The sequence below is a fragment of the Haematobacter massiliensis genome, assembly GCF_000740795.1.
Lineage (GTDB): Bacteria > Pseudomonadota > Alphaproteobacteria > Rhodobacterales > Rhodobacteraceae > Haematobacter > Haematobacter massiliensis.
The window spans coordinates 225,579-282,022 of sequence record NZ_JGYG01000001.1 but is presented as its reverse complement, the minus strand read 5'-3'; the positions used below and the strand labels follow the sequence as shown (position 1 = coordinate 282,022).

Genomic DNA, 56,444 nt, shown 5'->3' with positions numbered 1-56,444 from the left:
TCCGTCCCGCCCATCGGCAAAAAAGACGTTAAGGCCGAGCCAAACGGCTGTGCCGGCCAGCACGAGGCTCGCCAGAAAGAGGACGGTCCGCAATATCATGAGAAGATCAGGTCAGTCGCCGGCCGCCGAACTGGGCGAACCTCGCGCGCAGCAGCCCCAACCAGGAGGAGGAGCGCTCCAGCACCTGCACCGGCATGATCATCGGCGCTGCTGGCGGCAAGCGATCATCAAGCGCGAGTATGCCATCCGCGTCCGTGACCCTCGCAGCAGCGGTGTCAGTGAGGCGATTCATCTCCAGGTCTCCACTGATAGCTCCATGTTTCGGTCAGACGACGACCGGCAACGCTCAAATATACTGATAGTTCCACAGGATTGCTTGCTGTACTCTTCACATCAGCAACGAACCGCCAGATGTCCTCTCCCGAGACTTTCTTCAAGTCCGTGTGGACGAATTCTCCGTTAAAAATTGACGTATTCGCAGTGACGGAGTCGAGATCGAGCAGGCGATCCAGATAGGGGCCTTCAAAATCCACCACAAATTTCCGCTCCCCCGTTGTGGGGTCGGAGCCGGCAGTGCCGGAATGGCCTGAACTGAAGGTGATGACGCGCGCGAATCGTGCGCTTGATTCGGGAATGTCACCCCATATCAGCCTGTAGCTGAACTCCACCGCGGATCCGGCGGTGGCGGGCGCTTCCGGCATCCAGAAGCAGACGATGTTGTCGTTGACTTCCCGCTTTGTCGGGATCTCGATCAGACAGATATGACCGACGCCCCATTGCCCGGACGGCTCCACCAGAACGGAGGGGCGCTTTTCGTAATGCGCCTCCGCATCCGCGTAGTCCTCAAAGCGGCGGCTGCGCTGCATCAGGCCGAAGGCGCGCGGGTTCTCCTCCTTGTAGAAAGAGGCCGCCAGTTGCGCGGGATTGTTAAGGTTGCGCCAGACTTCCTCTCCGCTCGCACGGATGATCTTCAGCCCCTCGCTGTCGTGGACGCGCTCGCGGTAGTCGTCGAAGGCCGCGCGATTGGGGCCGCCGTAGAGGAACATGGAGGTCAGCGGCGCGATGCCCAGCCGCGAAACATCACGCCGAACGAAGATGCGCGCGGTCACATCCATGGCCGTGTCCTTGCCCGGGCGGACGATGAAACGGTAGGCTCCGGTGACGCTTGGTCCTTCCAGCTGAGCGTAGATGGTGATCGTCGAATCGAATTGACCTGGGGGGATGACGTAGAACCGCGTGAAGCGAGGGAACTCCTCCGGCTTGCCTGCGGCCGTATCGACGGCGATACCGCGGGCCGAGGTCCCATAGGAGGACCCTTGTCCCAGAGCGCGGAAATAGCTGGCGCCAAGAAAGGTCAGCAACTCATCCCAGATTTCAGGAGAGTTCAGCGGGTAGTTGATCTTCAGCCCCGCGATGCCGGGAAAGGGGTTTACCGCATCGAAGGGTGCCCGCTCGAGCGGCGCGTGATAGAGGAAGTCCTGCGAGGTGAAGGCCAACTCCCGCCGCTCGCCCCCCTCCAGCAGGGAAATGGTAACCGGCTCATCATAAAGCCAGCCGAGGGAAAAGGCATTCAGCGTGAAAAGCGCCTGACCGGCCCAGATGGCCCGCGCGGGATCCGCCTGAACCTGCCGATAGCCATCATATCCGAGCGTTGAGAATGGCTCGGGTAGGGCAAGTTCGTTACGCTGATACGGCTGATTGACGAGCGCCTGCATTTCCTGCGTCAGCGCATCGAAGAAGTCGGCGGTCTGCGCGGAAATGCGGAGCGGAGCAACGGCGGCAAGAGCGCTTACGGAAAGACCAGTAAGAAGAAATTGCCTGCGCCGCATGTCCCACCCTCTTTTAGACGATCCCTGCTATTTAGAGGAAGTTTGCCGAAGGAAAAGCGGCATTTCTGCGCATGCCCGGGTGGTTGGGGGGAAGTGATGATTATCCGCCTCACCCTGAGCGGCGAACCGCAAATACTATGCTCACACCCCCTTGCCCCCAACCAAAACCCGCGTTAGGAAGCCCGCCACGGAGAGGTGGCCGAGTGGTCGAAGGCGCACGCCTGGAAAGTGTGTAGGCGGGGAACCGTCTCGAGGGTTCGAATCCCTCTCTCTCCGCCATAGACCGCAGCTTGCTCTAATTGTGCAAATTCGGTCCTTGTAAGCGCGCATCCTCAAATCATTATACAAAACTGCCGCCTCTACGCTGCAGTCAGAGATATATCTCGAAGATCAGTGACGGAGGGGACGCAGGTAGTCCGCTGCGGCGACGCAGGTTTGAAGAACATGCCGTGGCGATTTGCTTCCTGAGACGACCGCTTTGGCGCGCCTTTCGCCATCGGCATAAAGCGCATGTCTTCTGGGGACACATCTAGGTGTCGGCGCGAATCCTACATTGCGACGTAGCGATCACGGCGGTGGTTGATGGCGATGACAAGATTGACCACCACCACGCCTAGCACGGACCAGATCAACCGGTCGAGCGGAACCCACCACAGCGCGATGGCGAAAAGGGCGGCGTCGAAACCCATCTGGACCCAGCCCGCACGGATACCTGTTCTGTCTTGGAGATAGAGCGCGACCACCCCCACACCTCCAAGGCTTGAGCCGTGGCGAAAAAGTGCCAGAAGTCCTGCGCCGGTGGTGCAGCCAAAAAGAACGGCTGCCAGCGGTTCCGATAGCATCGCGAAGCTGAGGTAGTGGGGAAAAACCGCTGCAAACAGCGACATGAGTGCGACCGACGCGAAGCTTTTCAGAGTGAATGACAGCCCGATCCTGCGGTAGCCAAGCCAGTAGAACGGCAGGTTTATCAGGAAGAAAACGGGCCCAAATCCCCAGCCGGTGGCATAGCTTATGAGGAGCGCCAGACCTGCCGTCTGACCGGTCATGAAGCCGTGGAAGGCCAGAAACTGAATTCCCAAGGCACACATCATGGTGCCGAAGAGGATCCCTTGCGCGTCCTCGAAGCCGGTATGGCGGGTCGGTTTGTCGTGTTCGCTCATGACGCACTGATGCCGCGACTGCAAAATGCTTTCCAGCGCTAATTTGCGGCTCCACCGTGTCATGAAACCGGTGGCGCTGGGGCAGTGCGGTAGCGTTTGGCAAAAGGAGATCACGCAGGGTCATCCCCGCGGTGCACTGGCACGTCCTCCTGCATCCTTGCGGCAAGAAAATGCCGCTCATCGAAGGCCAAACCCAACAGGCATACGCAACCGACAAATGGCGATTGACCACACCTTCTGACGCTTGATGGGATGATACCCAGACCCCGGATGGTGGCGGCGCTGTGTCGGCTGTACCGCATACCCGACGTGTCCGCGCCACGGTCTTGCGGAGCGGCGAGCGCGAACCGACATAAGGAGGGTCAAGGAGACCCACCATGCAAATGCCCGAAGGGGAAGTCTTTATCGCCACCTCGCTGGATGGCTACATCGCCCGCCCCGATGGAGACGTTTCGTGGTTAACGAGCTGCCCGCTGCCCGAAGGGGAGGATTTTGGCTATTCGGAACTCATGGAGCGGGTCGATGCCCTTGTCCTGGGCCGGAAGAGCTATGAAAAGGTGCTGAGCTTCGGGGAGTGGCCCTATGCAAAGCCGGTGACGGTGCTCAGCCGCACGCTACCTCCTTGCAGAGCCTGCGATACGGGCGGGAAAGTCGCGATACGTGACCGGGATCCGCTCACCGTCATGGAAGAACTGGGCCGGCAGGGTGCGCGCCGGGTTTACGTGGACGGAGGCGCAGTCGTTTCGGCCTTCTTGCGCGCGGGTCTGATCGAGCAAATGACCATCACGCGTCTGCCGATCCTGTTGGGAGACGGCATTCCGCTGTTCTGTGATACCGGTGAAATCGCCCTGAGACACGAAGCCACCAGAAGCTGGCCGAATGGCTTCGTGCAGTCTGTTTACAGTGTCGGATAAGCCGCTGAATTTATAACACTATGCGTGCGTGGCCTTTCGATCCCTCGCCGCCGCTACCCGCGCGGCGCGACCGCTTGCACGACGGGCAACACGCGCGCGGATCGCGTTCAGATCAGTGATCGGCGTGGCGGCAAAAAGCTCCTTCGTGTAGGCGTGTTTGGGATCGGCGAAGATTTCATCCCGGCTTGCCTGTTCCACCGCCTCACCCTTGTAGAGAACCATCACTTCATCGGCGATGTAGTTCACCACAGAGAGGTCGTGGCTGATGAAGACATAGGTCAGCTCAAACTCCTCCTGCAGGTCGGCGAGCAGGTTCAGAACCTGCGCCTGGACGGAGAGATCGAGTGCGGAAACCGGCTCGTCCAGCACCAGGAGCGAGGGTTTCAGCATGAGCGCTCTTGCGATGGCGATCCGCTGGCGTTGTCCGCCAGAAAACATATGCGGGTAGCGGTTGTAATGCTCGGGCGCCAAGCCGACCTTTGCCAGCATCTGTTCCGCCAGAACCCGCCGTTCAGCAGCAGGTATGGAGGTGTTGAGCAGCAAAGGCTCTGTCAGCACATCACCAATTTTCTGGCGCGGATTGAGAGAGCCGTAGGGGTTCTGGAACACCATCTGCACTTTCGAGCGCATCTCATGCGTCAGGCGGGTCTTGCCGATGTTCACGCTCTCGCCAGTGATCTTCAGATCGCCGCCCGATTGTGGATCGATGAGCGCGATGATCCGGGCAAGCGTGGACTTGCCAGAGCCGGATTCTCCGACGATAGCCAGTGTCTTTCCCTTTTCCACGGCAAAATCTACGCCATTCACCGCGCGGAAAGTTCCCCCTTTGGAAAACAGCCCGCCCGGAAGGTCATAGTCCTGCGTGATTCCGCGGCCTTCGACAACGATCATCAGTTTGCCTCCCCGGCCATGAAATCGGCCACCGTGGGCAGCCGGTCACCCGTCGCGTTCTCCGGCAGGGCGGAGAGGAGGGCGCGCGTATAGGGGGTCTTCGGCGCTTCAAAGAGGGTCAGTACATCGGCCTCCTCGATCTTTCTGCCCTTGTATTGCACGATCACCCGATCCGCGGTTTCGGCCACCACGCCCATGTCATGCGTGATCATGATGAGCGCCATGCCGTATTGCTCCTGCAGTTCCATGAGCAAATCGAGGATCTGCTTCTGGATCGTCACATCCAGGGCTGTCGTGGGTTCGTCCGCGATGAGCAGGCGCGGGTTGCAGGCGATGGCGATGGCGATCATCACCCGCTGGCATTGCCCGCCGGACATCTGGTGTGGGTAGGCTTTCAGCTTGCCTTCCGGGTCCGGCAGGCCCACGGCCCGGAAGAGGTCGAGCGCACGTGCCCGCGCAGCGGAGCGCGACAGGCCGAGGTTTAGCCGCAACACCTCCTCGATCTGAAAGCCGGCGGTAAAGGAGGGATTGAGCGAGGCGATCGGTTCCTGGAAGATCATCGTGATTTCCCGCCCGATGATCCTGCGCCGCTCCTTCGGCGTCATTGTCAGCATGTCCTGTCCGTCGAAGCGCATGACATCGGCGGTTACCTGCGCGCTTTCGGGGAGAAGGCCCATGACGGCCAGCATCGAGACCGATTTGCCGGAGCCGGACTCGCCGACGATGGCCAACACCTCTCCCACATCCACCGACACATCGACCCCGTCCACAGCGGTGAAGAGGCCCGTCGCGGTGGGAAAGCGCACGGTGAGGTTCTTGATTTCGAGAAGCGGCATCTCAACTCCTCTTCAGCTTGGGATCCAGCGCATCGCGCAGCCCGTCGCCCATGACGTTGATCGCAAGCACGGTGATGAGGATGGCAAGACCGGGGAAGGTCACGACCCACCAGGCCCGGAGGATGAACTCCCGCGCTTCGGCGAGCATCGTCCCCCATTCCGGGGTTGGCGGCTGCGCCCCCATGCCGAGGAAGCCGAGCGCCGCCGCATCCAGCACCGCGGAGGAGAAGGAGAGCGTGCCCTGCACGATCAGGGGCGCGAGGCAGTTGGGCAGGATCGTCTTGAACATCAGCCGGAGGTTGCCCGCGCCTGCCACGCGGGCGGCAGTGACATATTCGCGCCGCTTCTCTCCCATGACGGCCGCACGGGTGAGGCGGGCGAAATGCGGCTGATAGACGATGGCGATGGCGATCATCGCGTTGACCAGCCCCGGTCCCAGCACCGCCACCAGCACGAGTGCCAGCAAGAGAGAGGGGAACGCCAGGATCACGTCCATCACGCGCATGATGACCGTATCCACCCAACCGCCGAAGTATCCGGCCACCAGACCGATGAAGATACCGCCGATCAGGGCGACAGCCACAACGACGATGCCGATGAACAGCGAATACTGCGCCCCATAGATCAGGCGGGACAGAATGTCCCGGCCGACTGCATCCGTCCCCAGAAGGAAACCGGATTTACCGCCCTCCTGCCAGATCGGGGGAACGAGGAGGGAGTCGCGATACTGCATCGCCGGATCGTGCGGGGCGATGAGCGGTGCGAATATCGCCACCAGAACGAGCAGGACGAAGATCACCAGCCCGACGACAGCCCCCCGGTTCTCTTTGAAGTAGAACCAGAAGTCCGCGAACATGCGTCGCCGGATGGCGGCGTCTGAGAGCTTTGCCGGAGCGGCGGAGGAGGTATCGGTCATGCGTGCCTCACTGATGCCGGATACGGGGATTGATGAGGCCGTAGGTCAGGTCCACGATCAGGTTCACGATCATGACCACGGCAGCGATGAGGAGCAGGCCGCTCTGCACCACGGGATAGTCCCGACGAGAGATGGAATCGATCATCCACTTGCCGATCCCGGGCCAGGAGAAGATCGTCTCCGTCAGGATCGCGCCGGCCAGCAGAACGCCGATCTGCAGACCGATGGTCGTGATGACCGGGATCATCGCATTGCGCAGCGCGTGTACACCCACGACCCGCCCCTCCGACAGCCCCTTGGCCTTGGCGGTGCGCACGTAATCCTCGCCCATCACCTCCAGCATGGCGGAGCGGGTCTGACGCGCGATCACCGCAAGCGGGATTGTCGCCAGCACGACGGAGGGCAGGATCAGGTGAGAGACGGCGGAGGCGAAGGCACCCTTCTGGCCCGAGAGCAGGCTGTCGATCAGCATGAAGCCCGTCACCTGCGGAAAGAAGTACATCAGCGAGATGCGGCCGGAAACCGGCGTCCAGCCGAGAATGCCGGAGAACAGGATGATGAGCAGCAGCCCCCACCAGAAGATCGGCATGGAGAACCCGATAAGCGCCGTCGTCATGGAGAGCTGGTCGAACCAGGAGCCCCGCTTGATCGCCGCAAGCACGCCCACCGGGACGCCCACCAGGGTTGCGATCAGGATGGCGCAGAGGCCCAGCTCAATCGTCGCGGGAAAGAGCGCCAGAAACTCCGTCAGAACGGGTTTCTTCGTGACGATGGAATTGCCGAAATCGCCGCGCAGCAGCCGCCACAGGAAATCCAGATACTGTTGCCACATCGGCTTATCATAGCCGAGTTGGTGCGAAAGTTGAGCGTAGCGCTCTGGCGAGATACCGCGCTCCCCCGCCATCAGCAGCACCGGATCGCCCGGCAGGATGCGGACGAAACCAAAAGCCACGATCGTGATGCCGAGAAAGGTCGGGATCAGGTAGAGGAGCTTGCCAAGGATGAACCGGATCATGTTCCGCGCTTCTTCCGAGAGAAAATAGGGAGCCGGTGCGACGCCTGCCGCACCGGCCTTTCAGACATCAGTCCGCCGATTACTCGGCCAGTTCGACGCCGTCGAAAGTGTGATCGCCAAGGGCGCTCATCACGTAGCCTTTGACCTTGTTCGACATCGGCATGAAGACGGTCGAGTGGTCGAGCGTCGCCCAAGGAGCCTGATCCTTGAAGATCACCTGAGCTTGCTCATAGAGCTTGGTCCGCTCGGCCAGGTCAGAGGCCGCCTTGGCCTTGGCTAGCAGGTCGGAAAATTCCTCGTTGCACCAGAAGGCGCGGTTGGCGCCGCCCGAGTCAGCGGAGGCGCAGGACAGCAGCACGCTGAGGAAGTTGTCCGGGTCGCCGTTGTCACCGGTCCAGCCGAGGATGACGGCGCCATCGCGGCCTTCCTCCATCGACTTCTTCAGATACTCGCCCCATTCGTAGGAGACGATCTCCACCTTGACGCCGACCTTGTCGAAGTCCGATTGGATCAGCTCTGCCGTCCGCCGCGCGTTGGGCATGTAGGGACGTTGTACCGGCATCGCCCAGATCTTCATGGACAGGTTCTTGACGCCGGCCTCATCCAGCAGCTTCTTCGCCGCTTCGGGGTCGTAGGGATCATCCTCGATTGCGTCGTTGTAGGACCACATGGTCGGCGGGATCGGGTTCTTGGCCACGACGCCGGAGCCCTGGAACACGGCGTCGATGATTGCCTGCTTGTTCATCGCCATGTTCAGCGCCTTGCGGACGTTCGCATTGTCGAACGGCGCCTGCTGGGTGTTGTAGGCGAGATAACCGACGTTGAGCCCGGGAGCCTCCATCATGGTGAGGTTCGAATCCGCCTTGATGCCCTGAATATCCGCCGGTGCGGGGTAGGGCATGATATGGCACTCACCGGCCTTCAGCTTCTGAAGCCGGACGGCGGCATCGGGAGTGATCGCGAAGATCAGGTTCTCGACCTTCGCCGCGTCCCCCCAGTAATCCTCGTTCCGCTGGTAGCGGATCACGGCATCCTTCTGATAGGCGACGAACTTGAACGGGCCGGTGCCGACGGGAATGTTGTTGAAGTCTTCCGGGTGGCCGGCCGCCATCAGGGTGTCAGCATATTCCTTGGATGCGATGGAGGCAAAGGGCATGGCAAGGTTCGCGATAAACGGCGCTTCGGGCCTGTTCAGCACGAATTTGACCGTATGGTCGTCTACCTTCCGGATCTCCTTGATGAGACTGTCCATCTCCATCGACGAGTAATATTCGTAGCTAAGGCCCGACACATAGTTGTGGAACGGGTTGTCCGCCTTGCCCTGCCGCTCGAAGGAGAAGATCACGTCCTCGGCGGTGAGTTCACGGCTGGGCGTAAAGGTCTGCGTGGTGTGGAATTTCACACCGGAGCGCAGATGGAACGTATACTCCAGCCCATCATCTGAAACCTCCCAGCTCTCCGCGAGCGCGGGCTGCACTTGCGTGGTGCCCGGCTTGAACTGGACAAGACGGTTGTAGACCGGATGCGCGCTGGCGTCGAAAGTCGTGCCGGAGGTATAGGGCGCGGGGTCAAAGCCTTCGGGCGAGCCTTCCGAGCAGTAGACCAGGGTCTGTGCCTGAAGTGCGCCTGCCGACATCAGCGCGAAAGCTGAAGCCGCCAGAAGGCGTGTGCTGAATGGTTTCATGTCTTCTCCCTGAGGTTCGAATTCTTTCCCCGCGCCATGGTGACGCGCCAGTGAGGCCGGTCAAGCGGATTTCAGCTGCCAGCATGCACAGATCGGAAAGGATGTCCGGCCGTTTTGCGCCGGTGAGGCGGCACGCTTTGCGGTGCCGCGGGTCCGGCTGACGGAAGGGTCCGTCAGCCGGTATTGATGTCAGGCCAGGGCCCGGTTCAGATATTCGTCAACCTTCTCAAGGTAGCCCATCGTCGTGAGCCACTTCTGATCCGGTCCGACGAGCAGGGCGAGGTCCTTGGTCATGTAGCCGTCCTCAACCGCCTGCACCGTCACCTTCTCCAGCGTTTCGGCAAACGACAGCAGCGCCTGGTTGTTGTCGAGCTTGGCGCGGTGCTTGAGGCCGCCGGTCCAGGCGTAGATCGAGGCGATGGAGTTGGTGGAGGTTTCCTTGCCCGCCTGATGCTGGCGATAGTGCCGGGTCACGGTACCGTGGGCGGCTTCCGCTTCGACGGTCTTGCCATCGGGCGTCATCAGAACGGAGGTCATGAGACCCAGCGAACCGAAGCCCTGCGCCACGGTATCGGACTGTACGTCGCCGTCGTAGTTCTTGCAGGCCCAGACATAGCCGCCGGACCATTTCAGCGCGGAGGCGACCATATCGTCGATCAGGCGATGTTCGTAGGTGATGCCCTTCTTCTTGAAGGCCTCTTCGAACTCTTCCTCATAGACCTTCTGGAACAGATCCTTGAAGCGGCCGTCATAGGCCTTGAGGATCGTGTTCTTCGTCGACAGGTAGACCGGCCAGCCCAGGTTCAGGCCATAGTTCATGGAGGCGCGGGCAAAGTCGATGATCGAGTCATCGAGGTTGTACATTGCCATCGTCACGCCGGAGCCGGGGGCATCGAAGACGTCCCGCTCGATGGTGGTGCCATCCTCGCCCACGAACTTGAGCGTGAGCTTGCCCTTGCCGGGGAAGCGGAAGTCGGTGGCGCGATACTGATCGCCATAGGCGTGACGCCCGACCACGATGGGCTGGGTCCAGCCGGGGACAAGACGGGGTACGTTCTTGCAGATGATCGGCTGACGGAAGATCACGCCGCCCAGAATGTTGCGGATCGTGCCGTTAGGCGACCGCCACATCTGCTTGAGGCCGAATTCTTCAACCCGCGCCTCATCGGGAGTGATCGTGGCGCATTTCACACCGACGCCATACTGCTTGATCGCGTTGGCCGCATCGATGGTGATCTGGTCGTTGGTGCGGTCACGCTCCTCGATGCCCAGATCGTAGTATTTCAGGTCGACGTCGAGATAGGGCAGTATGAGCTTCTTCTTGATGAATTCCCAGATGATGCGGGTCATCTCATCGCCGTCGAGTTCGACGACGGGATTGGCTACCTTGATCTTGGACACGGGCAGAAGCTCCTTTGCCGGAATCGTCAGCATGCCTCTAGCGCAAATGTGCCTTGGGGGAAAGGGCGGTATCCAACGGCATACGACGCGAAATGCCCTGAAAGGCTCGCGTCAACAGCATGTGGCGCGGAGCCGCTCCGGCGCGCAATATGCGAGCCGTCCGCGGCCGGATGGAGACATATCATGAGGGGCAGTCGCAGTGTTCTGCGTTATTTGGCCGCACGACCTGCGGGAAGGTAGCCCTCGGTGAGCGCCCTCACATGATGCCAGAGATCGGGCGCTCCGCGCGCGATCTTGCTGCCCACGCGGCGCTCGAGCAACTCCTCCGTGACGCCGAACTCCTGCCATGTGCCGCCGCCAAGGGCGATGTTGTGCATGACCGGTTGAACACGGTCTATGGCTTTGGCGAATATGGCGTCAGGCGTGCAAGCAGCCTCGAATTCGTCCCAGAGCGCGCGGAAGCTGGAAGCCAGTTCCGAAGGCAGGAGGCCGAAAATCCGGTCGGCGGCACGCTGTTCGCGCGCGGCGATATCCGCCGCATCGAAAGTGCCATGGATCGGGGTATCGCCCACGTCGATCTCTACGAGATCATGGATCAGCAACATGCGGATGACGCGATCTATGCTCACATCCGGGGCCGCCTGATCGGCGAGGACAAGGGCGTAGAGCGCCACGTGCCAGGAATGCTCGCCGGAGTTCTCCCGCCGGGAATCATCGGTCAGGCGGCTTGCCCGGAGCACGGTCTTCAGCCGGTCAGCCTCCCGAAGGAAGGCCAGCTGCCTGTCCAGGTCAGAAGGCGCGAGATCGGAGAGGGTATCAGCGCTGTCGGACATTGACTGTGACTCCATCGCAACCGGCAGATGAACGGCCGCCGGTGAGGCGGCCGTCAGACATCAGCGTGTCGTCTCGGTCAGCCGGCGCTTCACATAGCCGGTAACCGTGTCGATCATCGGCTCCATATGCGGGTCTTCGAAGAAGTGCCCGGCGCCGTCGACCTGCTCATGAGTGATCGTGATGCCCTTCTGCTCACGCAGTTTGCCCACCAGCGTGGACGTATCCTTCGGCGGAGCCACACGATCCGCGCCGCCGTTGATGATGAGGCCGGAGGATGGGCAGGGCGCGAGGAAGGAGAAATCATAAAGGTTCGCCTGCGGCGCCACCGAAACGAATCCCGTGATCTCGGGCCGCCGCATGAGGAGCTGCATGCCGATCCACGCACCGAAGGAGAAACCTGCCACCCAGCAGTGCTTGGAGTTCTGATTCATGGACTGGAGATAGTCGAGCGCGGACGCCGCGTCCGACAACTCGCCGATGCCCTGATCGTATTCGCCCTGACTGCGCCCGACACCGCGGAAATTGAACCGCAGCACCGTGAAGCCCATGTTGTAAAAGGCGTAATGCAGATTGTAGACGACGCGATTGTTCATCGTCCCGCCGAACTGCGGGTGCGGGTGCAGGACGATGGCGATCGGTGCGTCACGCTCTTTTTGGGGATGATAGCGACCTTCGAGCCGGCCGTCCGGCCCCTGGAAAATGACTTCGGGCATCCTGCCGCCTGTATCCTCGCTTCACTATGACCGGCCGTCCGGCGGACGGGGGCGAACTTGACCGCGGGGCCTGCAGCACTTAGAATAATTCCAAGTTTCCAGGACGCCCATGGACGGATGGCAATTAAGCAGCCTTCCAGCCCGCGTCAATGCTTTGGGGGTATCATGAAGCTCTCGACCAAGGGGCGCTATGCAATGGTGGCGCTTGCCGATCTGGCGATGGCGGAGGGCGACGGGATGGTTTCGCTGGCCGAGATCGCCCGTCGGCAGGATCTGTCGTTGCCTTATCTGGAGCAGCTTTTCGTCAAGCTGCGCCGCGCGAAGCTCGTTGAATCCGTGCGGGGGCCGGGCGGCGGCTACCGGCTGGCGCGCCCCGCGTCTGACATCCGGGTTTCCGATATTCTGGAGGCTGTCGATGAAACGGTGAGCGCCATGCATACCGGGGCAGGGGCGACGGGCGGCGTCTCCGGGACGCGGGCGCAGTCGCTGACGAACCGACTCTGGGAGGGCCTGTCCGCGCATGTCTACGTCTTCCTGCATCAGACGCGCCTGTCGGAGGTGATTGGCAATCAGTTGCGCCCCTGTCCTGCGGTTCCGTCTATCTTCCGCATCGTGGATGACGAAGAACCTTCCGCACAGTTGAGCGCCGTACCGGCGGCGGTGAAGTGAACGGCAAGATGGCGCGGGTCTATCTGGACTGGAATGCCACGGCTCCCCTGCGGCCCGAGGCACGAGAAGCGATGATCGCGGCGATGGACGCTGTGGGCAACCCGTCCTCGGTCCATGCCGAGGGGCGCGCGGCCAAGGCCATCATCGAGAAAGCCCGCGCCCAGGTCGCCACGGCGCTCGGAGCGGACGGGGCGGATATCGTCTTTACGTCAGGGGCGACGGAGGCAGCGGCACTCACCCTCGCGGGACGTGACTTCGCGGGCGCGGAAATCGAACATGACGCCGTCGGCGCCTGGATCAGACCCGTTCTGGCGACCAGTCGCGACGGGCGGGTCAGCGTCACGGACCCCGCGCATTCCACGCTGCAGCTTGCCAACAGCGAGACGGGCGTCCTGCAGACGCTGCCGGACGGGTTGGCGGTTTCCGATCTCACACAGGGGTTCGGCAAGGTGCCCTTCGCCTTCAACTGGCTCGGACTGGACATGGGGCTGGTTTCGGCGCACAAGCTCGGCGGTCCCAAGGGGATCGGTGCCGTGGTTCTGCGGCGCGGGCTTGACCTTGCCGGTCAGATACGCGGCGGCGGGCAGGAGATGGGCCGCCGGTCTGGAACGGAGAACATCATCGGCATTGCCGGATTCGGAGCGGCCGCAGAAGCGGCGGCACGGGATCTGTCGGAAGGTGTCTGGGATCGCGTCAAGGAACTTAGAAATAGTCTAGAACTAAACTTGGCATCCGTCGCCGAAGAGACTATTTTTGTCGGGAAAGACGGTCCCAGGCTGCCCAATACGTCCTGCATCGTGACGCCCGGCTGGAAGGGCGAGACGCAGGTGATGCAGCTCGATCTGGCCGGTTTCGCGGTTTCGGCCGGCTCTGCCTGCTCCAGCGGCAAGGTCAGGGCAAGCAGGACGCTCCGCGCGATGGGCTTTGATGACATCGCGGCCGCATCTGCGATACGGGTCTCGATCGGGCCCGAAACGCAGGAAGAGGATTTGTCGCGCTTCGCCGAAGCGTGGCTCTCGCGGCGCGCGAAGGCGCGGCTGCGGGTCGCTTGAATGGCCGGCAACCGCTGGCGGAAGGATGAGGAAGATGGCAGCACGCGAGATGAGCGAAGCTGAACGGATGGAACTCGCCGCAGCAGATGCGGTGACCGAGGTCCGTGACGGCGTCGACCGCGAGACGGTCGAAACCGTTCAGGCTATGGCCGGCAAGTACAAATACGGCTGGGAAACCGAGATCGAGACCGAATACGCGCCGAAGGGTCTGAACGAGGACATCGTGCGCCTGATCTCGGAAAAGAACGGCGAGCCGGAGTGGATGCTGGACTGGCGTCTGGCAGCCTATCGCCGCTGGGTGAAGATGGAAGAGCCTCGCTGGGCCATGCTCCACTACCCGGAGATCGCCTATCAGGACCAGTATTATTACGCCAAGCCGAAGAGCATGTCGGAAAAGCCGAAGTCGCTTGACGACGTCGATCCGGCGCTGCTGGCCACCTATGCGAAGCTCGGCATTCCGCTGAAGGAACAGATGATCCTCGCGGGCGTCGAGGGCGCGGATGCGGCACCTGCGGAGGGCCGCAAGGTCGCCGTGGACGCGGTGTTCGACAGCGTCTCCGTCGGCACGACCTTCAAGGAAGAGCTGGCCAAGGCCGGCGTGATCTTCTGCTCCATCTCGGAGGCGATCCGCGAACATCCCGAACTGGTGAAGAAATACCTCGGGAGCGTCGTGCCGCAGTCCGACAACTTCTTCGCCACGCTGAATTCGGCCGTATTCTCCGACGGGTCGTTCGTCTATGTGCCGCCTGGCGTGCGCTGCCCGATGGAACTGTCCACCTATTTCCGCATCAACGCGGAGAACACGGGGCAGTTCGAACGCACGCTCATCATCGCCGACAAGGGCGCCTATGTCAGCTACCTCGAAGGCTGCACGGCGCCGAAGCGCGAGACGCATCAGCTTCACGCCGCCGTCGTGGAAATCGTTCTGCTCGACGATGCGGAAGTAAAATACTCGACCGTCCAGAACTGGTATCCGGGCGACGAGGAGGGCCGGGGCGGCATCTACAACTTCGTCACCAAGCGCGCGGATTGCCGCGGCGCGCGGTCGAAGGTCATGTGGACGCAAGTGGAGACCGGTTCGGCGATCACCTGGAAATACCCGTCCTGTATCCTGCGGGGCGATGACAGCCAGGGCGAGTTCTATTCGATTGCCATCGCCAACAACATGCAGCAGGCCGATACCGGCACCAAGATGATCCACCTCGGCCGGAACACCAAGTCCCGGATCGTGTCCAAGGGCATCTCGGCGGGACGGGCGCAGAACACCTATCGTGGCCTCGTCTCCATGCATCCGCGGGCGCAGAACAGCCGGAACTACACACAGTGCGACAGCCTGCTGATCGGCGATCAGTGCGGCGCGCATACGGTGCCCTATATCGAGATCCGCAACAATTCGAGCCGCACCGAGCATGAGGCCACCACCTCCAAGGTCGATGACGATCAGCTCTTCTATTGCCGCCAGCGCGGCATGGACGAGGAGGAGGCCGTGGCGCTCGTGGTGAACGGTTTCTGCCGGGAGGTGCTTCAGGCGCTGCCGATGGAATTCGCGATGGAAGCGCAGCAGCTCGTGGCGATCAGCCTCGAAGGCTCGGTGGGCTGATCATGGCGTTTGCCGAGAACATCATGCGCGGCTGGAATGCTCCGCTGCCCGCAATCCTGTCCTCGGCGATCCTCATGCTGCCGATGCTCGCGCTGATCGTGATCGCGCGTGCCGCCGCTGGCATGAACGTTGCGGTCCTGTCCGCGTGGAACATGCTCCTGCAGCTTTTCGGAAATTTCTGGATCGCCGGGCGGCGATCCCGCAAACACTAGTCCGGGCCCCGCCCGACGGAGAAAAAGATGCTTCAGATCAAAAACCTGCATGTCAAACTTGAGGAAGAGGACAAGCAAATCCTCAAGGGTGTCGACCTGACTGTTGAGGCCGGCAAGGTGCACGCAATCATGGGTCCGAACGGCTCGGGCAAATCCACGCTGTCCTATGTCCTGTCGGGCCGCGATGGCTACGAGGTGACCGAAGGGTCCGCGACGCTGGATGGTGAAGAACTGCTTGAGATGGACCCGGAGGAGCGGGCCGCCGCCGGCCTCTTCCTGGCTTTCCAGTATCCGGTGGAGATCCCCGGCGTCGGCAACATGACCTTCCTGCGCACCGCAGTGAACGCGCAGCGCAAGGCACGGGGCGAGGAGGAGATGTCCTCCACCGAGTTTCTCAAGGTCGTGCGCGAAAAGGCCAAGGCGCTGAAGATTGACGCGGACATGCTCAAGCGGCCGGTCAATGTCGGCTTCTCTGGCGGGGAAAAGAAACGTAACGAAATTCTCCAGATGGCCATGCTGGAGCCGCGCATGTGCATCCTCGATGAGACGGACTCCGGTCTTGACGTCGATGCGATGAAGCTCGTGGCCGACGGCGTGAATGCCTTGCGCTCGCCGGAGCGGTCCTTCCTTGTGATCACCCACTACCAGCGGCTTCTGGATCACATCAAACCTGACGTGGTGCATATCATGGCGAACGGACGGATCGTGAAGACCGGCGGGCCGGAGCTCGCTCTGGAAGTCGAGAACAACGGTTACGCCGATATCCTGGGGGAGACGGCCTGATGGCGATCCCGCAAGCCAAGATCGAAGTGACGGAGGCGCGGCTTGCCGCGCTCGCCGCGCCTGAGGGGAGCGGCTGGGGAGAGGGTGCCCGCGCCAAGGCGCTTCAGCGTCTGCGCGACATGGGGCTTCCGACCCGCCGCGACGAATACTGGAAATACACCGATCCCGCATCTCTGACGCAGGCGGAAGCGCCCGCTGCCACGCTGACCTCCGCGGCGGAGGAGGCTTTCGCTGATATTGACCGGGTCAAGATCGTCTTTACCGACGGTGTCTTCGATAGTGCCGCCTCCGATGATCTCGCTCTGGCGGGGATCGAAGTGGAGCAGCTTGTCGATGCGCTGGCGCGCGACATCCACTGGGGTCGGGAGCTTTACGGTGCGCTGGAGGCTGCGGGTCAGGTTCCTGTGCAGCGCTCGCTCGCAACCCTCAATACGGCCTATGCTGACGCGGGTGTCATGATCCGCGTCAAGGGGGCGGTCGCCAAACCAGTCCATCTGATTTATCGTTATGAATCAGGTGATAAAGACCTAATGCTTCACCACTGCATAAAGATGGATGATGGCGCTGACCTCACCTTGCTGGAGAGCGGTACGGCCGGCGCGCGTCTGAACAGCGTGCTGGAGGTCGATGTGGCTGACGGTGCCCGCTTTCACCACGTGCGCATCCAGGGCCGCGATCACGACCGCCGCGTGAATACGCATGTCTTCGCCCGTATTGGCGAGGAGAGCCTGTTCAAGAGCTTCACGCTTGCCATGAACGGTGTTCTGACGCGCAACGAAGTGGTCATGGATATCGTCGGGCACAGTGCGAATGCGCATGTCGCCGGTGCTTCCGTGGGCGATGGCGCGAATTTCCACCACGACGACACGGTGTTCATCACCCATGCCGGCGTTGGCTGTGAAAGCCGTCAGGTGTTCAAGAAGGTGCTTCGCAACGGCGCCACGGGTGTCTTCCAGGGCAAGATCCTGGTCAAGCAGAGCGCGCAGAAGACGGATGGCTATCAGATCAGCCAATCGCTCCTGCTCGATGGCGACAGCCAGTTCCTGACGAAGCCAGAGCTTGAGATCTACGCCGACGATGTGAAATGCTCCCACGGCTCCACCTCCGGTGCGATCGACGAGGAAGCGCTGTTCTACCTGCGCTCCCGCGGCGTGGATCTCCACACGGCGCAGACGCTGCTCGTGCTTTCCTTCCTCGCCGATGCCGTCGCAGAGATCGAGGATGAGGGTATCGCGGGCGACATCCTGACCCGGCTTGAGGGCTGGCTCGTTCGTCATCGGCACTGAGGCCATGGCGATCACGACCGAGATCCTGCGCAGCTATCGCACGCCGGGCGCGGTCGTGCGCCGTCGCCTGTTGGACGGGGTGAGAGAGGACAGGGCGCTTGCGGTGCTGATGGCGGCCTGTCTGGTGATGTTCGTGGCGCAGTGGCCCCGGCTGGCCCGGGAGGCGCATCTCGATCCGACGATCCCGCTGGATGCAAGACTGGGCGGGGCGCTGCTTGGCTGGCTGTTTCTGGCGCCGCTGTTCTTTTATCTGCTGGCGGGGCTGTCTCATCTTGTCGCACGTCTTCTGGGCGGGCGAGGCAGCTATCATTCGGCCCGGGTAGCGCTTTTCTGGTCTTTGCTGGCAGCGGCACCGCTTTTCCTGCTCAATGGATTGGTCGCCGGGCTGGTAGGCCCGTCCACCGCGGCGACCGCCACAGGCATTGTGGTCCTTGCGGTCTTTCTGACGATCTGGTTTCTCTCGCTTGCCGAAGCGGAGCGGCCGCAGCCGGCGATGCCGTGAGGACATATGGCTATCTTCAGTCTTCGTGACCTGATCCTGACACCGCGCGCTGCCCTGCGCCGTATTCTGGATCTCAATTTGCCGATGTCATCGCGCTGGCAGATCTTCCTGATCGTGGCGGTGGCGAGCGCGCTTTTCTCGCATCTGTTCCTATGGCTCGTCGGCGGTACGGCCTTGATGGGGGCAAGCCTCAGCCCGTTCTTCACCGGCGCGATACAGGCGCTGCTCCTGCTGATCGTTGTGGGTGCGGTTCAGCTGTTCGGGCGGGCTTTCGGAGGAACGGCACGGTTTGCCGACACGCTGCTTGGCGTCTCCGTTCTTCAGGGCGTAATGGTCATTGCGCAATGCGTCCAGCTTCTCCTCTATTTTGCCCTTCCCGTTTTGGGCGAGATTGCCGGTTTCGCTGCCGTTATCCTGTTCTTCTGGTTGCTGACCAACTTTGTTACGGAACTGCACGGCTTCAGAAGCCGCGTGCGGGTGTTCATGGGCGTGATCTTTGCCGTGTTCTGCGTGGCTTCGGTTCTTGCCTTGCTGTTCGGCAGTCTTGCCACGATGCCGCCCGGGCCACCCCCGGCAGGAGGCTGACATGTATGATGTCGAAAAAATTCGCCGCGACTTTCCCATCCTCTCGCGAGAGGTGAACGGCAAGCCGCTGGTCTATCTCGATAACGGTGCCTCTGCCCAAAAGCCGCAGGTGGTGATCGATGCGGTAACCCGCGCCTACTCTCACGAATATGCCAATGTTCACCGGGGCCTGCACTATCTCTCCAACCTCGCCACCGATCATTATGAGGCGGTGCGGGGCAAGATCGCCCGCTTCCTGAACGCCCCGTCGGAGGAGGAGATCGTCTTCACCTCCGGGACGACGGAGGGGATCAACCTCGTCTCTTACGGCTGGGCTGCTCCGCGGCTGGAAGCCGGCGATGAGATCGTTCTGACGGTCATGGAGCATCACGCCAATATCGTCCCGTGGCACTTCCTGCGGGAGCGTCAGGGGGTGGTGCTGAAGTGGGTTGCGCCTGAGGCAGATGGCTCGCTCGATCCTCAGAAAGTCATCGAAGCGATAGGTCCGCGTACACGTCTCGTCGCCGTGTCGCAGATGTCCAACGTTCTCGGTACGCGTGTGGATGTGGCTGCCATCTGTGCCGCCGCGCGCGCTAGGGGCGTGCCGGTGCTCGTCGATGGATCGCAGGCGGCGGTTCACGGACCGGTGGACGTTACTGCGATGGGCTGTGATTTCTACGCCATCACCGGGCATAAGCTATATGGGCCAAGCGGTTCCGGGGCGATCTTCATTCGTCGTGAGAGGATGGCGGAGATGCGGCCCTTCCTCGGCGGCGGGGATATGATCCGCACCGTGACCCAGGATGCCGTGACCTATGCCGATCCTCCGATGAAGTTTGAGGCCGGCACACCGGGTATCGTCCAGCAGATCGGACTGGGTGTCGCGCTGGATTACCTGATGGATCTCGGGATGGAGAATGTTGCGGCGCATGAGCGGGCCTTGCGCGATTATGCGCGCCTGCGGCTCTCCGGTCTGAACTGGCTGCAGGTGCAGGGAAATGCGCCTGACAAGGGGGCGATCTTCTCGTTTACGCTGTCGGGCGGTGCTCATCCGCACGACATCTCCACCGTGCTCGACAAGAAAGGAGTCGCCGTGAGGGCTGGCCATCATTGCGCCCAGCCGTTGATGTCCCATCTCGGGCTGACGGCGACCTGTCGCGCCTCCTTTGGGCTTTACAACACCGAGGCGGAAGTCGATTCCCTTGTGGAAGCGCTGGAGCTTTGCCACGAATTGTTCGGCTGACAGCGTCAGAGCCGCCGCGACTTTGCCTTGGGTTTCAGCAGGGCGCGCATCGACTTGGACGCCACGACGATGCGGCGAGAGGCAAAGCTTTCGTGGTTCTCCTCTACCGTGTCGCGTTCGTAAAGATAGTTGACCATCACCCCACAGGACTGAGCAAGACCATTCCGGGCGGTATCCGCCAGCGCATGCACATCATGCACCAGCGCTCCGTTGCCGAGATGGAAGCGAGCGACCGGATCGAGCGGCAAGCCGTCGGCCCGCCGTGCCTCCAGCAGATAGACCGCGGCGAGGCGCCTGAGATCGTCCCCCAACTCCGCCAGAACGGCCAGATCCGCCGCTTCCGCCGCCTCCAGAGCCGCCCCGGCTTCCGGCCGGTCGCGCAGCCAGCGAGCCAGGCCGGGAATGGGAGAGAGGGTTACGAAATTCTGAAGATGCGGCAGTTCGTGGCTCAACTCCTCCACCACCTGCTTGATGAGCGAGTTGCCGAAGGAAATGCCGCGAAGTCCCTGCTGGCAGTTGGAAATGGAATAGAAGACGGCAGTATTGGCCTGAGCCGGATCGATCGGCGCGCGGTCGGCGGAGAGAAGCGCCTGGATGGAACCGGGGATGCCCGCCGCCAGCGCCACTTCGACGAAGATCAGCGGCTCCTCCGGCATCGCCGGATGGAAAAAGGCAAAGCACCGCCGGTCGGGCGGTTCCAGCCTGCGGCGAAGGTCGCCCCAGCCGTGGATGGCATGAACCGCCTCATAGTCGATGATCTTTTCCAGCACATTCGCCGGGCTGCGCCAGTTGATCGGACGGAGGACAAGAAAACCGCGGTTGAACCACGTCTCGAAGAGCTTGACGAAGTCCAGATCGGCGCGGGCGATCTCGGGCGCCGCGGGTGTCAGGGTCAACAGGTCGAGCCGCATCTTCACCAGCGCATTCGTGGCATCGGGCGCCTGATTGATCCGGCGAAGAAGCTCCCGCCGCCGTGGTTCCGCAGCATGGGTGACGGCAGCGAGTGTGGCCGGCGTCGGTTCGCGCCCATAAGCCGCGACAGCCTGGGCGAGCACCGTCGTGTCGAGATCCATGTCCTCTGTCAGCCAGCGGAAGAAGTCGAGGCGCTCGGTTTCCGTCATGATGCGGTAGCGGGCAAGCACTTCCTGTGCCAGCCGGACCCCGGAGACCTCGCCCCGGCTCGACATCAGCGCACCGCAAAGCTCCCGGATCGGGCGGCGCACGATGCGCGCATCCGCACTCTGCGTGCGATCCAGCAGGGTGGACAAGAGGCCGGAGAAGAATTCGGTGGGCTGGAACATGGCGCCTCCGCGATCTGCAAGAGAGGATAGCGCGCCCCGCATCGTTTTCCCTAGTTCCTTTTGCGCCCGGCCTCGCCTTCCGCTGCGGTATTGCGTAGAGAGCGGGGCATGACGCGCGCCTTGATGATCCAGGGAACCGGTTCCAACGTCGGCAAGTCCCTTCTCGTGGCAGGGCTATGCCGTGTGGCGCTTCGGCGCGGGCTTTCAGTCGCGCCGTTCAAGCCGCAGAACATGTCCAACAATGCCGCCGTGACCCGCGATGGCGGCGAAATCGGTCGCGCGCAGGCGCTTCAAGCGCTGGCGGCCGGACGAGAGCCCGTCTGCGACATGAATCCCGTCCTTCTGAAGCCCGAGACGGATCGCCGTGCGCAGGTGGTGGTGCAGGGTGAGGTGCGCACCACGCTCCCTGCCGCCGGCTACGGCACATTGAAGGGGACATTGCTGCCCGCCGTTCTCCAAAGCTTTCAGCGCCTTTCGCGCACCGCGGACCTCATCGTCGTGGAGGGCGCGGGCAGCCCTGCAGAGGTAAACCTTCGGGCGCGCGACATCGCGAATATGGGCTTTGCGCGTGCGGCTGGCGTTCCGGTCATCCTCGCGGGGGACATCGACCGGGGGGGCATCATCGCCCAGCTCGTCGGAACGGCGGAGATTCTGGATCCGGCCGACCGCGCGATGATTCGCGGCTTTCTCGTCAACCGTTTCCGGGGCGACCCGCGGCTCTTTGACGATGGGTATTCGCTGGTGGCGGAGCGGACAGGGTGGCGGGGATACGGTGTTCTGCCGTGGTTCGCCGGCGCCGCGAGACTACCGGCGGAGGACAGTCTTGACCTGGCACCCGGCAGTCCTCAGGGCACATTCCGCGTGGTCTGCCCCGCGCTCTCGCGCATCGCGAATTTCGACGACCTCGATCCATTGAAGCTCGAACCCTCCATCCGGCTCGATATCGTGCCGCCCGGCCGTGCCCTGCCGGGGGATGCCGATCTCGTGCTGCTGCCGGGAACCAAGTCCACACGCGGCGATCTCGCCTTCCTGCGGGCGCAGGGATGGGACATTGATATCCACGCCCATGTGCGGCGCGGCGGCGCCGTCCTCGGTATCTGCGGGGGGTATCAGATGCTGGGCCGGCAGGTCTCCGATCCGGACGGTATTGACGGGGAGCCGGGTGTATCGGAAGGGCTCGGCCTTCTGGATGTGGAGACGGTGATGGCCCCGGAGAAGCGGCTTGCCCGGATGGAGGCGCGGGATGACCTGACGGGGCAGCGCCTCTCCGGATATGAGATCCACGCCGGCCGCACCGAAGGCCCGGATCGCTCGCGGCCTTTCGTGCGGCCTGACGGGCGCGACGAGGGGGCACGCTCGGCCGATGGGCGTATCACCGGAACCTATCTTCATGGGCTGTTCTCAGCCGACGGATTCCGTCGCGCCTGGCTTGCCCAGCGGGGTCTTGCCAGCGGACTGAGTTACGGGGGAGAGGTGGAGCGCGTGCTGAACGAACTCGCCGATCACATGGAGGCGCATCTGGACGTGGACGGTATCCTCGGCGTCGCGGAGACGGTGGCATGAGCCTCGACGCCTGTGCAAGGCTAGTGGAAAAGGGCGACCCGGACCGGTTTCTGGCCACCATGTCGGCCAACCCGGAGGCGCGCGACCGGCTCTGGCCGCTCTACGCCTACAATCTGGAGATTGCCCGTGCGCCCTGGGCCAGCCGGGAGCCGATGATCGCGGAGATGCGCCTGCAATGGTGGGTCGATACGCTGGACGCCATCGCCGCGGGCAAGTCTCATCACGCGCATGAGGTCGCAGGACCGCTCTCAACCCTTATTCAGGAGCGGGGGCTGGACGCGGGAGCGCTCCGTGCCATGGCAGAGGCGCGATTCTGGGATGTCTGGCAGGAGCCCTTTGCCGATACCCCGGCGCTCCTCGCCTATCTCGATGCCACCTCCGGTAACCTCATGATGGAGGCTGCGAGGGCGCTGGGGGCAGATGCGAGGAGCGAGCCGGCGATCCGTGATCTGGCGCTCGCCTCCGGCATCGCGTCATGGCTCCGGGCGGTCCCGGTGCTCGTGGCGCGGGGGCGGTATCCGCTTCCCGCCGACAGCGAACCCGTGGACCTCGCCCGGCGCGGCATGGAGGCTCTGGCCCGTGCTCGGCGCGCGCGCGCGACTGTCCCGCGCGCCGCCGCGCCCGCCATGCTTGCTGCCTGGCAGGCGGGTCCAACGCTCCGTGCGGCGCTCCATGCCCCGGAAAAGGTCTGGACGGGGCTGCCTGTTCCAGCTGAATTTACCCGCCGAGGCGCCCTGGTTCTGCGCAGCATGACCGGCCTCTGGTGACGCTGGACGCGCCACGCCCTGCGTCCTATTCAGAGGCAATCTGACAGGGCGGCCCGGCCCGATCGTGACGGATACCCACATGCCCGATTTCAAACCCGTCGAGACACTTGCCCCCGGAGAGGCCGCGCAGGAGTTGGCCTCGCTGTCCGATGCGCTGGCCCGCGCCAACCGTGCCTACCATACGGAGGACGCGCCCGAAATCAGCGATGCCGAATACGACGCGCTGAAGCGGCGCAATGCCGAAATCGAAGACCATTTTTCCGAGCTGAAGCGGCCCGACAGCCCTTCAGAGCAGGTGGGCGGTGCGCTGGCGGAAGGCTTCTCCAAGGTTCGTCACGAAATCCGCATGCTGTCATTGGAGAACGCATTCTCGGATAGCGAGCTGCGTGATTTCGACGACAGGGTGCGACGTTATCTCGGCCTGAGCGCTGCCGCGCCGCTGCTCTACACGGCAGAGCCGAAGATCGACGGGTTGTCACTGTCGCTGCGGTATGAAAACGGCGTGCTGGTTCAGGCCGCGACGCGCGGTGACGGCGCGGTGGGCGAGAATGTCACCCAGAACGCGCTTACAGTCGCAGATATCCCCCGCATGCTGACCGGCGCGCCGGAGGTGCTGGAAATCCGGGGCGAGGTCTATATGAGCCATGCCGATTTCGCCGCGCTGAACGAACGGCAGGCGGCGGCGGGGGATCGCGTCTTCGCCAATCCGCGTAATGCCGCCGCAGGGTCGCTCCGTCAGCTCGACGCGACGATCACCCGATCCCGTCCGCTCCGATTTTTCGCCTATGCCTGGGGCGTGGTGAGTGAGCCGCTGGCGGCCACTCAGTTCGACGCCATCGCGCGGATCGCGTCGCTCGGCTTTCAGACCAACCCGCTCACCCGCCTGTGCAACGGGCCGGAGGAGATGCTGGCCACCTACCGTGACATAGAGGAAAACCGGGCGCGGCTCGGATATGACATCGACGGGGTGGTCTACAAGGTCAACGATCTGGACTACCAGCGGCGCCTTGGTTTCCGGTCCACTACGCCTCGCTGGGCGCTGGCACACAAGTTTCCGGCGGAGCTGGCCTGGACGGTGCTGGAGGCCATCGACATCCAGGTGGGACGAACGGGCGCTCTTTCCCCCGTCGCGCGGCTCACGCCGGTGACGGTCGGCGGCGTCGTCGTCTCCAATGCCACGCTGCACAATGAGGATTACATCGCGGGGCTGGATTCCGCCGGCAACCCGATCCGCGAGGGCAAGGACATCCGCATCGGCGATACGGTGCAGGTCTACCGCGCGGGCGATGTGATCCCCAAGGTGGCGGATGTGGACCTCGCCCGCCGCCCGGATGGAACCGAGCCTTATCACTTCCCCGAAACCTGCCCGCAATGCGGAAGCCCCGCCATCCGCGAGCCGGGGGATTCGGTGCGCCGCTGCACGGGCGGGCTGATCTGCCCGGCGCAGGCGACGGAAAAGCTGAAACATTTCGTCAGCCGGGGGGCTTTCGATATCGAGGGGCTGGGCGTCAAGCAGATCGAGATGTTCTTCGCCGACGACATGTTGCCGGTGAAGACGCCCGCCGACATCTTCACGCTTGAGGCGCGCGACAAGGCACAGATCGCCAAGCTCGCCAATCGCGACGGCTTCGGCAAGCGCAGCGCGGAAAAGCTGTTCGCAGCCATCGACGAGCGCCGGGTCATTCCGCTGGAGCGGTTTCTGTTCGCCCTGGGCATCCGTCATCTCGGGGAGGTGGCGGCAAAGGATCTCGCCCGCCATTATCACGCCTGGCCTGCGCTCCGCTCCGCGATAGATGCGGCACAGCCTGCCGCCATCGCAAGCCTCGCTGCCGATGAGGCCGAGGCGGAGGAGCGAGCCGCCGCCGCGCAGGCGGGGCGCCGCGCGGAAATCTCGCGGGCACGCGCGGCTGTGCGGGAGAACGTCCCGGCGGAAGCGGAAGCGGCATGGCAGGAACTCCTCTCCATCGATGGGGTGGGGACAACGCTCGCCACCTCCGTCGTCACGACGCTGGCAAAGGGCGGGCATGAGAGAGCGGCGGTGGACGATCTCGTCGCCCAGCTGCGAGAGATCGAGCCGCCTGAAAGCCGCGCCACGGAAAGCCCGGTCGTCGGTCTGACAGTCGTCTTCACCGGCACGCTGGAGAAGATGACGCGGGCGGAGGCCAAGGCGCGGGCGGAATCGCTGGGTGCCAAGGTCGCAGGCTCCGTCTCTGCCAAGACGGACCTGCTGGTGGCGGGTCCGGGTGCAGGGTCGAAGGCCACGAAGGCCGCCGAGCTCGGCATTCGCGTGATCGACGAGGATGGCTGGCTCGACCTCATCGGCGGGGCGTGATGGCGGATCGTCCGTCCCTCCTGCTGCCGCTCTTCGCCCAGCTCGATACGCTGGAAGGCATTGGTCCCAAGACGGCGAAGCATTTCGCCGGACTGGCAGTGGAGCGGCCCCGTGACCTGCTGTTCACGCTCCCGCATTCTGTGATCGACCGGCGGCGGCGGGAGACGATCCGGGACGCGCAACTGCCCGGTGTGGTCACGGTGACGGTGGAGGTGCTGGGGCATGGCGCGCCTGTCGCCCGTGGCCGTCCGCATCGGGTGACGGTGCGGGACGCGGCGGTGGAGTTCCAGCTCGTCTTCTTTCATGCCAAGGGCGATTATCTCCAGCGGCAGTTGCCCGTTGGTGCACGCCGAATCGTGTCGGGCCGGGTCGAGCTGTTCGACGGCATGGCCCAGATGGTGCACCCCGATCACATCCTGATGCCGGAGGAAGCGCAGCGCCTGCCGGAGTTCGAGCCGGTCTATCCCTTGACGGCGGGGGTGGGGCAACGGACCGTCTTCCGCGCGGCGGAAGGCGCGCTCGCCCGTGCTCCCGATCTGCCGGAATGGATCGACCCCGCGCTTCGCGCCCGCGAAGGCTGGCCCTCCTGGCGAGAGGCGCTGATCGCAGCCCATGCCCCGGGCGGGCCGGATGCCGTCTCCCCGAACCACCCGGCGCGGCGGCGGCTCGCCTATGACGAATTCTTCGCGCATCAGTTGACGCTTGCCCTGTCCCGCGCGCGGGACAGGCGGCAGCGGGGGCGCGAGACGAGGGGCAATGGCGCTCTGCAGGCCCGCGTCCTGTCCGCGTTGCCCTATCAGCCCACGGGGGCGCAGACGCGTGCGGTGAAGGAGATCGCCGCCGACATGGCCCTTCCCCAGCGGATGAGCCGGCTGCTTCAGGGCGACGTTGGCTCCGGCAAGACGCTGGTGGCGTTCCTCGCGCTCACCATCGCGGTGGAAGCGGGCGGGCAGGGTGTGCTGATGGCCCCAACGGAGATACTGGCGCGCCAGCATCTCGACAGCCTCCGCCCGCTCGCGGAGAGCGCGGGGATATCGCTGGAACTGCTGACGGGGCGCGACAAGGGCGCCGAGCGCACAGCAAAGCTCGCCCGGCTTGCCACGGGGGAGACGCGGATCCTTGTCGGCACCCATGCGGTATTCCAGCAGGATGTGGCCTTCCATGATCTGCGGCTTGCCGTTGTGGATGAACAGCATCGCTTCGGCGTCGCGCAGCGGATGGAACTGGGGGCCAAGGGGCAGGCGGTCGATGTGCTGGTGATGACGGCCACGCCGATCCCGCGCAGCCTCGCGCTCGCACAATACGGCGACATGGACCTCTCGGTGCTGGATGAGAAGCCACCGGGGCGGACGCCGGTTCGCACCGCGCTGGTTTCCGCCGCGCGGCGGGAGGAGGTCATCGCTCATCTCGGCCGCGCGCTTCACGAAGGACGGCAGGCCTACTGGGTCTGCCCGCTGGTGGAGGAAAGCGAGACATCTGACCTTACCGCCGCGACGGAGCGGTTCAGGGAACTGCGCGCCCTGTTCGGGGATCGCGTCGCCCTGGTTCACGGCCAGCTTCCTCCGGCGGAGAAGGACGCGGCCATGGCCCGCTTCGTGGCGGGGGAGGCGCGGATCCTGGTCGCGACCACGGTGATCGAGGTTGGAGTGAACGTGCCCAATGCGTCGATCATGGTGATCGAACGGGCGGAGACCTTCGGCCTCGCCCAGCTTCATCAGCTTCGCGGCAGGGTCGGGCGCGGGGCCGCGGTTTCCACCTGCCTGCTGCTTTACCAGCCGCCGCTGGGAGAGACCGCCGAGCGGCGGCTGAAGCTGCTTCGCGATACGGAGGACGGCTTTCGCATCGCGGAGGAGGATCTCGCGATTCGTGGCGCGGGCGATGTCATCGGAACCGCGCAATCCGGCCTGCCGAAGTTCCGCATCGCCGATCTGGAGCGGCAGGGCGCGCTGATGGCGCTGGCGCAGTCGGATGCGCGGGCGCTTCTGACGATGGATCCCGAGCTGAGCTCGGCCCGGGGAGAGGCCGCGCGCCTGTTGCTTTGGCTGATGGAGAAGGACCGCTCCATCCGTCTGGGACGCATCGGTTAGAGATCGCTCGAAAGGGCTTTAGATCTGCGCCTGCGGAAATTATTCTCAATGAAATAATAATTCGTCAGGAAAATCACGAACTTCTGGCCGGTAATGGTCCAAATTCCCGATTTCTAGGGCATAAGCCCGACATTTCAGCAGTTTTTTCGCGACCCCTTTGAGAACGAATCCCACAGACTGACAGAATGTTCCTAAAAAGTTCTTTACAGAATCTGGAGAATCAGGAACAAATAGAGAACACAACGGAGGTTCAAGATGCTGACACAACTGAAGTCCGTCGTTTCCCGTCACGCTGATACACTGGTGGAAGATACGCTTGGCATGGCGGCGATCACGCTGCTGTTCGTCGTGCTGCTTCACCTGCCGATCCTGTTTTGAGTCTGCCTGCCGCCTGCGGTCTTGTCTCTCCGCAGACGTGCCACTGACGCCGCCATCCGCAGGGATGTGCGGCGTCCTTTTTGCTGGCGGGTCAGGCTTTGGCGGCGATTTCCTCAAGCGCTGCGACGGTCGCGTCGAGCGACAGGAGGATAGAGGCGTGGCGATTGGGAAAGTCGCGCGCCGCCATCAGTGCCTCCAGCCCCTCGAAAGGCGGCGCCGGGACGGGTCCGTCGGCGGAAAGCATCGCGCGAAGTTCGTCGCGGGCGCGGCGGACCTCTGCTTCTGTCCGCCCGAGGATGACCCGACCGACCACGGAGGCCGCAGCCTGACCCAGCGCACAGGCCCGGACGTCCTGCCGGAAGTCCAAGACCCTGCCATCCCTCGCCGTCACATCGACCGTCACCTGCGAGCCGCAGAGCGGGGACCGGCGCATGACGCTTGCCTCCGGGGCGGGAAGCCGGCCGGTCAGCGGAATGTCGGCAGCCAGCGCCAGCAGCCGCGCGGAGTAGAGCTTGACGAGATCGTCCACGGGTTTCCTCTTTCCCTTCCACCCCATATATGCGGCGCGATGCCCGATGAACAGGAGCCTGTCATGTTCGACCCCTCGACTCTCCGTTACGATGATCGCGGCCTGATCCCCGCCGTGGCGCAGGACCACAAGACGGGCGAAGTTCTGATGGTCGCGTGGATGACGCAGGCGGCGGTGGAGCGGACGCTGGCAACCGGGGAGGTGACCTATTGGTCGCGCTCCCGGCAGGAGCTGTGGATCAAGGGCGCGACGTCTGGCCATGTGCAGAAGCTGATCGACTTCCGCTTCGACTGCGACAGCGATTGTGTGCTCGTGCTCATCGAACAGACGGGCCCGGCCTGCCACACCAACCGGCGGAGCTGCTTCTACACCGCTGTCCGGGAGGGCGAGACAGTGGAACTGATGCAGCCCGAAGAGGGCTGAGGGTTACTGCTCCAGCATTGCCCGGATGTCGTCCGGCGTGGCGCCCGCCGCCCGGTAATGGCGGATCGCGCGGGCATCGTCACGCTTGGCGAGCCGCTTGCCGTTTTCATCGCGGATGAGGCGATGGTGGTGGTAGTCGGGCGTGGGCAGGTCCAGCAACAGCTGCAGTAGCCGGTGAATGAAGGTCGCCTCGAACAGATCCTCTCCGCGCACGATCTGAGTGATCTGCTGAAACGCATCGTCCACCACGACGGCGAGGTGATAGGCCACGCCGATATCCCCCCGTGCCAGAACGATGTCGCCGATAGTTCGCAGCATGGTTTCGGCATCCAGCAGGTGCAGGCCAGGATGCTCCGGGCCGGTTTCCAGAAAGCCGGTGCCGGGAGGGATCAGCGCCACGGCCCGCCGCATGTCGAGGCGGATGGCATCTCCCGGCGCTGCCTCCGCGATCGGGCGGTCGCGGCAGGTGCCCGGATAGACGGGACCATCCGGCCCGATAAGCGATGTGCCTTCCTGCGGGGCGGCGAGGGCGGCGCGGATGTCGGCCCGCGTGCAGCGGCAGGGATACAGCAGGCCCATCTCCGCCAGCCGGGCAAGCGCGTTGTCGTAGGCATCGCGCCGCTCTGATTGCCGGAGTGTGGGTTCCGGCCAGGAAAGACCAAGCCAGCTCAGGTCGTCCTTCAGCGCTGCTTCATATTCAGGGCGGGAACGGGCGGTGTCGATATCCTCGATCCTGAGAAGGAACTCTCCCGGCGTCGCCCGGGCGCTGGCCGTCAGTGCAGAGAAGGCATGGCCGAGGTGGAGCAGGCCCGTGGGCGAGGGAGCAAACCGGGTACGGCGTGTCGGGGGAAGCGCGCTCCCCCCGATCCCCCCGGCCCGAGGGGCAGCGCCCCCCGGAACCCCCCGATCAGGCAGCGGTTCCGGCATCGGCAGACGCGACGGAGCCATGTTGAAGCCAGTGCGAAAACGCCTCCTTCGCCCGGTCCGTATAAGCCCTGTAGCGGTCCTTGCGTCCGCGCCGGCCGCCCTTTGCCTCAATGGGCGGAAACAGACCGAAGTTGACGTTCATGGGCTGGAAGGTCGTGGCCTCCGCATCGCCGGTGATATGGGCGATGAGCGCGCCCATCGCGGTTTCCCGCGGCGGCGGCGGTACATCACGGCCCAGAAGCTCCGCTGCTGCGAGGCGTCCGGCGACCAGCCCCATGGCGGCAGATTCCACATAGCCCTCCACCCCCGTCACCTGACCCGCAAAGCGGATATTGGGCCGCGACCGCAGCCGCATCCAGGGGTCAAGCAGCGTGGGGGAATTCAGGAAGGTATTTCGGTGAATCCCGCCCAGCCGGGCAAAGCGCGCGTCCTGAAGTCCGGGGATCAGACGGAACACCTCCGTCTGGGCGGCGTATTTCATCTTCGTCTGGAAGCCGACGATATTGTACAGCGTACCGAGCGCGTTGTCCCGGCGGAGCTGCACCACGGCATAGGCCTTCACCGCGGGATCATGGGCATTGGTCAGACCCACAGGCTTCATCGGGCCGAAGCGCAGCGTCTCCCGCCCGCGTTCCGCCATCACTTCGATGGGCAGACAGCCGTCGAAATATTTCGCCGTCTCCCCCTCCCGGAACTCGGTCTTGTCGGCGGCGATCAGGGCGTCGATGAAGGTTTCATACTGCTCCCGCGTCATCGGGCAGTTGATGTAGGCGGTCCGTTCCTCCTCCGTCTCGCCCTTGTCGTAGCGGGACTGGCGCCATGCCACGTCCATGTCGATCGACTCGGCATAGACGATGGGGGCTATCGCGTCGAAGAACGCGAGCGCATCCGCCCCTGTCTCGGCCCGGATGGCCTCTGCCAGCGCACCGGAGGTGAGCGGTCCTGTCGCGATGATCCAGTGGCCCTCCCGAGGGAGTTCGGTGATCTCTCCACCAACCGTTTCGATGAGCGGATGGGCGCGGAGCCGCGCCGTCACATCGGCGGAGAAGGCGTCTCTGTCCACCGCCAGCGCGCCGCCCGCAGGCAGGGAGTGGCGGTCGGCCGTCGTCATGATGAGTCCGCCCGCCGCCCGCATCTCCCAGTGGAGAAGACCCACGGCGTTCTGTTCGTCATCATCGGAACGGAACGAGTTGGAGCAGACCATCTCGGCGAAGTCGCCGGTGCGATGGGCGAAGGTGCCCACCTGGGGGCGCATCTCGTGCAGGACAACGGGCACCCCTGCCTCGGCCGCTTGCCAGGCAGCTTCCGATCCGGCCATGCCGCCGCCGATGATGTGGAGCTTTTCGGTCATGCGCCGCACTTAATCCGGTAAAGAGCGTTTGGGAAGGGCCAAGGGAGCGGCAAGACCAGCGCGCGATGGGGCATCAGAATATGAACCCCCGAGGGTCAGGTATTTCGAGACCCACAACTGGCGGAATTCTGCGCAACATGACCCGTGTGGTTTGGTCTCTCTCCGAAGCCGCGCCCGCTGTCGGTGCCCTGCGCAAATCCTTCCGCCGCGTCGCCAGCCGGTCGTGAAAGGCACTTATGGCCGGCAGCTGCCTTCACCCAAGGCCAGCCCATCCACCACTTCACAGGGGCTCTCGCAAGGCAGACCAGGCTGCGATCCTTGCCGGATGGATGATCGCCCGCAGCAGGCGACCTTCCACGGTCTGGCAATAGAACCGCCCCCGAGCTGACCGCTCCCGGTATGATAGACTTGGAGCCGCGGTAGATAGGACAGCCCGGCCATCAATGCGGCCAAGCTGACTGGCGAGGAGTTTTCACGCCGCCGCGACGGGGACGATCGGACAGGAGCCTCCCCTCCCATGCACCACCGCGTCGACGAAAAAAGGGCCGGCGTTTCGCCAGCCCCTCGCTCATTCTTCGCCGTCTTCTGCCTGTTCGGCGATCCGGGCGACGGAAACGACCTGCTCATCTCCGCCCGTGTCGAAGATGCGCACGCCCCCCGCGCTCCGCGAGCGGAAGGAAATGCCATCGACCGGGCAGCGGATCGACTGGCCGGTCGACGTGGCCAGCATGATCTGATCCTCCATCGCGACGGGGAAGGAGGCGACGAGCCGCCCGCCACGCATGCCCTTGTCCATCGCCATGACGCCCTGGCCGCCCCGCCCGCGCACGGGATAGTCGTGGGACGAGGAAAGCTTGCCGGTGCCGGAAGCCGTGACCGTCAGGATCAGATCCTCGATGGCGGACATCTCCGCATAGCGTTCGGTGGAAAGCTGGCCGCCCTCCACCGCGTCCTCATCCTCATCGGCCTCCACTTCCTCCGTCGCTCCCGCGACGAGACGGCGTTGCTTGAGGTAGGCGGTGCGCTCCTCCGGCGATGCCTCGAAGTGCCGGATGACGGACATGGAAACGACCTCGTCCTCATCGGCCAGACGGATGCCGCGCACACCGGTGGAATCGCGGCCCTTGAACACGCGCACATCCGTCGTCGGGAAGCGGATCGCCCGGCCGAGCGCGGTGACGAGCATCATGTCGTCCTGCTCATTGGCGATACGGACACCGACGAGGCTGACCCCCTCCGGCAATTTCATCGCGATCTTGCCGTTCGATTTCACATTGGTGAAATCGGAGAGAGCGTTGCGCCGCACGTCGCCGTCGGAAGTGGCAAAGACGATCTGCAGCATATCCCATTCGACCTCCGGCTCGTCGATCGCCATGATCGCGGCGATGGAGACACCGGCCCCGATCGGCAGGATGTTGACGATGGCCTTGCCGCGGGCATTGCGGCCCGCCAGCGGCAGCCGCCATGTCTTGAGCTTGTAGACCATCCCGTCGGTGGTGAAGAACAGCAGCTGCGTATGGGTGTTGGCGACGAAGAGCGTCGTCACCACATCGTCCTCCTTGGTGGACATGGAGGACAGGCCCTTACCGCCGCGCCGCTGGGAGCGGAACTCCGCCAGCGGGGTGCGCTTGATGTAGCCGCCGGAGGTCACGGTCACGACCATGTCCTCCCGCTCGATCAGATCCTCGTCCTCCATGTCGCCGGACCAGTCGGCGATCTCCGTGCGGCGGGGAACGGCAAAGGCGTCGCGCACCTCACGCAGCTCAGCGGAGATGATGGACATGATCCGCTCCCGCGAGCGCAGGATGTCGAGATAGTCGCGGATCTTCGCGGCCAGTTCCTGAAGCTCGTCCGTGATCTCCTTCACGCCCATCGCCGTGAGGCGCTGAAGGCGGAGGTCGAGGATCGCGCGGGCCTGAAGCTCGGACAGGTTGTAGGTTCCGTCGTCGTTGATCGTATGGCTCGGATCGTCGATCAGGCGGATGTATTCGGCGATGTCCATGGCCGGCCAGCGGCGCGACATCAGCCTTTCCCGCGCCTCTGCCGGATCGGCTGAGGACCGGATCGTGGCCACCACCTCATCGACATTGGAGACGGCGACGGCGAGGCCGCAGAGCAGGTGGCTCCGCTCCCGCGCCTTGCGGAGTTCAAAGGCGGTGCGCCGGGCGACGACCTCTTCGCGGAACGAAAGGAAAGCGGTCAGGAAGTCGCGCAGCGCCAGCTGCTCCGGCCGGCCGCCGTTCAGCGCGAGCATGTTGCAACCGAAGGACACCTGCATCGGCGTGAAACGGAAGAGCTGGTTCAGCACCACCTCCGGCGTCGCGTCGCGTTTCAGTTCGACGACGACGCGCACACCGATACGGTCGCTTTCGTCCTGCACATGGGCAATGCCCTCAATGCGCTTCTCGCGGGCCATTTCGGCGATCCGCTCGATCATCGTGGCCTTGTTGACCTGATAGGGGATCTCGTCCACCACGATGGCATAGCGGTCCTTGCGGATCTCCTCCACCCGGGTCTTCGCCCGGATGATGACCGATCCGCGACCCTCAAGATAGGCCTTGCGCGCCCCGGACCGTCCGAGGATCACGCCGCCTGTCGGAAAGTCGGGGGCAGGGATATATTCCATCAGCCGCTCGGTGGAGAGGTCGGGTTCCTCGATCAGCGCCAGCGTCGCGTCGATCACTTCGCCAAGATTGTGCGGTGGAATGTTGGTCGCCATGCCGACCGCAATGCCGCCCGCGCCGTTCACCAGCATGTTCGGGAAGCGGGCCGGCAGCACCACAGGCTCCCGATCCTTGCCGTCGTAGTTGTCCTGAAAATCCACCGTTTCCTTGTCGATATCGGCAAGGAGGAAAGCGGCCGGCTTGTCCATCCTGACTTCGGTGTAGCGCATGGCGGCGGCGGAATCCCCGTCCATGGAGCCGAAGTTGCCCTGGCCATCCAGCAGCGGCAGCGACATGGAGAAGGGCTGCGCCAGCCGGACAAGCGCGTCATAGATCGCGCTGTCGCCGTGGGGGTGGTATTTCCCCATCACGTCACCCACCGGGCGGGCGGACTTCCGGTAGGGCTTGTCGTGGGTATTGCCGGTCTCATGCATCGCGTAGAGGATCCGCCGGTGCACAGGCTTCAGCCCGTCGCGCAGATCGGGGATCGCGCGCGCGACGATCACGCTCATCGCATAGTCGAGATAGGAGGATTTCATCTCCTCCGCGATGGAGACGGTCGGGCCGGTGTAGGACGGGCGGTCGGGGCCGTTTTCGTCATCCTCGGGCAATTCAGGGGTATCGTTCACGGTCTTCCGATCTCTTTCTGGCAAGCCGCGCGCAGCGCCCCGCGACTATAGTCCGGGGAGGGGGCAGGCGCAATGCAAGGGGGTCAACGAAGCGCGGCGATCAGGAGCGAAAGCGCGTGCTCCACAGTCGCGCGCCGCACATTGGAGCGCCCGATCGCGCCGAATTCCACTGTTTGCGTTCGCGTGGCCCCGTCGCCCGCAAGCCCGAAACAGACCCGACCCTCGGGCTTGTGCTCGCTCCCGCCCGGCCCCGCCACGCCGGTGACGGAGACGGCGAGCGTGGCGTTGGAGCGGGCGAGAGCGCCCTGCGCCATTTCCGCTGCAATCTCTTCCGATACGGCACCGTAAGCGGTGAGGGTTTCGGGACGGATGCCCAGCATCTCCACCTTGGCGGCGTTGGAATAGGTGATGAAGCCGCGGTCGAAGATATCGGAGGAGCCCGGGACTTCGGTGATGGCGCCGCCGATCAGACCGCCGGTGCAGCTTTCCGCCGTCGCGAGGATCGCCCCCCTCGCACGCGCTGCCGCCAGCAGCGTGGCGGCGGCTTTCGCAATGGCTCCGGCATCGCTCATCGCATCAGAACCCCATGCGCCAGCGCGGCGAGGATCATCACCAGAATGCCCGCGAAGATCCCGGCGAGCAAGTCATCCAGCAGCACACCCCAGGCATCTCCCCGTCCGTCGGCGCGTCCGACCAGCCAGGGTTTCCAGATGTCGAACAGCCGGAAGCCGAGGAACGCCCCAAGCCAGCCGGGATACGGGAAGTGCCAGCTGTCCAGCCCCATCATCCAGAACCCGAAGGAGGGGGCAAGGAGGGCGAGCCATTGTCCCGCGACCTCGTCGATGACGATTTCGGACGGATCGCCCCCGCCCATTTCCGGCAGGGCGGTGTTGATCGCCCACCAGGCCACCGCGATGACGGCAAGGGTGGCGAGGAGCAGAAGGGGGAAGCTTCCCAACCCGTGGATCAGTACCCCGACCGCGACAGCGGCGAGCGAAGCCCATGTGCCCGGGGCCACGGGAATATAGCCCAGCCCGAAGCCCGTGGCGATGAGGCGTGCCGCGCTCATGCCTTCACCAGGGTTGCTGTGGCGAGCGCCGCGATCCCCTCGCCGCGCCCGGTGAATCCCAAGCGCTCTGAGGTCGTGGCCTTGACGCTGACCCGGTCCGGCTCCAGCCCCATGATCCGCGCCATCTCCGCCTGCATCCGCGGGGCATGAGGGCCGATCTTCGGCGCTTCACAGACAATGGTCACGTCCGTATGGGTCAGGGCGAAACCCCGCTTTCGTACGAGAGCGGCGGCATGGGCGAGGAAGATTTCCGAGGCCGCGCCCTTCCACTGTGGGTCGGACGGCGGGAAGTGCCGGCCGATATCGCCCTCCGCCAGCGCGCCGTAGATCGCGTCTGTGACCGCATGCATCGCGACATCGGCATCGGAGTGCCCCTCCAGCGCCTGATCGAAGGGAATGCGGATGCCGCAGAGGACCACGCCATCGCCTTCGCGGAAGCGGTGGACATCGTAGCCGTTGCCGGTGCGGATGTCGGGAAAGGGTGCGGGATGTGTCACGCCTGCTGTCTCCCTCTGCGCCAGAAGGCGCGCGGCCCGGTCGAAGTCGCCCGGATGGGTGATCTTGATATTGTCCTCATCGCCTTCGACGATCATCACGTCAAGGCCCGCGGCCCGCGCCACTTCCACATCGTCGGCAGCGCCGCCCGGATGGCGGAGGTGAGCCGCCCGGATGGCGGCGAATTCGAAAGCCTGCGGGGTCTGCGCCCGGTAAAGGCCCGCACGCGGAACTGCTTCCGCCACCCGACCCTCCACTCCGCGCCAAAGCGCATCCGTCACGGCAAGGCCGGGCGCGGCGGCCAGCGCGCCGCGTTCGAGGGCATCGCTCAGCCGAGCGACGAGCGCCGGGGAGACCAGCGGCCGTGCGCCATCATGGATCAGCACGTGGCGCGGGGGCCGTTCCCCCAGTGCGTCCAGCCCGGCCCGGACGGAGGTGTCGCGACTGTCCCCGCCCATCACCAGGGTCACCCCCTCGCGCAGGAAACTCTGGGCCAGCGCCGTATCATCGTGGTGAATGACCAGCACGATGCGCGCAATTCCCGCCCGCCTGAAGGCATCCACCGTATGCAGGAGCACGGGACGACCGTTGAGGATCTGCCACTGTTTCGGTATCTCGCCCCCGGCGCGGGTGCCGCGACCCGCCGCCACGATCAGCGCCGCGACATCGTCCTTGGCGCCTGTTGCAGCCGCATTTGTCAGCACGTTCCGCCTCCATTCACTCCGCTTTGCTTACGGCGAAGGCCGCCTGGTGGCAACGGCGCGGCGTGATCGGGCAGTTAGCTTAAAAATTGTGCATAACTTCGCATTCAGCGCTTCTGCTCCCGATGTCGTGACGGGGTCCGATTGCAAAGCGAGAGGTCGCGCTATACCTGCAAGCTTGACGCACAAGGATTAGGCAGTTGACGATTCAGGTAGCGACTCTGACGCTCCACCCTCCGGTCTTTCTGGCGCCGCTCGCCGGGATCACCGATCTGCCGTTCCGCCGAATCGTGCAGGGGTTCGGTGCAGGGCTGGTGGTCTCCGAAATGGTGGCTTCACAGGAAGTCGTCCAGGTCAAACCCTCCGCACGGGCAAGGGCGCGCGCGGAGCTGGGCATTGGCGATGGCGTGACTTCCGTGCAGCTTGCGGGGCGCGATCCCTACTGGATGGGCGAGGCCGCGCGCTACGTCGAAGACTGCGGCGCTGCGGTCATCGACATCAACATGGGTTGTCCGGCGAAGCGGGTGGTGAACGGGTGGTCCGGCTCCGCGCTCATGCGCGACCCCGATCACGCCCTCCGGCTGATCGAAGCGGTGGTGGGTGCGGTAAGGGTGCCGGTGACGCTGAAAACCCGGCTCGGCTGGGACGATGCGCTGCTGAACGCACCCGAGATCGCGCGGCGGGCGGAGGCCGCGGGTATCCGCATGATTACCATTCATGGCCGCACGCGATGCCAGTTCTACAAGGGGCAGGCAGACTGGGCCGCCATCCGTCGGGTGAAGGAAGCCGTTGCGATACCCGTCATCGCGAATGGCGATATCGTGGATACCGCGACGGCGTCGGAGGCGTTGAAACTGTCGGGGGCGGATGGCGTCATGATCGGCCGGGGCGCGCAGGGCCGGCCCTGGCGGCTGGCGCAAATCGCCGCCGCGCGCTTTGGCACACCAGCGCCGGCGGTTCCGCATGGGGCGGCGCTGGCCGATCTCGTTGCGGAGCATCACGGGGCCATGCTGTCCTTCTATGGAACCGAACTTGGCCTGCGCGTCGCGCGGAAACATCTGGGGTGGTATCTGGACGAAGCCGGTGCACCGGCCGCGCTCCGCCGCGAAATCCTGACGGCGGAGGAAGCGGGGCGCATTCCTGCTCTGCTGCGGCTCGCCTTTGCGGAGCAGGGTAGGCAGGCTGCATGATACCGGAAGCCCCCATGCCCCCACCCGCCGGCCTCTGGGCCGCACTGCCCATTCCGGGTCTGGTCATCGACCAGGATGACCGCATCTGCGACATGAACCCGGCGGCGGAGGAGTTTCTGAACCTTTCCGCTCGCAACAGCCGGGGGCAGCCGCTGTTCGACCGCGTTTCCATCGACGCGCCCATGGAGGAGGCTTTTCTCCGCGTGCGGAACGGCGAGGTGGCGATGACGCTGAACACCGTCGATGTCGGCACGGGAGAGCGTGCGCCGGTTTCGACCACGCTCTATCTCTCCGCGTTGCCCGAAGCGGGGGCGGATGCCATTCTGCTGCTGCTCTCCCCTCGTGAACTGGCCAACCGGCTGGACCGTGCGCAATCGGTGAAGTCGGCTGCAAAATCGGCGATCGGGATGTCGGAGATGCTGGCCCATGAGATCAAGAACCCGCTCGCAGGCATCACAGGCGCCGCGCAGCTTCTGTCGATGAACCTCTCCCCCGAGGATCAGGAGCTGACCGATCTGATCGTGGAGGAAAGCAAGCGCATCGTGAAGCTGCTCGAGCAGGTGGAGCAGTTCGGCAATCTCCGCCCGCCGGAGCTTCAAGCCGTCAATATCCACGATCTGCTGGACCGCGCGCGGAAATCCGCGCTGGTCGGCTATGCGGCCCATATGACGATAGAGGAGGATTACGATCCGTCGCTCCCCGATACCTATGCGGATGGCGATCAACTTCTTCAGGTGTTTCTGAACCTGCTGAAGAACGCCGCCGAAGCCTCCGGGAACCGCCCGGGCAGGATCAGGCTCCACACGTTCTACGACGCCGCGCTGCGGATCCGGCGGGCCGATGGCACACCCCGCCGCCTGCCGCTGCAGGTGGAGATCATCGACGACGGACCCGGTCTGCCGCCCGCGATTGCGCAAGACATCTTCGAGCCGTTCGTGAGCGGCAAGGAGAACGGCACCGGCCTTGGTCTCGCGCTCGTTTCAAAGATCGTTTCCGATCATGACGGCTGGATCGCCGTCGATTCGGTTCCCGGTCGCACCGTATTTCGCATCTCGCTTCCCATTGCGCCCCCCACCGCGCCGAAGCATCCGGAGGATGAATAACCCATGGATGGTACCGTTCTTGTCGCCGACGACGACCGCACGATCCGCACAGTCCTGACGCAGGCGTTGACGCGCGCGGGTTGCAAGGTCCACGCCACTTCCTCCCTCATGACGCTCATGCGCTGGGTGGAGGAGGGGAAGGGCGACCTGGTGATCTCCGATGTCATTATGCCTGACGGCAACGGGCTGGAGGCGCTGCCGAAGATCTCCAAGGAGCGCCCCGGCCTGCCGGTGATCGTCATCTCCGCCCAGAACACCATAATGACCGCGATCCAGGCGGCGGAGGCGGAGGCGTATGACTATCTGCCGAAACCCTTCGACCTGCCGGACCTGATGAAGCGGGCCGCGCGCGCGCTGGAAACCAAACGTCGCGCTCCCGCCCGCAAGGTGGAAGAGCGGGAGCAGTCGGACGATCTGCCGCTCGTCGGGCGGACGGCGGTGATGCAGGCGCTCTATCGGCTGGTGGCGCGCGTCATGAATACCGACCTGCCTGTGCTTATCACGGGCGAATCCGGCACGGGAAAATCCCTCATAGCCCGGGCGATCCACGATTTCTCCGACCGCCGGATGCTTCCCTTCGTCGTGGCGGGCGCGGCCGAACTCGGATCGCCGGAGGGACCTGCCTCCATTCTCGCCCGGGCGCGCGGCGGCTCGATCGTTTTCGATGAAGTGTCCGACTATGACGATGAGGCGCAGGGGCGGATCGTGCGGATGCTGGACAGTCTCGGTGAGAACGCCCCCCGCATCATGGCGACCAGCCAGGCGGACCTGATGCAGCGCATGGAATCCGGCGCCTTCCGGCAGGATCTCTATTATCGGCTGGGCGGTGTAACGATCAACGTGCCCGCGCTGCGCGAGCGGGTGGACGACATTCCTCTGCTCGCGGAACATTTCCTGAGCCGGGGAGAGCGGGATACCGGGGCGCTGCGCCGTTTCTCTCCCGACGCCATGGAGGTGATTCGCACCTATTCCTGGCCGGGTAACGTGCGGCAGCTCGAAAACACCATCCGGCGTCTTGTCGTCACCAGCACGGAAGAAGAGATCGCGCGGGCGGAGGTCGATGCCGTGCTCGGCAATCAGCCCTCCATGGAGCCGCTTCGTGCGGGTGGCGAAGGGGAGCGGCTCTCCGCCTCCGTGGGCAAGCATCTGAAGCGGTATTTCGACCTGCACGGCGGAACGCTCCCGCCGCCCGGGCTGTATCAGCGCATTCTGAAGGAAGTCGAAATCCCGCTGATCGAGATCGCGCTGGATGCAACTGCCGGAAATCAGGCGAAATGTGCCGACCTGTTGGGCATTAACCGCAATACCTTGCGCAAGAAGATCACCGACCTTGATATTCGCGTGACACGGAGGCGGAAGCTGATGTAAAACGGCAACATAATGTGGCCCGCCGGTTTCACGCCGGGAGAAGGCCACTCATGTTGGCGGATCCGCGAGAGCGGCGAATACCGAGGGGGAACCGTGCAACGCACGGCTCGTAGCAGCGCGTCCTGGGCGGCAAGGCTCGCCCATCTGCGTCGGCAGCGCCGGGTGCAGAACCTCGCCACTCTTGGATTGGTGATCCTTGGGCCTGTGCTGGCGTGGCTCACGCTTTTCGCGCTTGGGCCATTGGAGCAGGGCACGGGATCGACCGGGCTGCGGCTCGTCCTGCTGGCCGACCTCGTCTATACGCTCGTCGTGGCGGCGCTGGTCGCGCAGCGCGTGGCGCAGATGGTGGCGGCGCGGCGGGCCCATTCTGCCGGATCGCGGCTGCACCTGCGGCTCACCGGTGTTTTCGTCGTCGTGGCGCTGGTGCCGACCGTGCTGGTCGCGGTCTTTGCCATGCTGACCGTCAATGTCGGGCTGGAGGGGTGGTTCTCCGACCGGGTGCGGAACGTGCTTTCCACTTCTCTCGCTGCGGCCGAAGCCTATGAGGACGAGCATCGCCGCGACCTTGTGGAGGATGTGGAGGCGCTGGCGGGTTATCTGAACGATTTCCGCCGTCGCACGCTTCTTCCCTCCGACGGTACGCTCCGCGAGGTGCTGACCCAGGGCCAGGGCCAGATCCAGCGCGGCATCCGCGAAGCCTATGTCATCGACGGCGGCGGAGAACTGAAGGCGCGGGGCGAGCGATCCTATCTGTTTGATTACGAAAAGCCTGCCGCCGACCAGTTGCGCCGCGCGTCCGAAGGCGAAACGGTCGTCATCGAAGACTGGGACAACAACGAGTTCCGCACTCTGATCGCGCTCGATCAATATGTGGATCGCTATCTCTATGTGTCCCGGTCGGTGGACGGGCAGATCCTCAGCCTGCTTGACGACACGAAACAGACGGTCGGCCTCTACCAGCAGCTGGAACGCGACAGGGGGCGGCTGCTGTTCGAGTTCGGCCTGCTTTATGTAGGGTTCGCGGTCATCCTGCTGCTCGCTGCCATCTGGCTTGGCCTGTGGTTCGCGGAACGTCTGTCGCGGCCCGTCGGGCGGCTGGCCGGGGCTGCGCAGCGTGTCGGCAGCGGTGATCTCGACATTCACGTGCAGGAAGAGCCGGGCGACGACGAAATCGCCATGCTGGGCCGGGTGTTCAACCAGATGACCCGCCAGCTCAAGCTTCAGCGCGAGGCGCTTCTGGACGCCCACCGCGGCACCGAGGAGCAGCGGCGCCTTTTCGACTCCGTGCTCCGCTCTGTCACGCCGGGAGTGATCGGCATGGATGCCGACGGGCGGGTGCTGTTTCTGAACCGCTCGGGTCAGCGGCTTCTGGAGCTTTCCTCCGCCCCGGAGGGGCAGGAACTCGCCCTTTCCGTGCCCGAGTTCGGCACACTGCTGGACAGGTTGCAGCAGGGCGGCACGGAAACCGTGCAGGAGCAGATTCCCGTCAGCCGCTCCGGGCGCCTGTTTCAGCTCCTGGTCCGCATCGCGATCCGGCGGAACTCCGATGGTGCGCTCGAAGGATACGTGGTGGCCTTCGACGATGTTTCGGACCTCGTTTCCGCGCAGCGGATGGCGGCATGGGGCGATGTCGCCCGACGCATCGCGCATGAGATCAAGAACCCGCTCACCCCCATCCAGCTTTCGGCCGAGCGCATCCGTCGCCGTTTCGGACGGCAGATGGAGGGGGAGGATGCGGCCACGCTCACCCAATATACTGAAGTCATCATCCGGCAGACCGGAGACCTGCGGCGGATCGTGGATGAGTTCTCCAAATTCGCCCGCATGCCGGAGCCGGACCGGCGAGAGCAGGATCTGACGAAGATCGTGCGCGACGCGGTGGTGCTTCAGCAAAACGGTCAGCCCGACGTGTCCATTTCTGCAACGCTCCCGGATCATCCGGTGGCCATGGATGTGGATGCGACCATGCTTTCGCAGGCGCTGACCAATCTCATCAAGAACGCGGGCGAGGCCATCGAGACATTGGTGGAGGCAGGCGCGCCAGAGGGGTATCAGCCGGAAATCCGTGTCTCGCTGGAGGACACGGCGGAAGGCGCGGTCATCCGCATCGCCGATAACGGTGCAGGTCTGCCGGAGGACCGGAGCAGGCTCTTCGAGCCCTATGTGACCACGCGGGACAAGGGCACGGGGCTCGGCCTTCCCATCGTCAAGAAAATCGTCGAGGAGCATGGCGGCACGCTCGCCCTTCTTGACGCGCCGCCCTTCTCGGAGGGGGCGCATCGCGGCGCGCTGGCGGAAATCCGGCTGCCGCGGCTCGTACGGACGGACAGCGTCCGCAACACTCTCGTAAAAACCAAAGAACGGGCCGCAAACGGCTGAAAAGGGGTAGGACGATGGGCGACATACTTGTTGTGGACGACGAAAGGGACATCCGTGAACTCGTCGGCGATATCCTTCGGGATGATGGGTTCAGCGTTCGGCTCGCCTCCAACTCGGATGAATGCATGGCGGAGCTGAACCGGGAGGCGCCTGCGCTCATGATCCTCGACATCTGGCTGAAAGACAGCGGGATGGACGGGATCGACATTCTCAAGACCGTGAAGCGCAACAATCCCGACATTCCCGTCATCATCATCTCCGGTCATGGCAATATCGAGATCGCGGTGGCCGCGATCCGCCAGGGCGCCTACGACTTCATCGAGAAGCCCTTCAACATCGACCAGCTCATGGTGGTGGTGCAGCGCGGGATGGAGGCATCGCGCCTGCGACGGGAAAATGCGGATCTGCGGCGGAAGGAGGTGACGGGCGGTGAGATGCTTGGAAACTCCGCCGCCTTCCGGGGGCTGAAATCGCAACTCGACAAGGTGACGAAGTCGAACGGGCGCGTGATGCTGACGGGCCCCGCTGGCTGCGGCAAGGAAGCGGCAGCGCGTTTCATCCACACCGGTTCGAACCGCGCCTCGGCCCCGTTCGTCACGGTATCCTCCGCCGGGATCGAGCCGGAGCGCATGGAAGAGGTGCTTTTCGGCCGCGAGACGGAGCGGGGGGTGGAGACCGGGCTTCTCGAACAGGCCCATGGCGGCGTGATCTATTTCGACGAAGTGGCAGACATGCCGCTCGGAACGCAGTCAAAGATACTCCGTGTGCTGACGGAGCAGCAGTTCACCCGCGTCGGCGGCTCGGCGAAGGTGCGGGTCGATCTCCGCGTCATCTCCTCCACCACACGGAACCTGAAGGGTGAGATCGGGGCCGGGCGTTTCCGGCAAGAGCTTTTCGACCGCCTGAACGTGGTGCCGATCGTCGTCCCTTCTCTGGAGGAGCGGCGCGAGGATATTCCCGAACTCGCCGCCTATTTCCTGAGCCAGCTTCACAAGACGCAGGGCCTGCCGAACCGGCCGCTCTCGGAAGACGCCGCCGCACTGCTCCAGACGATGCCGTGGCCCGGTAACGTCCGGCAGCTCCGGAACGTGCTGGAGCGGATCCTCATTCTCTCCGAAGGTACCGGATTGATCGAGGCGCGCGAGGTGCCGTCGCGCAACGAGGGGCAGAGCGGCGAAGGACGTGTCACGCTCGCCGGCGCGTTGGCCACGCTGCCGCTTCGCGAGGCGCGGGAACTGTTCGAGCGGGAATATCTGCTGACCCAGATCAACCGGTTCGGCGGAAACATCAGCCGCACGGCCAACTTCGTGGGCATGGAGCGGTCGGCCTTGCACCGCAAGTTGAAGTCGCTCGGCGTCGTCAACACCAAGGGTGGCGGCCGTGGAGCGGATGAGGATGAGGACGAGGAAATCCTGAACGCGGCGGAATAGCCGCCCCACGCTTCGGAAACAGAAAGGGCCGGCAGCCGCTGCCCTGTTGACGGGCCTGGCAAGCTCTGCAACCTAGCCAATGGAATGAGCGGGAGCCAGCGCGATGAAGGTCATCATCTGCGGAGCCGGGCAGGTGGGCTGGCAGATCGCACGGCAACTTGCCGGCGAGCGCAACGACGTGACGGTCGTGGACAGCAACCCCCAGCTCATCGCACGCATTTCCGACACGCTGGAGGTGCGGGGGCTCGTGGGTTATGCAAGCTACCCCGACGTGCTGGACCGCGCGGGTGCGCGGGATGCCGACATGCTGATCGCCGCGACCCATTCGGACGAGGTGAACATGGTTGCCTGTCAGGTGGCGCATTCCGTGTTCAACGTGCCGCGCAGGATCGCCCGTATCCGGGCGCAGAGCTATCTCGACCCGGCCTATGCCGATCTCTACCGCCGGGATCAGTTGCCGATCGACGTGGTGATTTCACCCGAGCTGGAGGTCGCGGAAGCGGCGCTGCAGCGGATTGCCGCGCCATCCTCCTTCGACACGGAGAGCTTCTTCGGCGGCAAGGCCCAGCTTCTCGGTATCGCGATCAGCGAGGACTGCGCCGTACTGAACACGCCGCTCCGCCAGCTTTCCGACCTCTTTCCGACGCTCGGCACTATCATCGTGGGCGTCCGGCGAAAGGACCGGCTCTTCGCTCCGGAGGCGGAGGATCAGCTTTTCCCCGGCGATCAGGTCTACGCCTTCACCGATACCAAGGATGTGGACAGGACGCTGGAGGTTTTCGGCAAGGTTGTCGCGCCGCAGGAACGCATCGTGATCCTCGGCGGTGGCGCCGTGGGGCTGACGGTGGCGCGAAAGCTTGAGGCGGGTGCCCACCGGGTGCGGGTCCGCATCATCGAACGTGACCGTCAGAAGGCGGAGACAGCCGCCGACATGCTGCAACGGACAATCGTGCTGAACGGCGACGGGCTGGACGCGGAACTCATGCGGGAGGCGGGGGTGGACAAGGCCGACGCCATCGTCGCGGTGACCGATGATGACAAGACTAACCTTCTCGCCTGTGTCCGGGGAAAGGCGGAGGGCGCAAAGCTCGCCATAGCGCTCATCAACGATCCCACCATGGCGCAGCTCATGCCCGCGCTGAACATAGACGCCTATATCAACCCGCGCGCCACAACCGTTTCCTCTATCCTGCGCCACATCCGTCATGGGCGGGTACGGGCGCTCTACTCCATCGGCGATTCGGAAGCGGAGATCATTGAGGCGCAGGTGCTCTCCACTTCGCCCCTCGCAGGCAATACCATCCGGGAGATCGAGTTTCCGGAGGGGGTGCTGGTCGGCGGCATTCTGCGGGGCGGGCGTTACATCAAACCTGACAGCAAGACCCGGCTGGAGGAAGGGGACGTCATCGCAATCTTTGCGCTGACCCCGGACATCCCGCAGGTGGAGCGGCTGCTCCAGGTGTCGATCGATTTCTTCTGATGGAACGGTTGTTCGCGCTGCCGCTGTTCGTTCCGCTGACGGCTTTCGGTGGGCTGGCGATGTATGTGCCCGCCGCTCATGCGCTTGCATTTCGCCACCATGAGGTTGCGCGGGCGTTCTTCTATAGCGGCACGATGGTGCTGTTTGTCACGGGACTGATCGCGCTGGCCCTCTCCGGACGACGGTTCGGGACCGCGTCGCGGAGTCAGCTTCTCCAGCTTCTGCTGGCCTATACGGTCTTTCCGCTGATCCTCGCTCTGCCCTTCGTGGAGGGAGTGGGGAACACGAGTTTCGCGAGCGGCTGGTTTGAAATGGTGTCGAGCTTCACGACCACGGGCGCCACTCTCTACGACGCGGAGCGTCTGGGGCCGTCTCTGCATCTGTGGCGGGCAATGGTGGGCTGGATGGGTGGGTTCTTCGTCCTGGTCACGGCCTTTGCGGTGCTGGCGCCCATGAACCTCGGCGGGTTCGAGGTGATAAATCCCGGATCGGTAGGGTTTTCCGGCAGGCAGGGACCGGCCGGCATCGCTGTGGCCGACCTGCCGGAGCGGCTTTATCAGCATATCAGGCTGCTGCTCCCGGTTTATGTGGGGCTGACCGCAGCGCTCGGTCTGCTTCTGTCGGCAGCGGGGGATACGACGCTGGTCGCGATCTGCCACGCGATGTCCACACTCTCGACCAGCGGCATCAGTCCGCTCCCCGCCGGGACGGCCACCCCCTCCGGTCGTTGGGGAGAGGCGGCGATCCTGCTGTTCCTCCTTTTCGCCCTCTCCCGCCGGACGATGCCGTTGGGCCGGGCGGCACGCCAGTCCTTTCCCTTGTCGGCCGACCCGGAGTTCCGCCTCGGCGTCGCCGCTGTCATCGTTGTCCCTCTGGTTATCGTGGCTGTGCTTATCGCGGAGGCGATCAGGCGGGATGCGGTTCCGGGCTTGGGAGAGGTTCTTTCCGCCCTGTGGGGCGCTGTCTTTACCGGGTTGTCCTTCCTTACCACGACCGGGTTTCGCAGCGCGGACTGGTTTTCGGGGCCGCTCTGGCAGGGGATAACCGCACCCGGCCTGTTTCTCGTCGCGCTCTGCCTTGTCGGGGGTGGTGTTGCCACCACAGCCGGAGGCGTGAAGATCCTGCGGATCTACGCACTCTATCTCCATGGTCAGCGAGAGATGGAACGGATCCTGCATCCCCATTCGCTCGGTGGAGGGGGACCTTTCAAACGGCACCTGCGGCGGGACGGCGCGTTCGTCGCGTGGCTGTTCTTCATGCTCGTCGCGCTCTCGCTCGCCGGGATGGTCCTGATGCTGACGTTGACAGGTCTGGGGCTGGAGGAATCGATCATCTTCTCCATCGCCTCCATCACCACGACCGGACCTTTGCTGGGGACGAGCGCCCAGGCCCCTCTCAGCGTCGCGGCGGTGGATGGCTGGGCGCGGCTGGTGATGGCAGGGGGCATGGTGGCCGGCCGGATGGAAATCCTGGCGCTCATCGCGCTCGTCGCTCCGGGCACGTGGCGGCAATAGTCGGAAATTGGGGCTGGAATCTCCCCCCCGCCAGCCATCATAATCTTGTGAGGACGAGGGCCGGTTCCGCCGCAGGCCGCAAGACCAATAACAGAAAAACAGGGTTTACCCATGGCCGCCGATAAGCAGAACCTGCAGGACGCTTTCCTCAATCACGTCAGGAAGGCCAAGATCCCCGTGACGATTTTTCTGATCAACGGGGTAAAGCTGCAGGGCGTCATCACGTGGTTTGACAATTTCTGCGTGCTTCTGCGCCGGGACGGTCAATCGCAGCTCGTGTACAAACACGCGATTTCCACGATCATGCCCGGCCAGCCGATCAGCCTGTATGAGGGCGAAGACTGATTTCCGACGAGCAATCCACCCACAGCGCGCCCACGCGCGCCTATGTGGTTCATCCCGATATCAAGGGTGCCGCCAGCGGCCGTGATGGCGGTGAGCGTCTCCCAGAGCACAGGCTTGCGGAGGCCGTGGCCCTCGCCGCGGCCCTGCCGGGTCTTGAGGTCATCGGCGCGGACGTTGTCCGGCTGCCCAAGGTGGCGCCGGGCAAGCTCTTCGGCTCCGGCAAGGTGGAGGAGCTGGCTGAGCTGTTCAAGGCGCAGGAGATCGGCCTTGTCCTCATAGACGGGCCGGTTACGCCAGTGCAGCAGCGTAATCTTGAGAAGGCCTGGGGCGTGAAGCTCCTGGACCGAACGGGGCTGATTCTCGAAATCTTTGCCGACCGGGCCCGTACGCGGGAAGGAGTATTGCAGGTCGAACTCGCCGCGCTCTCCTATCAGCGGACCCGTCTGGTACGAGCCTGGACCCACCTCGAGCGGCAACGCGGCGGGCTGGGGTTCGTCGGGGGGCCGGGGGAAACTCAGATCGAGGCCGACCGCCGCGCCATCGACGAAGCCGTCACCCGCATTCGCCGCCAGCTTGCCAAGGTTGTGAAGACGCGCGAACTCCACAGGGCTGCGCGCCGCAAGGTGCCTTACCCCATCGTGGCACTCGTAGGTTATACGAACGCCGGAAAGTCCACCCTGTTCAACAGGATGACGGGCGCTGAGGTGCTGGCGAAGGACATGCTTTTCGCTACGTTGGACCCGACGATGCGGGGGGTCACTCTGCCATCCGGAAGGGAGGTGATCCTTTCCGATACGGTCGGTTTCATCTCCGATCTGCCGACGCAGCTCGTCGCGGCTTTCCGCGCGACGCTGGAAGAGGTGCTGGAAGCCGACCTGATCCTGCATGTCCGCGATATTTCTCACCCCGAAACGGAGGCGCAAAAGGCCGATGTCGAGGGGATTCTCGCGGAGCTGGGCGTGCGGGAGGAGACGCCGATGCTGGAGGTCTGGAACAAGATCGACCAGCTTTTGCCAGAACAGCGGGAGGTGGTGGAGGTGCTCGCCGCGCGCACCCCGAATGTCTTCGTCGCTTCCGCATTGACTGGCGAGGGACTTGGTCCGCTGCTTGCGGCCGTCTCTGAACGGTTGAGCGAGGAGCGGACGGTGCGGGATCTGGTGCTGCCCTTCGAGGATGGCCGTCGCCGCGCCTGGCTTCATGAACAGAACGTAGTGGAAAGCGAGGCACCGGGCGAGGAGGGCTGGCACATCACCGTTCTCTGGACAGCCCGACAGCGCGCCCAGTATGACGCCCTATGACAGACGAGCTTGCGCCCTCCGCGTTCCAGCTTTGGCGGATACTCCCATTGCCATATCTTGTGTCGATCGAACGGGGCGGCCAAGGCCTCGCCGCGGAGGAAGACCGCCCCGATCCACTAGTTGCAGAGTCGCCGCTAATCGACTGACGGATGGCGCTTTCGCACTCGGCGTGACGAAACGGCAACAAGAAGCCGGTTGAATGCGAGGCAGGATCGCCACGCAGATCTGCGGATGAATTGCCAACGCCGGTCCCGCAGAGAGCAGGTGCCAGTGACTGTCAGGCATGAACCGGCTTGGTAGACAGCGCCCCATACAAGCTCAGCTCCATCCTGACACGCGTGGTGTGCGAAGGCGGCCCTCATCGCGGTTTCTCGTAACGGGAGCGAAGGTGTTGACGGGTTCCGTTCTGGCTTCCGGCTTCTGGCAATCTGCAAGCTGCCCCGCCTGTTGAGCAACTTTTGTTGCGCTGGCAGGTCGCGTCAGCGTGCATCCGATTGCAAAATCCACAGGTACCGGTCGGTGAAAACACGGTAGTCAAACCTGTCCTGCCTGGGTCGCCGGGTTGGCCTGGCAGCGGCGACGCGATCTTCTCCCAGTGCTGGCCTCTTCATCCGCCGCCGTTTACAAGCCCGTCTGCTCACCAGGGTAGCCGATGCCTCACCCTCCGACGAATTTGAAGATATGTGGCGACGCTCCGGCATAGGCCGACGCAGCCAGAATTCCCGCCAGGACAGCAGCCCTCAGTCCGCGCCGATCATCCGGCGCGCATTCGCCGGTGGCAGAGATGGAACCTCTCAAGTCCGTCGGGTAGAGCCGCACCACTCCCACTCCTGCTACCGGTACAGGATAATTGACCCCTCGCTTCCGAAAGCGGTCTACCCGGTGCCCTCGGAAGGTAGGATGCATGCGGCGCTTCAGCTAGAAGCGGATTTCCAGACGTTCCCCAATATCCACGCTGATATGCCGCTGCTGCCGGGCAGCCTCCAGAGGGGCAAGCAGGAACTGAACCTGCGCGGCGCTTATTTCCGTGGTCTGTCCCAGCTTCCGAAGACAGGCCCAGTGGCTCTCCTCTACCCGCATCCGTTCCCCTTCCGCAGTCAGCAGCCATTCACTGCCCTTGCGCACCTCGATACGTCCGCCGCGCGGCAGGGCAGTTTCCAGGCATTGCAGGAGGAGCAGGGCAAGCTTCACCTCCTGCCTGGATGTGCTTGTCGCCTGCCAGTCGACCTGCAGGCGGCCGTGGCCCCACAGCCCCTCCAGGATCTCCCGCAATTCGCCGGGGGCGACGCTCTGCTCCGCGCCCGCCATGCCGTAGGCAAGGCGGAAGAACCGGATCCGCGCATTCGCGTGGGCCACACTGTCCCCGATGAGCGACATTTCCTCCCCCGCGGGATCGCCGGTCATGCGAAGAAGCTCAAGCCCATTGCCGATGGCGCCCAGCGGACTGATAAGATCGTGGCAGATGCGCGAGCCGATCAGCGCGCCAATGTCGGGGGTGTCATGGGTCATGGTCTTTCCAATCGGCTGTGGGGGCCTCGATGAGCGGTATGGCAAGCCTTCTGGAGCCGGGCATGCTCGTCCGTCATCCGAATGCCCCGGAGTGGGGTCTGGGACAAGTGCAGTCGAATATCGGCGGCCGCGTCACCGTCAACTTCGAACATGCGGGCAAGGTGGTCATCGACGCGTCCCGTGTGGATCTCGTTCCCGTCTTCGACGGGGGGCACTGACGTCACTCTTCCCGATCTCCGTTAAGAAACGGTTACCGGATCGTGATTTGCAGACGAGCGGCTGCTTCCCTGGACTTGTCACCTTGGGGGGCAGGCCATAGACAGTCATGAACAGGACGGAGACGCCCATGCAAAACGCGCCTCTCGCCAGGACGGGATCACAATTCTCCGTCCGTCTGGCCAGTACGCCGCAGGATATTCGGGACGCGCAGCGGCTCCGATATGAAGTGTTCGTTGCGGAACTGGGTGCGACAGGGACACTGGTCGATCATGAGGAACGACTGGAATGCGACCGCTACGACCCATTCTGTGACCACCTTCTCCTTCTCGACGAGGCGAAGGGGCGTGTTGCGGCGGTCTATCGATTGCTGCCGGGGGAGCGGGCGGAGCTTGCGGGCGGATTCTACACACAGAACGAATACGATCTCGTCCCCCTTCTTGGCTCCGGGCGGAAGCTTCTGGAGCTGGGCAGGTCCTGTGTTCATGCGGATTATCGCGGAAGCGCCGCGATGTTCGTCATGTGGAGCGCGCTTGCGGACTATGTCATGGAGCGCGGCATCGAAATTCTCTTCGGGACAGCCAGTTTCCACGGGACAGATGTCGAGGCCCTCGCGCTTCCGCTCTCATGGCTCCATGCCCATCACCTTGCACCGGAAACCCTCCGCGTGCAGGCATGGGGCGCCCCGGCACAGCCGATGGACCTGATCCCGGTCACACCGGATGACAAGAACCGCGCGCTTGCCGCGATGCCGCCTCTCATACGCGCCTACCTCCGGCTGGGCGGGGTTGTGGGTGAGGGCGCATGGCGGGATGCGGCCTTCAATACGACGGATGTCTGCCTCATTGTCGACACCACACATATGTCTGCACAGCATCGCGGCTACTATACACGCGGCCGGGGAGTGCCTGCGTGAGTCGAACCTGGCAGCCTGAAGAACCGCCGCCCGCGCTCAACCGTCCTGACATGCGGGGATGGATCAGGGTGATCTGTCGTGCGGTACCTATGGTGGCCATCACCTTCCCGGCGCTCTTGTTCATCCTGATGGTGCGGTTCGTGGAGCGCCCGCTCGCACGGGGGGGGAGGCCTGTGACCGCGCGGATCAAGCAGTTCATCTGCCGTATCGATCTGGCGTTGCTGGGTATTTCCTTCAGCCGCCGCGGACAGCCCATGACGAGCGCGGGCATTCTGGTTGCCAATCATTCTTCCTGGCTCGACATCCTCGTGCTGGGCGCAAGCGCGCCGGTGACATTCGTCTCCAAGGACGACGTCTCGGGCTGGCCCGGCATCGGCCTGCTCGCGCGGGGAACGGGAACCATGTTCATCACCCGCGATCCGAAGCTGGCCGTTCAACAGCGCGATGAGCTGGCGCATCGGCTGGCGGAGGGTGAGTTGATGCTGTTCTTCCCCGAAGGCACCAGTTCCGACGGGCGGCGGATCCTGCCCTTCAAACCCGCGCTCTTCGAATCGCTTTTTCTCCCCGGCCTGCGTGAGAAATTGCAGGTTCAGCCCGTTTCGGTTCGTTACCACGCGCCGGAGGGTGAGGATCCGCGCTTTCACGCCTGGTTCGGCAATATGGATTTTGGCCCGCATGCATTGAATGTTCTGGCTGCTCCACGCGGCGGGGCGGTGGAGGTGATCCTGCATCCCCCAGTCCGGGTACGCGATTTCGACGGGCGGAAGAGCATAGCGGCCTGGAGCGAAACAGCCGTCCGTGATGGCTCCCGCCAGCGGGCGTGAGGTGCTGGCAAAGAGCGGCGATCCCGGCTATAGCGGCTCACGTTTCAGGAGCCCGCGATGCAAGACCAAGATCAGGACCGCCCGCAGCTTTACCTCGTGACACCGCCGGACTTCGAGGTGGAAACCTTCGGTCCGCGGCTTGCCGCCGTGCTGGACGGGGCGGAGGTCGCCTGTCTGCGCCTGGCTCTCGTCTCGCGCGACGAGGACCGTGTGGCCCGGGCGGCCGATGCCCTGCGCGAGATCGCACATCAGCGGGATGTCGCCCTGGTGGTGGATCGGCATGTGGGATTGGTGGAGCGGCTGGGGCTTGATGGGGTACACCTGACCGACGGCGCGCGCGGCGTGCGTAAAGCGCGCGAGACGCTTGGCGCGGATGCCATCGTGGGCGCTTTCTGCGGTGCGTCCCGGCATGATGGCATGACGGCGGGAGAAACCGGGGCGGATTACGTCGCCTTCGGTCCGGTCACGGCGGGTGGTCTTGGCGATGGCACTGTGGCCGAACAAGAGCTTTTCGCCTGGTGGTCGGAGATGATCGAAGTTCCGATCGTGGCGGAGGGCGGTCTGACGGTCGATCTGGTTCGCGATCTCTCCGCGGTGACCGACTTCTTCGCGGTGGGAGAGGAAATCTGGCGGGAAGAGGATGCGCTGGCAGCTCTTCGCCGTCTGCTGGCGCCGCTCGGCTGACTATTTCGGCGGCAGGCTGTCCGTGAAGCTGACGGCCCGCGTCAGGAGACTGCCGCGGATCTCGTCATCACCAGCCGCCTCATCCGCGAGCAGGACGATACCGCCGAGCGCGCGCATCCTGCCCATCTGAAATGGCGATACGCCGGGAAGGGTCAGCGCCGTCGGCTCCGCCGCCTTGCCGATACGGTAGAAGATACCGCGCGAGATCAGCCCTGCCACCATGTTGCCCTGCCGGAAGAAGGCAAGCCCGCCGAACATCCGCCGCTCGCCGAAATGGCCGAAGGGGTCCATGTCCTCGCGCAGCAACTCCTCCAGCCCCGCTTCCCACGCCATGCGCTATCCTTGCCATTCATGCATGCGAAGCGTATCAGGCCGGGTCCCCGAACGGAAAGGCCGATGACAGAAGCTCGCCCCGCATTCATCCTCGTGCGCCCGCAGATGGGTGAAAACATCGGCGCCGCCGCGCGCGCGATGCTGAACTTCGGCCTGGACCATATGCGCCTTGTCGCACCACGGGATGGCTGGCCCAATCCCAAGGCCGTCGCAATGGCGAGTGGCGCGGGACGGGTGCTGGACAGTGCCGCCGTTTATGAAACGGTTGAGGCGGCAATCGCCGACTGCACCCATGTCTATGCCACCACGGCGCGGAGCCGCGAACTCACCAAACCTGTGCTGACACCGGAGCAGGCAATGGCCGAGGCACGCGCGATCACGGCGGCAGGCGGGCGGGTCGGGGTTCTTTTCGGTCCGGAGCGGGCAGGGCTGGAAAATGCCGATGTCGTCCATGCCAACGCGATCATCACCGTGCCGGTCAACCCGGAGTTTCCCTCGCTGAACCTCGCGCAATGCGCGCTGCTGACAGGTTATGAATGGGCGCGGCACGGAGAGGCCCCACCGCTGCGCGAGGCGATGGGCGAACGTGCGACATCCGGTGATGTGGCGCGGCTCGGGGAACATTTCGAGGAACGCCTGGACGCGGCGGGCTTCTTTTTTCCGGCAGACAAGGCCGCGCATATGCGGATGAACCTGCGCAACATGCTTTCCCGCCTGCCGTTGACACGAGCGGATGTGCAGACCTTCCACGGAATGCTGCGCCAGTTCGGGCGCAAGATGGGCGGATAGGAGCGCGCCGCGACGGCACGCTCCTTCTTCGTCAGCCCTTCAGCTCGGCCGCGGTTTCGTCCAGCGACTTGGAAAAGCGGGCGATCATCTCATCCACCTGCGCCTCGGTGATGATGAGCGGCGGGCAGAAGCAGATGGTGTCGCCGATGGCGCGGTTGATGAGGCCGTTCTCGGCGCTCTTGCGGGTGTAGATCGCGCCCGCCTTGCCCACCGGATCGAACTTTGCCTTGGTCGCTTTGTCGGTGACCAGCTCCACGCCAGCGATCAGACCTACGCCACGCACCTCGCCGACCAACGGGTGATCCGCGAACTCCCGAAGGCGCTTCTGCATATAGGCGCCGACCTTTTCCGCATTGGCGACAAGACCGCGTTCCTCGATGATTTTCAGGTTCTCGATGGCCACCGCCATGGCGACGGGATGGCCCGAGGCGGTGTAGCCATGCCCGAAAGCGCCGTTCTTCTGCGAGCCGTCCGCGATGGCCTGATAGACAGCATCGGTCAGCAGGATAGCCGCCAGCGGCTGGTAGGAGGAGGTGATCTGTTTGGACAGCACGAGGAAGTCGGGCGTGATCCCGTAGTACTCGCAGGCGAAGGTCTTGCCGGAGCGGCCAAAGCCCATGATGACCTCATCGGCCACCAGCAGGATGTCATACTTCTTCAGAACTTTCTGGACCTTGTCCCAGTAGCCCTTCGGCGGAACCAGAACGCCGCCCGCACCGATCACCGGCTCGCCGATGAAGGCGGCAACCGTCTCCGGGCCTTCCGCGAGGATCATGTCCTCGATCTCCTGCGCCAGCCGGTCGGAGAACTGCTCCTCCGTCTCGCCTTCTTCGCCGAAACGGTAGAAGTGGGGGGTGGTCACATGCTTCATCTGCGGCAGCGGCAGGTCGAAGTCCTTGTGGTTGATCGGCAGCCCGGTGAGCGAGGCGGAGGCCACGGTGATCCCGTGGTAGCCGTTCTTGCGCCCGATGATCTTCTTCTTCTCCGGCCGGCCCAGCACGTTGTTGTAGTACCAGATCATCTTGACGACGGTGTCGTTCGCCTCGGACCCGGAGTTGGTGTAAAACACCCGCGTCAGGTGCTCCGGTGTCATCTTCACCAGCATTTCAGCCAGGTCGATGGCCGGCTCGTGCGACTTGGACGAGAAGATGTGGTAATAGGGCAGGGTGGACATCTGCCGGTGCGCCGCCTCCACCAGACGTTTCTCGCCAAAGCCGACGGCGACGGACCACAGTCCGGCCAGCGCCTCGATATATTCCTTGCCCGCGTCGTCGTAGACATGGATCCCATCGCCGCGTGAAATCACCATCGGGCCATTCTGCTCGTGCATCCGGGCGTTGGTGTTCGGATGAAGGAGGTATTTGACATCGCGCGCGGCGAGAGAATTCGGAAGCGTGTCCATGATGCGGAACCCTGTCTTATGACTCACCCGCGCCGGTTGGCGTGGGCTCGGCGCGAAGCGTAACGATTTCCAAACGCCCTTGCACCCCCCGAAGCTTGACGGAGGGTGCGAAAGCGGCATTCCATGTCGGGAATCCGCCCGGACTGCTGTCGCTCTGGGCCATTTGCTTCGGCAGAGGCAACGGGAGAAGACGGGGCATGAGCGCCCGGCCGTCCCGAACAGCGCAGGGAACTCCGCGCGTCATTCAAGTCGGACGCCTTCTGCGGGCAGCGGAGCCGGTTTCAGACGTCGAGCTCTTCCACGAAGCGCGCGTTTTCCTGAATGTACTGGAAGCGCATCTCAGGA

54 protein-coding genes and 1 tRNA gene (2 of these 55 cut by a window edge) are annotated in these 56,444 nt (G+C 64.0%); 31 read left to right on the top strand and 24 right to left on the bottom strand.

Annotation, left to right across the window (positions count from 1 at the left end):
- The 3 genes in view from mdoH to CN97_RS01390 are tightly spaced (at most 7 nt apart) and all read right to left on the bottom strand, a layout consistent with a single transcriptional unit that may run on beyond the window.
- Positions 1–99, bottom strand: the 5' portion of a protein-coding gene (gene mdoH / locus CN97_RS01400; RefSeq protein WP_051910884.1) for a glucans biosynthesis glucosyltransferase MdoH. The gene continues 1,698 nt to the left of window position 1, outside the view; the window shows 99 of its 1,797 coding nt (coding positions 1–99); its start codon is at positions 97–99; its stop codon lies beyond the left edge, outside the window.
- Between the two features lie 7 nt (positions 100–106).
- Positions 107–292, bottom strand: coding sequence for a hypothetical protein (locus CN97_RS01395; protein WP_035705974.1), 186 nt, complete (start codon positions 290–292; stop codon positions 107–109).
- The gene (locus CN97_RS01390; protein ID WP_084683938.1) at positions 276–1,829 is read right to left on the bottom strand and encodes a glucan biosynthesis protein; all 1,554 of its coding nucleotides are present in this window, start codon (positions 1,827–1,829) and stop codon (positions 276–278) included. The genes CN97_RS01395 and CN97_RS01390 overlap by 17 nt, the downstream gene beginning before the upstream one ends.
- A gap of 189 nt (positions 1,830–2,018) precedes the next feature.
- Here CN97_RS01390 and CN97_RS01385 point away from each other — a divergent pair.
- Positions 2,019–2,108, top strand: a tRNA-Ser gene (locus tag CN97_RS01385).
- Positions 2,109–2,377: 269 nt separating this feature from the next.
- Here CN97_RS01385 and CN97_RS01380 read toward each other — a convergent pair.
- Positions 2,378–2,989 (bottom strand): YitT family protein, encoded by a 612-nt coding sequence (locus CN97_RS01380; RefSeq protein ID WP_035705972.1) that lies wholly within the window; start codon positions 2,987–2,989, stop codon positions 2,378–2,380.
- 377 nt (positions 2,990–3,366) lie between these two features.
- Between CN97_RS01380 and CN97_RS01375 the strand changes: the two genes are divergently transcribed.
- The gene (locus CN97_RS01375) at positions 3,367–3,903 is read left to right on the top strand and encodes a dihydrofolate reductase family protein (protein WP_207391643.1); all 537 of its coding nucleotides are present in this window, start codon (positions 3,367–3,369) and stop codon (positions 3,901–3,903) included.
- A gap of 18 nt (positions 3,904–3,921) precedes the next feature.
- Here CN97_RS01375 and CN97_RS01370 read toward each other — a convergent pair whose 3' ends face one another.
- The 8 genes from CN97_RS01370 to CN97_RS01335 all read right to left on the bottom strand — a co-directional run bounded on the left by CN97_RS01370 (position 3,922) and on the right by CN97_RS01335 (position 12,193).
- Complete coding sequence (locus CN97_RS01370; RefSeq protein ID WP_051910883.1) at positions 3,922–4,794, bottom strand: ATP-binding cassette domain-containing protein; 873 nt, start codon at positions 4,792–4,794, stop codon at positions 3,922–3,924.
- Complete coding sequence (locus tag CN97_RS01365; RefSeq protein WP_051910882.1) at positions 4,794–5,630, bottom strand: ABC transporter ATP-binding protein; 837 nt, start codon at positions 5,628–5,630, stop codon at positions 4,794–4,796. Before CN97_RS01365 ends, CN97_RS01370 begins: the two co-directional genes overlap by 1 nt.
- Position 5,631: 1 nt before the next feature.
- Complete coding sequence (locus tag CN97_RS01360; RefSeq protein WP_035705970.1) at positions 5,632–6,546, bottom strand: ABC transporter permease subunit; 915 nt, start codon at positions 6,544–6,546, stop codon at positions 5,632–5,634.
- A gap of 7 nt (positions 6,547–6,553) precedes the next feature.
- Positions 6,554–7,561, bottom strand: a complete 1,008-nt coding sequence (locus CN97_RS01355) for an ABC transporter permease subunit (RefSeq protein WP_035705968.1) — start codon at positions 7,559–7,561, stop codon at positions 6,554–6,556.
- 79 nt (positions 7,562–7,640) lie between these two features.
- Positions 7,641–9,245: an ABC transporter substrate-binding protein gene (locus tag CN97_RS01350; protein WP_035705966.1), complete on the bottom strand. Its 1,605-nt coding sequence runs from the start codon at positions 9,243–9,245 to the stop codon at positions 7,641–7,643.
- 189 nt (positions 9,246–9,434) lie between these two features.
- On the bottom strand, positions 9,435–10,646 hold the full coding sequence (locus CN97_RS01345; protein ID WP_035706890.1) for an NADP-dependent isocitrate dehydrogenase: 1,212 nt from the start codon (positions 10,644–10,646) through the stop codon (positions 9,435–9,437).
- Positions 10,647–10,855: 209 nt separating this feature from the next.
- Entirely contained in the window at positions 10,856–11,479 is a 624-nt protein-coding gene (locus CN97_RS01340; RefSeq protein ID WP_051910881.1) for an HD domain-containing protein, read from the bottom strand.
- Positions 11,480–11,539: 60 nt separating this feature from the next.
- Entirely contained in the window at positions 11,540–12,193 is a 654-nt protein-coding gene (locus CN97_RS01335; RefSeq protein WP_035705964.1) for an alpha/beta hydrolase, read from the bottom strand.
- Between the two features lie 165 nt (positions 12,194–12,358).
- Between CN97_RS01335 and iscR the strand changes: the two genes are divergently transcribed.
- The 9 genes from iscR (at position 12,359) to CN97_RS01290 (ending at position 20,104) form a co-directional block, all read left to right on the top strand.
- On the top strand, positions 12,359–12,862 hold the full coding sequence (iscR, locus tag CN97_RS01330; protein ID WP_051910880.1) for a Fe-S cluster assembly transcriptional regulator IscR: 504 nt from the start codon (positions 12,359–12,361) through the stop codon (positions 12,860–12,862).
- Between the two features lie 8 nt (positions 12,863–12,870).
- Positions 12,871–13,914 (top strand): cysteine desulfurase family protein, encoded by a 1,044-nt coding sequence (locus CN97_RS01325; RefSeq protein WP_035705962.1) that lies wholly within the window; start codon positions 12,871–12,873, stop codon positions 13,912–13,914.
- 67 nt (positions 13,915–13,981) lie between these two features.
- Complete coding sequence (sufB, locus tag CN97_RS01320) at positions 13,982–15,514, top strand: Fe-S cluster assembly protein SufB (protein ID WP_035706882.1); 1,533 nt, start codon at positions 13,982–13,984, stop codon at positions 15,512–15,514.
- Between the two features lie 2 nt (positions 15,515–15,516).
- On the top strand, positions 15,517–15,726 hold the full coding sequence (locus CN97_RS01315) for a hypothetical protein (RefSeq protein ID WP_035705960.1): 210 nt from the start codon (positions 15,517–15,519) through the stop codon (positions 15,724–15,726).
- Between the two features lie 27 nt (positions 15,727–15,753).
- Positions 15,754–16,509, top strand: a complete 756-nt coding sequence (gene sufC, locus CN97_RS01310; RefSeq protein ID WP_035705959.1) for a Fe-S cluster assembly ATPase SufC — start codon at positions 15,754–15,756, stop codon at positions 16,507–16,509.
- Positions 16,509–17,795 (top strand): SufB/SufD family protein, encoded by a 1,287-nt coding sequence (locus tag CN97_RS01305; protein ID WP_035705957.1) that lies wholly within the window; start codon positions 16,509–16,511, stop codon positions 17,793–17,795. Before sufC ends, CN97_RS01305 begins: the two co-directional genes overlap by 1 nt.
- A gap of 4 nt (positions 17,796–17,799) precedes the next feature.
- Positions 17,800–18,297, top strand: coding sequence for a YIP1 family protein (locus tag CN97_RS01300; RefSeq protein ID WP_035705955.1), 498 nt, complete (start codon positions 17,800–17,802; stop codon positions 18,295–18,297).
- A gap of 6 nt (positions 18,298–18,303) precedes the next feature.
- Positions 18,304–18,882 carry a YIP1 family protein gene (locus tag CN97_RS01295; RefSeq protein WP_035705953.1) on the top strand — a complete coding sequence of 193 codons (579 nt, stop codon included), beginning with the start codon at positions 18,304–18,306 and terminating at the stop codon, positions 18,880–18,882.
- Position 18,883: 1 nt separating this feature from the next.
- Complete coding sequence (locus tag CN97_RS01290; protein ID WP_035705951.1) at positions 18,884–20,104, top strand: cysteine desulfurase; 1,221 nt, start codon at positions 18,884–18,886, stop codon at positions 20,102–20,104.
- 5 nt (positions 20,105–20,109) lie between these two features.
- On the opposite strand, the gene CN97_RS01285 is transcribed toward CN97_RS01290, so the two are convergent.
- The gene (locus CN97_RS01285) at positions 20,110–21,405 is read right to left on the bottom strand and encodes a malonyl-CoA decarboxylase domain-containing protein (protein WP_035705949.1); all 1,296 of its coding nucleotides are present in this window, start codon (positions 21,403–21,405) and stop codon (positions 20,110–20,112) included.
- A 108-nt stretch (positions 21,406–21,513) separates the two neighbouring features.
- Between CN97_RS01285 and CN97_RS01280 the strand changes: the two genes are divergently transcribed.
- The 5 genes from CN97_RS01280 to CN97_RS21300 all read left to right on the top strand — a co-directional run bounded on the left by CN97_RS01280 (position 21,514) and on the right by CN97_RS21300 (position 28,532).
- A complete protein-coding gene (locus CN97_RS01280; protein ID WP_035705947.1) occupies positions 21,514–22,968 on the top strand; it encodes a cobyric acid synthase in 1,455 nt (484 codons plus the stop codon).
- Positions 22,965–23,735: a squalene/phytoene synthase family protein gene (locus CN97_RS01275; RefSeq protein ID WP_035705945.1), complete on the top strand. Its 771-nt coding sequence runs from the start codon at positions 22,965–22,967 to the stop codon at positions 23,733–23,735. The genes CN97_RS01280 and CN97_RS01275 overlap by 4 nt, the downstream gene beginning before the upstream one ends.
- A gap of 79 nt (positions 23,736–23,814) precedes the next feature.
- On the top strand, positions 23,815–26,067 hold the full coding sequence (gene ligA, locus CN97_RS01270) for an NAD-dependent DNA ligase LigA (RefSeq protein WP_035705943.1): 2,253 nt from the start codon (positions 23,815–23,817) through the stop codon (positions 26,065–26,067).
- Positions 26,067–28,154, top strand: coding sequence for an ATP-dependent DNA helicase RecG (recG, locus tag CN97_RS01265; protein ID WP_035705942.1), 2,088 nt, complete (start codon positions 26,067–26,069; stop codon positions 28,152–28,154). Before ligA ends, recG begins: the two co-directional genes overlap by 1 nt.
- Before the next feature lie 255 nt (positions 28,155–28,409).
- Entirely contained in the window at positions 28,410–28,532 is a 123-nt protein-coding gene (locus tag CN97_RS21300; RefSeq protein WP_088217115.1) for a hypothetical protein, read from the top strand.
- 91 nt (positions 28,533–28,623) lie between these two features.
- Here CN97_RS21300 and CN97_RS01260 read toward each other — a convergent pair whose 3' ends face one another.
- Positions 28,624–29,088: an iron-sulfur cluster assembly scaffold protein gene (locus tag CN97_RS01260; protein WP_035705941.1), complete on the bottom strand. Its 465-nt coding sequence runs from the start codon at positions 29,086–29,088 to the stop codon at positions 28,624–28,626.
- A 36-nt stretch (positions 29,089–29,124) separates the two neighbouring features.
- Between CN97_RS01260 and hisI the strand changes: the two genes are divergently transcribed.
- Complete coding sequence (hisI, locus tag CN97_RS01255) at positions 29,125–29,484, top strand: phosphoribosyl-AMP cyclohydrolase (RefSeq protein WP_084683937.1); 360 nt, start codon at positions 29,125–29,127, stop codon at positions 29,482–29,484.
- Positions 29,485–29,487: 3 nt separating this feature from the next.
- On the opposite strand, the gene gluQRS is transcribed toward hisI, so the two are convergent.
- The 6 genes from gluQRS to CN97_RS01225 form a co-directional block, all read right to left on the bottom strand.
- Positions 29,488–30,432 (bottom strand): tRNA glutamyl-Q(34) synthetase GluQRS, encoded by a 945-nt coding sequence (gluQRS, locus tag CN97_RS01250; protein ID WP_248700066.1) that lies wholly within the window; start codon positions 30,430–30,432, stop codon positions 29,488–29,490.
- Positions 30,392–31,762, bottom strand: a complete 1,371-nt coding sequence (trmFO, locus tag CN97_RS01245; protein ID WP_035705937.1) for a methylenetetrahydrofolate--tRNA-(uracil(54)-C(5))-methyltransferase (FADH(2)-oxidizing) TrmFO — start codon at positions 31,760–31,762, stop codon at positions 30,392–30,394. The genes gluQRS and trmFO overlap by 41 nt, the downstream gene beginning before the upstream one ends.
- Positions 31,763–32,330: 568 nt before the next feature.
- A complete protein-coding gene (gyrA, locus tag CN97_RS01240; protein ID WP_035705936.1) occupies positions 32,331–35,054 on the bottom strand; it encodes a DNA gyrase subunit A in 2,724 nt (907 codons plus the stop codon).
- Positions 35,055–35,137: 83 nt separating this feature from the next.
- The gene (locus CN97_RS01235; protein ID WP_035705934.1) at positions 35,138–35,626 is read right to left on the bottom strand and encodes a CinA family protein; all 489 of its coding nucleotides are present in this window, start codon (positions 35,624–35,626) and stop codon (positions 35,138–35,140) included.
- Entirely contained in the window at positions 35,623–36,123 is a 501-nt protein-coding gene (locus CN97_RS01230) for a phosphatidylglycerophosphatase A family protein (RefSeq protein ID WP_035705932.1), read from the bottom strand. The genes CN97_RS01235 and CN97_RS01230 overlap by 4 nt, the downstream gene beginning before the upstream one ends.
- Complete coding sequence (locus tag CN97_RS01225) at positions 36,120–37,322, bottom strand: bifunctional 2-C-methyl-D-erythritol 4-phosphate cytidylyltransferase/2-C-methyl-D-erythritol 2,4-cyclodiphosphate synthase (protein ID WP_242685165.1); 1,203 nt, start codon at positions 37,320–37,322, stop codon at positions 36,120–36,122. Before CN97_RS01225 ends, CN97_RS01230 begins: the two co-directional genes overlap by 4 nt.
- A 197-nt stretch (positions 37,323–37,519) precedes the next feature.
- Between CN97_RS01225 and dusB the strand changes: the two genes are divergently transcribed.
- The 9 genes from dusB to hflX all read left to right on the top strand — a co-directional run bounded on the left by dusB (position 37,520) and on the right by hflX (position 49,426).
- On the top strand, positions 37,520–38,509 hold the full coding sequence (gene dusB / locus CN97_RS01220; protein WP_035705929.1) for a tRNA dihydrouridine synthase DusB: 990 nt from the start codon (positions 37,520–37,522) through the stop codon (positions 38,507–38,509).
- 14 nt (positions 38,510–38,523) lie between these two features.
- Positions 38,524–39,612, top strand: coding sequence for a two-component system sensor histidine kinase NtrB (locus CN97_RS01215; RefSeq protein WP_407059722.1), 1,089 nt, complete (start codon positions 38,524–38,526; stop codon positions 39,610–39,612).
- 3 nt (positions 39,613–39,615) lie between these two features.
- Entirely contained in the window at positions 39,616–40,980 is a 1,365-nt protein-coding gene (locus CN97_RS01210; protein WP_035705924.1) for a sigma-54-dependent Fis family transcriptional regulator, read from the top strand.
- A gap of 93 nt (positions 40,981–41,073) precedes the next feature.
- Positions 41,074–43,359, top strand: a complete 2,286-nt coding sequence (locus CN97_RS01205; protein ID WP_035706873.1) for a sensor histidine kinase NtrY-like — start codon at positions 41,074–41,076, stop codon at positions 43,357–43,359.
- A 14-nt stretch (positions 43,360–43,373) separates the two neighbouring features.
- Positions 43,374–44,789 carry a nitrogen assimilation response regulator NtrX gene (gene ntrX, locus CN97_RS01200; protein ID WP_035705921.1) on the top strand — a complete coding sequence of 472 codons (1,416 nt, stop codon included), beginning with the start codon at positions 43,374–43,376 and terminating at the stop codon, positions 44,787–44,789.
- A 103-nt stretch (positions 44,790–44,892) separates the two neighbouring features.
- Positions 44,893–46,269 (top strand): Trk system potassium transporter TrkA, encoded by a 1,377-nt coding sequence (gene trkA / locus CN97_RS01195; RefSeq protein ID WP_035705918.1) that lies wholly within the window; start codon positions 44,893–44,895, stop codon positions 46,267–46,269.
- Positions 46,269–47,783: a potassium transporter TrkG gene (locus CN97_RS01190; RefSeq protein ID WP_035705915.1), complete on the top strand. Its 1,515-nt coding sequence runs from the start codon at positions 46,269–46,271 to the stop codon at positions 47,781–47,783. The genes trkA and CN97_RS01190 overlap by 1 nt, the downstream gene beginning before the upstream one ends.
- 111 nt (positions 47,784–47,894) lie before the next feature.
- Positions 47,895–48,128: an RNA chaperone Hfq gene (hfq, locus tag CN97_RS01185; protein WP_035705913.1), complete on the top strand. Its 234-nt coding sequence runs from the start codon at positions 47,895–47,897 to the stop codon at positions 48,126–48,128.
- The gene (hflX, locus tag CN97_RS01180) at positions 48,128–49,426 is read left to right on the top strand and encodes a GTPase HflX (protein ID WP_088217114.1); all 1,299 of its coding nucleotides are present in this window, start codon (positions 48,128–48,130) and stop codon (positions 49,424–49,426) included. The genes hfq and hflX overlap by 1 nt, the downstream gene beginning before the upstream one ends.
- Positions 49,427–50,344: 918 nt before the next feature.
- Here hflX and CN97_RS01175 read toward each other — a convergent pair.
- A complete protein-coding gene (locus CN97_RS01175) occupies positions 50,345–50,935 on the bottom strand; it encodes a histidine phosphotransferase family protein (RefSeq protein WP_035705907.1) in 591 nt (196 codons plus the stop codon).
- Positions 50,936–50,973: 38 nt separating this feature from the next.
- Here CN97_RS01175 and CN97_RS01170 point away from each other — a divergent pair, with 38 nt between their 5' ends.
- The 4 genes from CN97_RS01170 to CN97_RS01155 all read left to right on the top strand — a co-directional run bounded on the left by CN97_RS01170 (position 50,974) and on the right by CN97_RS01155 (position 53,575).
- The gene (locus CN97_RS01170) at positions 50,974–51,153 is read left to right on the top strand and encodes a DUF3553 domain-containing protein (RefSeq protein ID WP_035705905.1); all 180 of its coding nucleotides are present in this window, start codon (positions 50,974–50,976) and stop codon (positions 51,151–51,153) included.
- Positions 51,154–51,281: 128 nt separating this feature from the next.
- Positions 51,282–52,067 carry a GNAT family N-acetyltransferase gene (locus tag CN97_RS01165; RefSeq protein WP_035705904.1) on the top strand — a complete coding sequence of 262 codons (786 nt, stop codon included), beginning with the start codon at positions 51,282–51,284 and terminating at the stop codon, positions 52,065–52,067.
- Entirely contained in the window at positions 52,064–52,891 is an 828-nt protein-coding gene (locus CN97_RS01160) for a lysophospholipid acyltransferase family protein (protein ID WP_035705901.1), read from the top strand. Before CN97_RS01165 ends, CN97_RS01160 begins: the two co-directional genes overlap by 4 nt.
- 57 nt (positions 52,892–52,948) lie before the next feature.
- Positions 52,949–53,575 (top strand): thiamine phosphate synthase, encoded by a 627-nt coding sequence (locus CN97_RS01155; protein ID WP_035705899.1) that lies wholly within the window; start codon positions 52,949–52,951, stop codon positions 53,573–53,575.
- Here the strand turns inward: CN97_RS01155 and CN97_RS01150 are convergent, their stop codons facing one another.
- On the bottom strand, positions 53,576–53,908 hold the full coding sequence (locus tag CN97_RS01150; RefSeq protein WP_035705896.1) for a TfoX/Sxy family protein: 333 nt from the start codon (positions 53,906–53,908) through the stop codon (positions 53,576–53,578).
- 63 nt (positions 53,909–53,971) lie between these two features.
- On the opposite strand from CN97_RS01150, the gene CN97_RS01145 reads away from it, so the two are divergent.
- A complete protein-coding gene (locus CN97_RS01145) occupies positions 53,972–54,697 on the top strand; it encodes an RNA methyltransferase (RefSeq protein WP_035705892.1) in 726 nt (241 codons plus the stop codon).
- A gap of 31 nt (positions 54,698–54,728) precedes the next feature.
- On the opposite strand, the gene CN97_RS01140 is transcribed toward CN97_RS01145, so the two are convergent.
- Complete coding sequence (locus CN97_RS01140; RefSeq protein WP_035705889.1) at positions 54,729–56,099, bottom strand: aspartate aminotransferase family protein; 1,371 nt, start codon at positions 56,097–56,099, stop codon at positions 54,729–54,731.
- Between the two features lie 281 nt (positions 56,100–56,380).
- On the bottom strand, positions 56,381–56,444 hold the final stretch of the coding sequence (parE, locus tag CN97_RS01135; RefSeq protein WP_035706870.1) for a DNA topoisomerase IV subunit B. The gene runs 1,901 nt beyond the window's last position; 64 of the gene's 1,965 nt are visible here — the last part of the coding sequence; the start codon falls outside the window, past its right edge — the gene reads right to left on this strand; its stop codon occupies positions 56,381–56,383.

Bases quoted from the DNA above. Each gene is read 5' to 3' on its own strand.
- CN97_RS01150 (WP_035705896.1), bottom strand. From the start codon at position 53,908: ATGGCGTGGGAAGCGGGGCTGGAGGAGTTGCTGCGCGAGGACATGGAC.
- CN97_RS21300 (WP_088217115.1), top strand. From the start codon at position 28,410: ATGCTGACACAACTGAAGTCCGTCGTTTCCCGTCACGCTGATACACTG.
- CN97_RS01170 (WP_035705905.1), top strand. From the start codon at position 50,974: ATGGCAAGCCTTCTGGAGCCGGGCATGCTCGTCCGTCATCCGAATGCC.
- sufC (WP_035705959.1), top strand. From the start codon at position 15,754: ATGCTTCAGATCAAAAACCTGCATGTCAAACTTGAGGAAGAGGACAAG.
- recG (WP_035705942.1), top strand. From the start codon at position 26,067: ATGGCGGATCGTCCGTCCCTCCTGCTGCCGCTCTTCGCCCAGCTCGAT.
- CN97_RS01210 (WP_035705924.1), top strand. From the start codon at position 39,616: ATGGATGGTACCGTTCTTGTCGCCGACGACGACCGCACGATCCGCACA.
- ligA (WP_035705943.1), top strand. From the start codon at position 23,815: ATGCCCGATTTCAAACCCGTCGAGACACTTGCCCCCGGAGAGGCCGCG.
- CN97_RS01285 (WP_035705949.1), bottom strand. From the start codon at position 21,405: ATGTTCCAGCCCACCGAATTCTTCTCCGGCCTCTTGTCCACCCTGCTG.
- CN97_RS01190 (WP_035705915.1), top strand. From the start codon at position 46,269: ATGGAACGGTTGTTCGCGCTGCCGCTGTTCGTTCCGCTGACGGCTTTC.
- CN97_RS01370 (WP_051910883.1), bottom strand. From the start codon at position 4,794: ATGATCGTTGTCGAAGGCCGCGGAATCACGCAGGACTATGACCTTCCG.
- CN97_RS01390 (WP_084683938.1), bottom strand. From the start codon at position 1,829: ATGCGGCGCAGGCAATTTCTTCTTACTGGTCTTTCCGTAAGCGCTCTT.
- hfq (WP_035705913.1), top strand. From the start codon at position 47,895: ATGGCCGCCGATAAGCAGAACCTGCAGGACGCTTTCCTCAATCACGTC.
- CN97_RS01280 (WP_035705947.1), top strand. From the start codon at position 21,514: ATGACGCGCGCCTTGATGATCCAGGGAACCGGTTCCAACGTCGGCAAG.
- CN97_RS01355 (WP_035705968.1), bottom strand. From the start codon at position 7,561: ATGATCCGGTTCATCCTTGGCAAGCTCCTCTACCTGATCCCGACCTTT.
- CN97_RS01260 (WP_035705941.1), bottom strand. From the start codon at position 29,088: ATGGGGTGGAAGGGAAAGAGGAAACCCGTGGACGATCTCGTCAAGCTC.
- CN97_RS01290 (WP_035705951.1), top strand. From the start codon at position 18,884: ATGTATGATGTCGAAAAAATTCGCCGCGACTTTCCCATCCTCTCGCGA.
- CN97_RS01300 (WP_035705955.1), top strand. From the start codon at position 17,800: ATGGCGATCACGACCGAGATCCTGCGCAGCTATCGCACGCCGGGCGCG.
- iscR (WP_051910880.1), top strand. From the start codon at position 12,359: ATGAAGCTCTCGACCAAGGGGCGCTATGCAATGGTGGCGCTTGCCGAT.
- CN97_RS01295 (WP_035705953.1), top strand. From the start codon at position 18,304: ATGGCTATCTTCAGTCTTCGTGACCTGATCCTGACACCGCGCGCTGCC.
- ntrX (WP_035705921.1), top strand. From the start codon at position 43,374: ATGGGCGACATACTTGTTGTGGACGACGAAAGGGACATCCGTGAACTC.
- CN97_RS01305 (WP_035705957.1), top strand. From the start codon at position 16,509: ATGGCGATCCCGCAAGCCAAGATCGAAGTGACGGAGGCGCGGCTTGCC.
- trmFO (WP_035705937.1), bottom strand. From the start codon at position 31,762: ATGACCGAAAAGCTCCACATCATCGGCGGCGGCATGGCCGGATCGGAA.
- gluQRS (WP_248700066.1), bottom strand. From the start codon at position 30,432: ATGGCTCCGTCGCGTCTGCCGATGCCGGAACCGCTGCCTGATCGGGGG.
- trkA (WP_035705918.1), top strand. From the start codon at position 44,893: ATGAAGGTCATCATCTGCGGAGCCGGGCAGGTGGGCTGGCAGATCGCA.
- CN97_RS01155 (WP_035705899.1), top strand. From the start codon at position 52,949: ATGCAAGACCAAGATCAGGACCGCCCGCAGCTTTACCTCGTGACACCG.
- CN97_RS01350 (WP_035705966.1), bottom strand. From the start codon at position 9,245: ATGAAACCATTCAGCACACGCCTTCTGGCGGCTTCAGCTTTCGCGCTG.
- CN97_RS01335 (WP_035705964.1), bottom strand. From the start codon at position 12,193: ATGCCCGAAGTCATTTTCCAGGGGCCGGACGGCCGGCTCGAAGGTCGC.
- CN97_RS01165 (WP_035705904.1), top strand. From the start codon at position 51,282: ATGCAAAACGCGCCTCTCGCCAGGACGGGATCACAATTCTCCGTCCGT.
- CN97_RS01340 (WP_051910881.1), bottom strand. From the start codon at position 11,479: ATGTCCGACAGCGCTGATACCCTCTCCGATCTCGCGCCTTCTGACCTG.
- sufB (WP_035706882.1), top strand. From the start codon at position 13,982: ATGGAACTCGCCGCAGCAGATGCGGTGACCGAGGTCCGTGACGGCGTC.
- CN97_RS01315 (WP_035705960.1), top strand. From the start codon at position 15,517: ATGGCGTTTGCCGAGAACATCATGCGCGGCTGGAATGCTCCGCTGCCC.
- CN97_RS01365 (WP_051910882.1), bottom strand. From the start codon at position 5,630: ATGCCGCTTCTCGAAATCAAGAACCTCACCGTGCGCTTTCCCACCGCG.
- CN97_RS01275 (WP_035705945.1), top strand. From the start codon at position 22,965: ATGAGCCTCGACGCCTGTGCAAGGCTAGTGGAAAAGGGCGACCCGGAC.
- CN97_RS01380 (WP_035705972.1), bottom strand. From the start codon at position 2,989: ATGAGCGAACACGACAAACCGACCCGCCATACCGGCTTCGAGGACGCG.
- CN97_RS01395 (WP_035705974.1), bottom strand. From the start codon at position 292: ATGAATCGCCTCACTGACACCGCTGCTGCGAGGGTCACGGACGCGGAT.
- CN97_RS01235 (WP_035705934.1), bottom strand. From the start codon at position 35,626: ATGAGCGATGCCGGAGCCATTGCGAAAGCCGCCGCCACGCTGCTGGCG.
- CN97_RS01215 (WP_407059722.1), top strand. From the start codon at position 38,524: ATGCCCCCACCCGCCGGCCTCTGGGCCGCACTGCCCATTCCGGGTCTG.
- CN97_RS01230 (WP_035705932.1), bottom strand. From the start codon at position 36,123: ATGAGCGCGGCACGCCTCATCGCCACGGGCTTCGGGCTGGGCTATATT.
- CN97_RS01140 (WP_035705889.1), bottom strand. From the start codon at position 56,099: ATGGACACGCTTCCGAATTCTCTCGCCGCGCGCGATGTCAAATACCTC.
- CN97_RS01325 (WP_035705962.1), top strand. From the start codon at position 12,871: ATGGCGCGGGTCTATCTGGACTGGAATGCCACGGCTCCCCTGCGGCCC.
- CN97_RS01360 (WP_035705970.1), bottom strand. From the start codon at position 6,546: ATGACCGATACCTCCTCCGCCGCTCCGGCAAAGCTCTCAGACGCCGCC.
- CN97_RS01175 (WP_035705907.1), bottom strand. From the start codon at position 50,935: ATGACCCATGACACCCCCGACATTGGCGCGCTGATCGGCTCGCGCATC.
- CN97_RS01145 (WP_035705892.1), top strand. From the start codon at position 53,972: ATGACAGAAGCTCGCCCCGCATTCATCCTCGTGCGCCCGCAGATGGGT.
- hisI (WP_084683937.1), top strand. From the start codon at position 29,125: ATGTTCGACCCCTCGACTCTCCGTTACGATGATCGCGGCCTGATCCCC.
- CN97_RS01375 (WP_207391643.1), top strand. From the start codon at position 3,367: ATGCAAATGCCCGAAGGGGAAGTCTTTATCGCCACCTCGCTGGATGGC.